Raw genomic sequence first — 54,326 nt, 5'->3', positions numbered from 1 at the left:
CCAGCGGCTCGACGCGCCGGATTGGCCAGAAAAGTGAAGCATGGTGACGCAACACCCATCAAGCCCTACGGAGGACAAATACATGTATTTGATATCATCGTATATTAGTTTCGAAAATTTCCGAACTATTAACCAATGTCTCAAACGACGGCCGCAGGCAAAGTCTCGCTCCACTTGCTCAAATCGTCCAGAACGCCCAGCGCGCTGCGGCCAAGCTCGGTGACAGAGTATTCGACCGAAACGGGAGATGTCTGTAGCACGTGTCGCTTCACTAAACCTTGTGCCTCAAGCTGACGCAAACGCTCGGTGATCATCTTTTTGCTGGCACCTGCAATCATGCGGGACAAGTCATTGAATCGCACGGGCCCGTCTTTCAGGTGCCATAGGATCGAACCCGTCCACTTACCGCCTATGATCCGCATCCCGCGCTCGACCGAGCAAGGCTCGAGGCAGGCTTCTGCCACTTGTTTTCGCCCCCGATTATCCTGACTGACCTTTGCACGCATGGCATATCCCTTATGAAAAAGAAGGTTACTAAAAGTATACTGGTTGCTTTTTATCTCCGCCACCCCCAACTGCTTCGACACGACATTCCCAAGATTGGAAAAAGGGCATAGACATGAGCAATATCCTGATCCTCAACGGCACACAGCCTTATGAAGCGGCCCCCGGTGCTCTGAACGCCAGCCTGACCGAACAAGCCAGCACCCAGTTGCGCACGCTGGGCCATGATGTCCGGGTGACTACGGTCGCCGAAGGCTATGATGTCGATACAGAAGTCGCGAACCACTTGTGGGCGGACACTGTCATCATGCAATTCCCGGTGAACTGGATGGGCGTGCCGTGGGTCTTCAAGAAATACATGGACGAGGTCTATACCTCGGCCATGGATGGACGGTTTGCGCATGGCGATGGGCGCACCAGTGACGCCCCTAAGTCCAACTACGGTATGGGCGGCGTTTTGCACGACAAAAGCTATATGCTGTCAGTCACGTTCAACGCCCCGGTCGAAGCGTTCGACAACCCGACCGAGCCCTTCTTTGCCGGCGATACTGTAGATGACCTGCTGAAACCGCTGCACCTAACGGCGAAATTCATGGCGATGAAGCCTCTGCCAACTTTTGCCGCGTTTGATGTTATGAAGAACCCGACGATCGAGGCAGATTTTGCCCGATTCCAGACGCATCTGATTTCTACATTCGCCGAGGCAGACGATGTCGCAGCCTGATATTCACCTGTACACCGCAGGAACGATGAACGGTTATAAACCGGTCATTTTTCTGGAAGAGGCCGGAATTCCTTACGACCTCACCCATATCAACTTTTCCAAACAAGAACAAAAAGCGCCAGATTATCTGGCGCTGAATCCCAACGGTAAGATACCGACGATTTATGACCGGTCCGAGGGGCGCGCCATATTCGAAAGCGGCGCGATCCTGTGGCACCTGGCCGAAAAATACGGAAAGTTCCTGCCGGAAGACCCGATCAAACGATCCGAAGTCATGCAATGGGTTTTCTTTCAGGTCGGTCATATCGGGCCCATGATGGGACAGGCGATGTATTTCCAACATATCGCCGCCCCCAATGGGCACGACGAACCGTTCTCCATCCGCCGTTATGTTGATGAAAGCCGCCGCCTGCTAGAGGTTATGGACACACGGCTTGAAGGGCGCGACTGGATCGCCGCAGATGAATACACCATTGCCGATATGATGCTTTACCCGTGGGCGCGGGCCTATGTCTGGGCACGGGTCAAGGTGGACGATCTACCTCATCTGAACGCCTGGTTCGAACGCATCGACGCCCGGCCCGCCGTTCAGAAAGCGTTGACCATTCCCAAGGCAAACCCCCAATTCTGGGACTCAAGCGCCGATGCGTCGGCCTTTGCCAAAGAAAACGCCGCGCGGTTTGCGGGCGACGTCAAAAAATAGAAGCCCTAAGCATCATATGCGAGAATGAGGTGCTCTGCGGCCTCGGTCAGTTCGGGAAAGCGTGACCGTTCTTTGACGTACAAAAAGACCTGCCTTTGATCCGGCAGGTCTTTTATCTCGCGAAAGGCGGTGGCTTCGGGAATGAACTCTGCCACCGTTTGAGGCAAGACCGTCGCCCAATTGCCCGTCCTGACCATCGTAATCAAAGAATGTGTGTTGCGGATCGTGATGTCAGCCTGATCAATCGCTTGGTGAAACTGCGGCGACGTGATCAGGTCGCACAGGCTGTTTCGAATGAACGGCACGGTCCCCAGATCGGCAATACACGGGGGTTCAACCTGTCGGATCAGCGGGTGATCGGCAGCACAGACCAGCCCGAACCGGTCTTGTAACAAGGGTTTGGTATTAAAACCGTTCAACGCGTGATGCCCCGAGGCAATACCGATATCCGCCTTCCCTTCGACCAATGCATCCAGGACCTGCTGCGTGTCAGTGTCCCGCAGATCAACCTTCGCCCCAAGAAAGCGTTGTGTCAGGTGCCTCAGAACACGCGGAAACACTAGCGCTGCGACAGATGGCACCGATGCGATTCGCAGCAACCCCTGCTCGGCCGACGCTACGGCTTCAATGTCACCTACGGCTTGATCGAACTGACGCACCTGCCTCAACGCAAGCTCAAAAACTTGCTCTCCCAAAGGGGAAAGACGATTCTTGCGTTCGCCTTCGAACAGTTTGCGACCCAAATGGCCTTCAAGTTGCTTAAGCGTCATGGAAACGGCTGACTGAGTTCGCCCCAGCCGGTCCGCAGCCTCGGTCAAGTTTCCGGATTGAACCACGGTACAAAAACATCGCAGGGTTTCGATTTTAATCGCCATACTTCAATTTCCCTGAAGTTTTCTTCACCTGTTTGAATTTGACTGATGACAAACGAAAAAGCCATGCTCTGTGTAACTCTTGTTTTCTCTGAGGCGTGGTGTGACCAAACTGAACCTGATTGCCGGCAACTGGCTGGCTGGTGACTCTGAAATCGAAAACCGCAACCCGTCGGATCTGAGCGATCTTGTCGGCATGTTCGCCCAAGCCAGCGTGGACCAGTTGGACGCGACGCTAGAGCAGGCGCGCATTGCGCAGGCTGAGTGGGCGACGTATCTGCCTGAACGCAAGCAAACTGTTCTGAACGCCATCGGCAACGAGCTGATGGCCCGCGCCGAGGAGTTGGGCACGCTGCTGTCGCGCGAGGAAGGCAAACCGCTGGCCGAAGGTAAAGGCGAGGTTTATCGCGCGGGACAGTTCTTTACCTATTACGCAGCCGAGTGTCTGCGTCAGATCGGTGAGAATGCGGACTCTGTCCGCCCCGGCGTTGAGATTGACGTGCGGCGCGAACCCGTGGGTGTCGTCGCCATCATCAGCCCATGGAACTTTCCCACTGCGACCGCCTCATGGAAAATCGCACCAGCGCTGTGCTACGGCAACGCGGTGGTATGGAAGCCTGCTAACATCACCCCTGCATCGGCTGTAGCTTTAACCGAGATCATTGAACGGCAGGATATCCCCAAGGGCCTGTTCAGTTTGGTGATGGGATCGGGGCGCAGCATCGGTCAGCGTCTGGTGGAAAACCCCAAGGTGAACGCGATTTCATTCACCGGGTCGGTGCCGGTGGGAAAAGGGATTGCGGCAGCGGCCATCCATAACCTGACCAAGGTGCAGATGGAGATGGGGTCCAAGAACGCGCTGGCCGTCATGGACGACGCCGATCTTGATCTGGCGGTGACGCTGGCGCTGGGTGGCGCGTTTGGAGGCACCGGACAAAAATGCACTGCCTCGTCGCGGCTGGTTGTTCATGCGGGCGTCCATGATGCGTTCGTCGAGAAACTGGTCGCCGGTGCGCAAGCGATGAAAGTCGGTCACGCGCTGGAGGATGGCACCCAGATGGGGCCGGTCGTCAGCGAGCAGCAGTTGCAGGAAAACCTCGCCTATGTCGATCTGGGCAAGTCTGAGGGCGCCGAATTGGCCTGTGGCGGCGCGCGGTTGGAGATGCCTCATGACGGATTCTACATGTCGCCGGGTGTGTTCCTGAACACCACCAACGACATGCGAATCAACCGCGAAGAAATGTTCGCGCCGCTGACCAGCGTCATCAAAGTCGGCAGCTATGATGAGGCGCTGAGCATCGTCAACGACACCAATTTCGGCCTGACTTCGGGCATCGTGACCCAAAGCCTCGCCCGCGCCACGCATTTCCGCCGAAACGCTCGCACGGGCGTGGTCACCGTGAACTTGCCGACAGCTGGCACCGACTATCACGTGCCCTTCGGCGGACGCGGGGACAGCTCTTACGGGCCGCGCGAGCAGGGTAAGGCGGCAGCTGAGTTCTACACCACTGTCAAAACCGCGTACATCAGCGCCGGGACGCCGGTCTGATGCGTATCGACGGGCTGCAATATGCCAACTGGTCGGAAAAGATTTTCCGGCAACTGCGCGAAGGTGGCGTGGACGCGATCCACGTCACCATCTCATATCATGAGAACTTCCGCGAAACCGTCCTGAACTTTGAAAAGTGGAACCGCTGGTTCGAGCAATTCCCCGACCTGATCATGAAAGGCCGTTGGGCCAGCGACATCGACAAAGCACGCGAAACCGGACGGACGGCTGTTTTCTTCGGCTTTCAGAACCCCTCGCCCATCGAAGACGATATCGGTCTGGTCGAAATCCTGCACGATCTGGGTGCCCGGTTCATGCAGTTGACCTATAACAACCAATCCCTGCTGGCCACCGGCTGCTATGAGGCCGAAGATACCGGCATCACCCGCATGGGCAAGCAGGTGATCAAAGAGATGAACCGCGTGGGCCTTGTCGTGGATATGAGTCACTCGGCTGACCGATCCACAATCGAGGCCGCTGAACTGTCCGAGCGTCCCATCGCCATCACTCACGCCAATCCGCACGACTGGTCGCCTGCGCTGCGCAACAAGCGCGATGCGGTGATCCGCGCGGTGACGGACCATGGCGGGATGCTCGGCTTTTCAGTCTATCCGCATCATCTGAAAGACAAATCCGCCTGCACGCTGGACAATTTCTGTCAGATGATCGCCCGCACCGCCGACAAATACGGCGTTCAGCATCTGGGGATCGGCACCGATCTGTGTCAGGACCAACCTGACAGCATCGTGGAATGGATGCGCGTCGGGCGCTGGACGAAAGAAATCGACTATGGCGAAGGCTCGGCCTCGGCCCCCGGATTTCCCCCCATGCCCGGCTGGTTTCAGGACAACCGCGACTTTGGGAATATCGAATCCGGACTACGTTGCGTGGGTATGAACGAAGATGAGGTTTCAGGTATCATGGGCGGCAACTGGTATCGTTTCTTTGCTGAAAACTTCGGACCACGCGCATGACTGATACGCACCCCCAAATCGCCAGACGTGGCCCCGCGCAGGTCATGCGGCTGTCGCGATTGGGGTCGCTGCACCAATGTCGCCTCAGTTTCATGCGGCAATTGACCCGGCGGATGGCCCGCGAGAACTGGCGTTTTACCCGGCCCGTTTTTGACATCGACACGAACGGGGTGGGTCATGCGGTCTATACCGCGCATGGCCCCGAGCGCGCTTATTCACTGGTTGCTTTCGCTCATGACCTGCCGCCCGAGCAACGCTCCGACCGCGTGATAGCCGAGGCTTGGGACGCCACTTTTACCCTGTTCGATGGCATCCCTACGACCGAAGACATCGAACGTCTTTCCCAAAACGTCCCCCTGCAAGAGGCCGGTCGGGTCAGCGAAAACGAGTTGTCTCTGTCTCGCGCCAACCGTTCGGTTCGGCTTTGGGCGTATGTGGTCGACGCTCTGGCAGCAGGCAAACAGCCGGACCCCGAGCAGATCTATAAGGTGGGCTACCTGATGCGCACCACGGCCGTATATGGCTCGGGCAAGTTCGGGGCGGCTGATCGTGAGACAACCGCCGACCGCCCGGAACTAAGCGCGCCTTTCCAGACCGAGATGCTTTCGGTCTATCTGACTCGCACCTTCGTGCGCGATCTGGTGCAGCACATGGCGCAGGCCAAAGGGGGCGATGAAACAGCCAGTCTGGATCCGGCGATTGCGCAGTGGCTGGGCATCGGCAATTCGACCGGTCTGGGAATGGCGCCGTTCATCATTAATCACCCCGTTCTGTTCAACAACTGGATCATGGTTCGCGAAGAAGCCATCGCGCGGGTGCGGTCCGTGCCACACGCCACACCGGACCGCATGGCGCAGTTCCGCGCGATTTTCGAACGCAGCAGACTATCGGTGTCGTGGTGGCGCTCGGATCATCCGGTTCAAATCGACAAACTGGCCGCGCTCAGAACTGATCTGGACATGCTCACCGCCGAGCTGACCCAGCGCGACCTGACCGAACACCACCCATGGGACGCTCTTATCTGCTGGTCCGAGGATCATCTGAGCGAAGAGGGGCAAGAATTGCTGGCCTCGCTAATTCTGGAACCTTATGGCGATTTGGTCGACGGTCTGGTCGATTGCATGGCCGACAGCAACGCAGGCGCGCAGATGATCGACGGCAGTATGAGCGTCGCACAAGTGCGCGCGCTGATCCGGCAGAGTTTTGACTGGGCGCTTGATCTTGACTGGCAGGAACAAGCCAACTGCGCCCGCGCATGGTACGTGTCCGAAGAAAAGCTGGAACCCCGCCTTGGCGAACGTTTCGAAGAACCAATCGCGGAGTACGAACAACCTCTGGCCCCTGCACGGGACGCGGCCGCTGCCTATCGCGCCCTTGAGGATTGGGCGGACACAGACAAGATTGCCGCGTTTCTCCTGCACCATCCGGAACATCGCCACACCATAAGACGCGCGCAGATCGGTCGCGTCGCCCCGTATGGAGAAATCCGCGACAACACAATCAGTGCAAACGTGTTGCCCATCGACATGCTAAGGGCAAAACTATCATTCTTTGGAGCAACACAGTTCGACCCGCGCTCGGACCGGTGGGTTCGCATCTGCATGTATTCGGGCGCGCCCTACCCGGACGAACTGAACACAGAAAACGCAGATCTTTGGGTTTACCCCGAGGCGCTACAATGAACCTGTCACTGAACGAGGTCGAAGCCACTGCCAAACGGGCAATGCGCGGTGTCGGACATAGCTGGGGTCCCGCGGAAGAGGCCGCCAAGGCTACTCGCTGGCTTTGTGCTCAGGGCATGGACGGGATCGGGGCGTTAGCAAAACTGACGAAACTACAAAGCGCGCAACCAAGTTTGCCCGTAGCTGAGTGCCCAATTGCCGCAGGAGCACACCTTTCGGACCAAGCTGCTGAGTTGCGCAAAGAAGACATCACGTTGCAGGACATTGTCTTCCCGGTTTTACTTTTGCCTTTCGCAGCCAACGTGGCGCGGTTTTTGGATACCCCCGTTTCCGTGACAATGGATAAGACACAGTTTGTGACCGATGGGTTTGCCCTCACCACGGCCTTTTCGGTCCCCGAACAGGCAAGCCAGATCACAATAAAGCGGGGCGGGATAATGATCCAAACCCATCCTCAGTGCACACGTGCCACGCCCGACCCTGCAGACTGGTCCGAGCTGAATCGCCTTGCCCACTTCACCTATGCCCCCGCAACCGAGGACTCCCGCCTGCGCGGGGCCGGAGCGGGTCTGTCTGACAACGATTGATGAGACCCAAAATGACCGAGACCCGCACCCTGACATTGATCCAGATCGAAGATCTGGCTTTTCGCGCCCTCGTTGCCGCTGGTACGACCGAAGCAAATGCGCGCCCCTTGGCGGTTGCAACTGCTGCAACCGAAGCAGACGGCGTCTCTAGCCACGGGCTTGCCTACATCCCGATCTACTGCGAGCATGTTCAATGCGGGAAAGTCGACGGTGCCGCCCAACCGGTGCTGTCACGCCCACGTTCGGGTGTTGTGAACGTGGACGCCGCCACGGGATTTGCGCATCCCGCAATTGATTTGGGGTTCGAGGCGCTGCTGCCTGCCGCCCGCGAACAGGGAATAGCGGCGCTCGCCATTCGCAACAGCTACAATTGCGGTGTTCTGGGATATCACACCTTCCGGATTGCACAGGCTGGTCTGGTCGGGTTGGGCTTCACCAACGCGCCGGCCTCGATCGCTCCGTCCGGGGGATCAAAACCTGTGGTCGGGACTAATCCGTTCTCGATCGCGGCTCCGGGCGCGAACGGGCAACCTTCGCTGGTGATCGACCAAAGCGCCAGCACCATTGCGAAAAGCGAAGTCATGAAACACGCCCGAGAAGACAAACCGATCCCGGTAGGCTGGGCGCTGGACGCAGACGGCAATCCAACAACAGACCCGGCAGTTGGATTGAAAGGGTCGATGGCACCGTCCGGAGGTTATAAGGGTGTCGGCGTCGCCCTATTGACCGAGGTTTTGGCTGCCGCGCTTACGGGTGCCACTCTTGGCCTTAACGCATCTCCGTTTTCAGGTACTGTTGGCGGACCACCCAAAACCGGGCAGTTTTTCATTGCCATTGATCCAGCGGCTACGTCGCAAGGCGTATTTGCCTCTGGTCTTGGCGAATTGGTTGACGCGATCCGATCCCAGGACGGCGCTCACCTTCCAGGAGACGGCCGAGCCGCCAACCGCGCCACGGCGCAGGCAAATGGCGTAGCTGTCAGCACAGCAACTTTGGACAAGGTCGAAGCGGTTCTAGGAGTTTGAAAATGGCCACCGGGCAGTGCTAGCGCACGCCATAGACAGTCATCGTAGAAGTTTCCGGCGTTCGGATGATCCGTAAGGTTGGCGTAGATTTCGTTGTAGATGATGCCGCCGCATTGGAAGCTATCGAAGGTATTTCAGCTTGCATCGAGGAACTGCCTTTTGAGGACGGTGAATTCGACAACGTGGTTTGCACGCATGTGATCGAACATATTCTGGATTACCGCGCAGCAATTGCCGAACTACGTCGCATCACTCGTAAGAGACTGATTATAATCGTTCCGCGCGAACGAGAATACCTGTATACTTTCAATCCACACTTCAATTTCTTCGCTTACCCACATTCGTTTCTACGCGCGATGATTCCGGTTCCGGATGACTTTGTTTGTATTGATATCGGACGCGACATTTACTATCGCGAAGATATAACCAGTTAAGAAAAACGGTTAGTTCTCGCAAAGCTTGTTGAGTAGAACAACGCGGGATATGCCGATTCAACACACAGCGCGCATCATATCCACACCTGAAACCCACCCAAATATGCTGAAAAGCACAACACTCAGCTGAACGCGTGGTTTGGAGCTGCAATGCGCGGAAACCTGAGCCTCAGACAGCGGTTCGTTCACCAAGCACTAACGACTTGGAAAAAAGTCCCTGCGCTTCGGATCAACCGATACCTATGATCGGATTTCCTTCAGACCGAGTATCCGCCAAGGGCGTCTTGTTCGTTTGTTTCGTGGCCGAAAGGCATGTGAACAGGGATACACCCGATCCGGTTCATTCCGGCCGGACCGGATATCGATCCCCTTTTTCGTCAATCAGGATCAGACGGTCGCCGCTGCGCACGTACAGATCGCAGCGACCGAACCCGTTGCGGTAAGCGATGCAGACGCTGCCGTCCTCGGCGATGGAATAGGTGCCAAAGGCGGCGTCTCCGCTGGCGTAGGTGTAGGAATAGGCACCGCCAGCCGAGAATTTGGCCTGCCCGTCATCAAAGAAGGTCAACGTGCGTCCAGCCAAGGCATCCAGTTCTTCGGGCGACAGGGGGACGTCTCCGGGTTTGGTGGGCCATTCGGCGGCAAGGGCGGGGCCAGCACTCAGCAAGGCGAGGATCAAAAAGCGCGTCATAAAGTCAGTCTAGACCGAACTGCTCTGCAACAGGCATAACGTTGCAGTGACAGATCAGGCGACCATCTGTTCGGCCTTTTTCAGGTCGACCGAAACCAGCTGGCTAACACCCTGTTCCTGCATGGTCACACCGAAAAGCCGGTCCATCCGTGCCATCGTCACCGCGTGGTGGGTGATGATCAGGAACCGCGTGTCGGTCTGGCGGCACATCTCATCCAGCAGGTCGCAGAAACGCGTCACGTTAGCATCGTCCAGAGGCGCATCGACCTCGTCCAGCACACAGATCGGCGCGGGGTTGGCGAGGAACACACCAAAGATAAGCGCAGTCGCGGTCAGGGTCTGCTCACCGCCCGACAACAGGCTGAGCGTCGACAGTTTCTTGCCCGGTGGTTGGCACATAATCTCAAGCCCCGCATCCAGCGGATCGTCGCTTTCAACCATGACCAGATTGGCCTCACCGCCGCCGAACAGGTGTTTGAACAGCATGGCAAAGTTCGAGTTCACCTGTTCAAACGCGGTCAGTAGACGCTCGCGACCTTCACGGTTGAGACTGGCGATGCCGCTGCGCAGGGCTTTGATCGCCTCTTCCAGATCGGCCTTTTCGCTGTTCAGCGTGTCGAATTCTTCCTGGACTTCTTTGCTGTCCTCTTCGGCCCGCAGGTTCACCGCCCCCATCGCGTCGCGCTGGCGTTTGTGGCGGTTAACCTCGGCCTCCAGCGCGTCAGCGGCGGGCATCTGGTCCGGGTTCACGTCCAGCTGATTCAACAACTGGTTCGGGGTCAGCTGCTGATCCTCGGCAATGCGTTCCGCAGCGGCGGTCACGCTTTCCTTGGCGGCGTCACAGCGCGCCTCGGCGGCGGCCCGGCTTTCGCGCGCTTCCGAGGCCAGACGTTCCGCATCACGTTCGGCCATCACCCATTCGCGCTGCTGAGCCTCGGCTTGAGCCAGATGGTCCGCAGCCTCGGCACGGCGCGCTTCGGCAGCTTCGATCAATTCGTTCAGTTCTTCGCGCGCCTCAGCGATTTCGCCGGGGGCGGCCATCGCGTCGGTCAGCTCCTCCTCAGAGCTTTCCTTACGCTCAGCCAGTTCCGAGATACGTTTTTCCGCTGTCTCCAACCGGTGCTTCCAGCCGCTGAGGTCTTTCTTGACCTCCTGGCTGCGACGGGTCCGTGCTTCGCCCTCGCGGCGCAATTCGTCATGGGTCGAGCGATGGGTCAGCATGGTGATCCGCGCGGCCTCGACCGTTTGTTTGATGTCTTCGACCTGAGCTCGGGCGCTGTCCAGATCGCCCAATCCGGCCAGCGCGCCCTCGGCCTCGCGCAGTTGGGCGCGGGCGGACATGGCGTCTTCCTTGTGGCGATCCACGGCCAGCGTCAGGGTTTCCAGCTTGCCCTGCGCCAGATTGCGATCCGCCTCGGCCCGACTGAGCGCGCGTGCAGTTTCGGCCATACGTTGATCGGCGGCCCGTCGGGCGTCGCGCGCACGGCGGTCAGCCTCGGTCACGTCGGCCAGTTGCTGCGACAGGGCCTCATGCGCCGCCCGCGCGCCATCGGCCTGCGCTTCGGTCCGGGTGAGTTCCTGTTTCAACGCTTCCAGCTTGTTTAGCTGTTCAAGCCGCAGCGCGGCGGCACTCGGCGCGTCCTCGGCCCAGGCGCGGAACCCGTCCCAGCGCCACAGATCGCCCGAGCGCGACACCAGCCGCTGACCGGGTTTCAACGCCGCCTGCAACCGCGCGCCCTGATCTGCATCAACCAGCCCGATCTGTGCGATCCGACGGCTAAGGCGGTCCGGCCCCGACACATGCAGCGCCAGAGGCCCAGCTCCTTCAGGCAAGGGCTGATCCGCGTCGTACCCCGCGACCTCCACCCAGCCCGATGGCCCATCACCGTCGACCAAAGGCGCGCGCAGATCATCCGCCAGCGCGGCACCCAGCGCCTTTTCATAGCCCGGGGCAACACGCAGCAGGTCCATCACCTGCCCGCCCTCAGCGGTGTCACGTTCAACCAGCTTGGCCAAAGCGGTGGTCTCGGCCCGAATGGCCCCCAACTCACCCTCTGCCTCGGACCGTTGCGCGCGAGCTTCAGCCTCACGCGCCTGCGTCTCGCTGCGCAGCTCATCGGCGGCAGCCAGTGCCTCCTCGGCGGCCTCGGCGGCCTCGCGGGCTTCTTCTTCACCCTCTTGCGCGGCCTCGAACGCCTCGGCCGCGCGGGTCAACGCCTCACGCGCCTCATTCACGGCACCGCGCGCCTTTTCTTCTTCGCCCTCGGACCGGGCCAGCGTTTTGCGGCTGTCCTCGACCAAACGTTGCGCCGATTGGTGACGGGCGACCAGACGGGCCATATCCTCGGTCTGCTGCGAGAGGTGATCCTCGCGGTCCTGCAGCACCGAGGCCGCCTCACGCGCGATTTCCGCCGCCTCGGCCACCTTGTCATCGTGACCTTCAGCCGCCTTGGCCAGCTCGCGGGCTTCCCATTCCAGGCGTTCGATCATCTGGCCCGCGTCACGGTTCAAACCGCTTTCACGCTCGATATCATTGCCAAGTTGTTGAATACGGTTGGTCAGGGTTTCAATCGTTTGACGCGCGCGGGTTTCCTGATCTGAAAGCTGGTCACGCTGCACCTGCTGACGTTGCAACACAGCGGCTGAGATGGCCTCTTCCTCGCGCAGGGGCGGCAGGGTTTCCTCAATCTCGGCACGTTTGGCAGCGGCGGCGCGCGCCTCGGCCTCGGCGCGCGAGGCTTCGGTGATCCGGTCGCGCAGCTTTTCCTCGGCCTGTTGACGGGCCATGTCGGCCTCTTTCCAGCGGCGGTACAGCAGCATCCCTTCGGCTTGCCGCAGCTGCTCACCAATCTCGCGATAGCGCGCAGCCTGACGGGCCTGACGCGCCAATTGCGCCAGCTGCGTGCCCAACTGTTCCAACACGTCATCAACGCGAGTCAGGTTGGATTCCGTGCCCTTCAGCTTCAGCTCGGCTTCATGCCGACGTTGATAGAGACCCGAGATCCCGGCGGCCTCTTCCAGAATGCGCCGCCGAGCGCGGGGTTTGGCGTTGATCAGCTCGGCGATCCGGTTCTGCCCTACCAGCGCGGGCGAATGCGCCCCCGTTGAGGCATCCGCGAACAGCATCTGAACATCGCGCGCCCGCACATCCTTGCCGTTGGTCTTGTAGGCGCTGCCCACATCGCGGGTGATCCGGCGGATGATCTCCAACTGATCGGTGTCATTGAACCCCGAAGGCGCCAGCCGTTCCGAATTGTCCATGGTCAGGACCACTTCGGCAAAGTTGCGCGCGGGCCGCGTGGCCGCCCCGGCGAAAATCACATCTTCCATCGCGCCGCCGCGCATGGATTTGGGGCGGTTTTCGCCCATCACCCAGCGCAGCGCCTCTAACAGGTTGGACTTGCCGCAACCATTCGGTCCCACCACACCGGTCAGCCCGTCCGCGATAATCAGATCGGTCGGATCGACAAAGCTTTTGAAGCCGGTGAGTTTGAGTTTGCTAAAACGCAAAGGCAATGAGTCCCGTGATTCCTATACGCTGGAAGTCTGCGCAACGGATTGGGGTCGAGTCAACGAACTTGCGCAGGATATGGGATATCAACCCAAGTTATCCACAATATCTTGGCAAAATACGCAGGAATTCGCGTATGTCAGTATGCAGTACACTCGAACACCTGATAACCGTAGCCATCGCCGATGTGATCGAAAATACCTGTGTCCACGCATTCGTAGTTCGGGATGGCCACCGCAGTCTGCAGCAAGCGCTCACCCACCTCTCGGTCGCAACCCAACACCCCAACCGTCACAGCGGCATCGCCTAGCACATCCAGAATTGGGCACCCCGACACCTGTGCCATCGCCTGAGCAGCGCGACCACGGATCGGCCCGAGCCGCGGGGCGTATTGAATGTTCACCCGCACTGCTTCGGCCAGATCATCACGCACGCGCACATCAAAGACGCTACCATTCACCGCCACACGCGTCGCGGGCACATCGCGGAAATGAGGCGTGCCCGCCGAACATGCAGCCAGGACCAGCAGGGCGAAGTATCGGATCATGTTCTCTATGGTGAGGTGGAATGGTTAACAAACCCTTTCCACTAGTGGCGCAGAACCTGACCCAGACGTTTAATACCCTCTCGTATCGTGGCCTCGTCTGAATTGGAAAAACTCAACCGGATTGTATTCCGACCCGAGCCATCAGGAAAAAATGCGCGCCCAGGTACAAAAGCCAGCTGTACCGTTTCCAACGACCGTGACAAAAGATCGGCTCCGTCATGTGCTTGAGGCAAGGTCAACCAGACGAACATTCCGCCTTCGGGCTTGGTCCATTGCACCCCTTCGGGCATTTCCTGCCGCAAAGTGTCCAGCATCGCATCGCGCCGCCGGCGATACGTTGCCCGCACACGCAAGATGTGCGTGTCGAAACAAGCACGTGCTACTTCGTTGATCGACATCTGATTGATCGTTGGCGAATGCAGATCAGCCGCCTGTTTGACCAAAACCAACTGCGAAATGACCTCTCGCGAAGCAACAACCCAACCCACGCGCAAACCGGGCGACAGTGTCTTCGAAAAACTGCCGCAATAGACTGTCCGGCACGCCTCGATCGTTCCCTTTCGGGCAAGCTCCAAGGCAAGAATCGGCGGAATGTCTTCGCCGTCATAGCGCAAGGCCTGATACGCGCCATCCTCGATCACTGCGATATTCAGGTCCTCAGCAAGATCAAGCAGTGACTCACGTGTAGCGCGGTCAACAGTTTCACCCGTCGGGTTTGCGAAATCCGGGGACAAATAAGCGAATTTGATCTTTCCATCACCGGACGCAGCTGCATATTCAGCCGCCCGGCGGTTCGCCTTCAAGTCCAACCGATCAAAACAGGGCTCATATGCGTCGAATGCGTTGATTGCGCCCAGATAGGTCGGCCAGCCAACCAAAGCTGTATCTCCGGGGGACAGGTAAAGTTTTCCTAAATAATCCAGCGCTTGCTGCGAACCCGAGGTGATCAGGATGTTTTCCGCGGAACATTCGATTCCGATCTGCTGCATATGTCCGACAAGCCATTCACGAAGGGGAAGATATCCTTCGCTGACCGAATATTGGAGCGCATGAGGCCCATCTCCAAGGCACGATTGGAACGCATTTGCAAAGGCATCTGCAGGAAACAAAGCCGGGTCGGGAATACCCCCGGCAAACGAGATAATCCCCGGCTGATCCAGCAGCTTCAGCAATTCACGAATCTCTGAGGCTTTCATCCGTGAGGCCCTGGTCGCAAACAAATCTGGCGTTGACATAAGGCTCCTCCGTTTAGAGGCAGCGTAATAGATAATGAATTAATGTCAATATTGCTGACCTAGTAATGTTATGTCCTTTCTAGGCATTCTTGAACCGGGCCTGAATCCGTGGTCATATGATTTGACCAATCTGGAAAAGTGTCCCGATGCCCTTTCAAAAAATTCAGACCGAAAAGCTATCGATCGCGGTGGTTCGACAGATCGAACTGCTAATCCTTCGGGGCATCCTGCGTCCGGGTGAACGACTTCCTGCCGAGCGTGAAATGGCCGAGCGACTGGGCGTGTCGCGGCCGTCGCTGCGGGATGCGATTTCGGAACTGCAAGAACAAGGGTTGCTGACGGCCAAAGCAGGCTCGGGCATATACGTCGCCGAGGTCTTGGGCTCGGCGTTTTCCCCTGCTCTGATCCGACTGTTCGGCAGCCATGAAGAGGCTGTTTTCGATTATCTCTCATTCCGACGGGATATGGAGGGCTTGGCAGCTGAGCGCGCAGCGAGAATGGGTTCTGAAAGCGACTTGAAAGTCGTCCAGACGATTTTTGAAAAGATGGAGGCCGCCCATGCCCGCAATGCGCCGGAAGATGAAGCTAATCTGGACGCCCAATTCCACATGGCCATCATCGAGGCCAGCCACAACGTCGTGATGCTGCATATGATGCGGTCGATGTTCGATCTGTTGCGACAGGGCGTCTTTTACAACCGCCAAATGATGTTCAATCAGCGCACAACCCGAGAAGCCATCTTGGACCAGCATCGAGCGATCAATACCGCGCTACAGGCGCGTGACCCAGAAGGTGCCCGCAAAGCCGTCCAGAGACACTTGAATTTCGTTCAGCAATGCACACAGGATCACCAAAAAGCCCTACGAAACGAAGAAATCGCAAGGCAACGGCTGGATCACGAAACACGCTGACCTGGTACGCGGCACCGCCTGAGTTTCAGCAATGGTCACAGCTTGCGAATAACTCGTGCAAACCTGTGCTTCCAAAGACTCAAGCTCTTTATCGGTTTTGGATCGCAATTGATCAGTCCCGGGAAACTGCTATCAGCTTCGGACCAACTCCGCAGCTTGGTAGGCGCGGCCAGAACGGATTTCGTAACGGCGTCAGGGCTATCTGCACTCTGCTTTTCGTTGGCTATTACAGCCAGCATTTCTGCATGATAGGCGTCTATTGCTTCTGAACGTTGGCCTGTGCGGAACCGAAACGCACCGATCTTGTCGTGAACGGGGATCAGTTCAGCGTAGCGTGAGAACCGCAGCCAAAGTTCGCCATCCACAGCCAAGGACAGGCGCTCGTCAAGTTGTCCTCCGGCTTTGTCCCAAAGGCTGCGTCGCCAAAATGTCGACTCCTGCTGCACCCACTGATAGTCGCCCGCAAGAAACCGTTGATACGAAATTGGTCTTGGGCGTCGAGAGGCCAAGATACGCCCTGCCTCGTCTATCGTCGTGAGCTTACCCGTCACCCAGTCCAACTTTGACTTTAGCGCAAAAAGAGACCCAACAAGTCCGAGCCCACCCGGCATTAGGACATCATCGGAATTGATCCACCCCATGACCTCGCCAGTGGCGAGAGCAAACCCCTTGTTGACCGCGTTGGCTTGCCCGGTATCTGGCTCGGATATGATAAGTGTGAATGCGCCGCGATATCTTTCGACAATATCAAGCGACCCGTCTGTGCTTCCCCCATCCGACAAGATCAGCTCAAGATTGGGGTAAGACTGGCTGACAATTGACGTAATGGTCTGCTCGAGAAATTCGGCGCAGTTCAGGTTTGGAACGACCAGACTTATCTTGGGCATATTCGTCATGCGTAATCCTACCACCCAAGACCAAGCTGCATTGGTGCAGCAAAAGGGTTTCTGTGCGACTGCATCATTTCTGACAATCTGATCATTGCAACAGCTTCTTTGGAATGCGCTTTCCGCTGCCGGGGCCCATATGCTCGGCCTGTGCCAAAGTCATAAGACCGGGGTCAATAAAAAGACGTTTTCCCGCGCTTCGCAGCGAATGATGCAGAGTCGTATGCTCGCAGGTGATTTGACCGGTCTCATCCCGTGGCTGGTACGTCGCACCGCGCAAAGCTTCGGTCTTATACAAGCCCAACCCGCCGAAAGCACTCTCCACCTCAATCAGAGGCGCGTCGGTTGGTATTGAGTATTGACGATTATAGATGATTTTCCGCTGCATCCGTCGCCACCAGACACTGCGAAACATCCGTGGTCGCGTTAGCGCCGTAAGCTCTCGCCACGGGTCTTGGTCGCTCCAGCCCGCACATCGCAACGCGTAAAGGTCATAATATGCAGGCAATGAGTTGGCAAACACGGCGTCCCATTGTGGCACCCGACGCGCTGCCGCGTTCAACACCTGATTTGGTTCCATTTGCGTATTGGGTCCGTCCATATCAAGAACCAGTGTCAAAGGATGGACCGGATTGGTGGCAAGAAGACGTTCAAGAACTGCATTTCTGGCGACGGCAATACGCTCTACGCGTTCATCGAACAGGTCCAACATACTGTCCAGAAAGAGCACATCTACTCCCGCGTTCTGAGCCGCGTAATCTTGTAGGATGTCGTCGGTATTGTCTTTATTATCGTTGGTCGCGATGATCACGCGGCTGCTCTCAAGGTGCGCCCGCAGCTGTTCGATGCGCAAGAGCGTTGCGGTCAGGGATTCTCCACCATTTCGAACAATGCCGAGAATGTTCATCAAAATTCCAGCAATTCAGGCGAGGGGTCTTTCAAAGCGCCTTGACCCGAAAGCGGGCTTTCGGGTCAAGGTTTCGAATTATGTTCAGCGGTCAGTGCAGCTTTTCGCCTACATCCGCGATGGCCGCGTCGATCAGCTTGTTGGCCTGCGTAGCTGTCATCTGCTTTACCAGAACCGCGTTGGCTGCGGAAACAGCAACGGTGATGGCCTGATCGCGCACCTCTTTCACGGCAGAAGCCTCCGCCGATGCGATCTGGTCCTGTGCTGCCGCCAAACGACGAGCAATGGACTTCTCCAGATCGACCTTGGCTTGTTCAGCTGCCAATACCGCGTCGTCCTTGGCAGCGGCCACAATAGCATCCGCCTGAGACTGCACTTCACGCTGCTTGCGCTCATACGAGGCCAGCAAGCTACGCGCTTCTTCGTGCAGGGCGCGGGCTTCGTCCAGTTCGGACTTGATGCCTTCGGCCCGCTTGTCCAGCGCGCCACCGATCATGCCGGGCACCTTGAAGTAGAACAGAACCGCGATGAACACGATGAAGCCCAGCAGGACCACAAAGTCGGTGTTGCCAAGCGAGAAGAACGGGCCACTTGCGGCCAGCGCTGGGCTGGCAGCGCCGAGGGTCAGGATAAGGGCAAGAGTATTCCGCATGTCACTTATCCTTTCATCTGCGCGTCAACGGCACCGTCGATGGCTTTGGCATCCGCCTCGCCACCCAGTGCTGTAACCAATTCAGCTGCCGTATCCTTGGCAACCACTTGAATGCTTTCCAGCGCACCGGCACGGATTTCGGCAATTGCCTTTTCCGATTCAGCCGCTTTTGCAGCGATTTCTGCGTCCGCCTTGGCAATCGCGTCATCCAGACCAGACTGGATTTCAGCACGTGCTTCGGCAGCGATACGCTGCGCTTCGGCACGGGCATCGGCCAGCGCCTTGTTATAGGCCTCTTCGGCCTCGACCGCCTTGGCCTTCAGATCTTCGGCCGCAGCCAGGTCATTTGTAATGGTCCCCTGACGTTCAGCCAGGATTGCCGCGATGCGGGGCAGAGCCACGCGAGACAGGACCAGAAAGATGACGACCAGCGTAATGACCAGCCAGAAAATCTGGTTGGGGAACCAATCGAAGCAGAGCTGAGGCATCCCGATGGCAGAGCCATGCGAGTCTACACAGGTGCCTGCTACTTCTTTGGCTAGGGGTTCAGTCGCCATGATGTCCTCCGTCGGAACGTTGTCTTTACAACAGGTGGGCCGCTATGGCTTGGACCCACCTGCGCGTAAGGATCAGGTTCCGCAGATTAGACGGCGAACATCAGCAGCAGCGAGACCAGGAATGCGAAGATCCCCAGGGCTTCTGCGAATGCGATACCGATGAACAGGGTTGCGGTCTGCGAAGCAGCCGCCGAAGGGTTGCGCAGGGCGCCGGCCAGGAAGTTGCCTGCAACGTTGCCCACCCCGATTGCGGCTGCGCCGGAACCGATTGCTGCCAGGCCTGCGCCGATGTGTGCGAGATCGCCTTCCATGATGTATCTCCTTACGAATTGGAAGTTTCGATGTTTGGTTATCGTTCCTGTGCTGGGTGCAAGACCCAATCAGTGATGCGGATGCAGAGCGTCCTTGAGGTAAACACAGGTCAGAATGGTGAATACGTAGGCCTGGATAAAGGCCACCAGGACCTCAAGACCGTACATTGCGGTGATTGCCAGAACCGACACGGGCGAGATCACGGCAATCGCGGCAAAGCCTGCGAACACCTTGATCACCGCGTGGCCAGCCATGACGTTACCGGCCAGACGAATGGAGTGGCTGACCGGGCGCACAAAGTACGAGATCAGCTCGATGATCGCCAGGATCGGACGCAGCGCCATCGGGGCGCTGGAGACCCAGAACAGGCTCAGGAAGCCCGCGCCGTTCTTGACAAAGCCCAGGATGGTGACGGTCAGGAAGACAGCCAGCGCCAGCGGGATGGTCACGGCGAAATGCGATGTGGTGGTGAACGAGGTCGGGATCAGGCCCAGGAAGTTCGCTGTCACGATGAACATGAACAGGGTCATGACATAGGGGAAGAACTTGACGCCTTCCTTGCCGCAGATGTCTTCCAGCATCTTGTAGATGAAGCCGTAGGCCAGTTCGGCCACCGACTGCATTCGGGTCGGAACAATCGCGCGCTTCGAGGTCGGCACGATTAGCAGCAGAACAATCGCTACGATGGCAAAGAATAGCCACAGCGTCACGTTGGTGATGGTGAACATGCCCACCGCACCGTCGCCGAACAACGGTTTGACGATGAACTGGTCCATCGGGTGGAATACCAGGCTGCTGCCTTCTGCTGCGGTGGTCTCGGTTGCCACGTTCAGTCCCTCTCGTCCTTCTCGGCAGCCGTCGCCGCCGTTTGTTTCTCTTGGACCTCTTTCGCGCTGCGGAGCATAACCTTCACGCCCGCGACAAGGCCCAGCAATGTAAACAGCACCAGAAAGATCGGGATCGTCCCGAGCAGGCTGTCCAGCCCGTATCCGATGCCAAACCCGATCCCCAGACCGGATACCATTTCGATGACCATCCTCCAGGCAAGCTCGCCACCGGATATGTCACTGTCTGCGCGTTTGGGGGGCTGTTTGGCCTTTTTCGCCGCGTCGATCTTGGCCTCCAGCTGCGCCATACGCTGCTTTTGGTCGTCATCGGTCACGGGCGTTTCCCTCGCACAGTCTTGGGTAGGGTGCTAAGGCGATGCGGGCATAGAGTCAACGGTGTATAGGTCGCACTCGAATTGCATTTAAGCCTTTGATTTTAAATATTACAATGTTCCACTGTCTCGCCGCAGGCGCACCCGTTGATCCTGCGCGGGCATAAATGGACCGGATCTTCCATATTCAACCAAATGGTTGACCAAAGCAGACCGCTGTGATTGAGCGGAAGCATGTCCAGTGATCTCGATACCGTTTTCGCGGCCCTTGCCGACCCCACACGCCGCGCCATCCTTGCAATGCTGTTGGAGGATGACATGGCCGTCACCGATGTTGCCGAACCGTTCGAGATGTCACTGGCCGCGATCTCGAAGCATTTGATGATCCTGACCAAGGCCGGGCTGATCAGCCAGGAAAAACGCGGCCGGGTGAAATGGTGCAAGCTGGAACCCGACGCGCTACGGTCGGCCTCGGTCTGGATGCAGGGGTTCGGACAATTCGAGCCGGTCAACCTGGATGCGTTCGAACGGTTTCTGGAAAGCCAATTGCCTTTGGCAGACGACACCTGACCGATTGACAATGGCAGGCGCATGTTTCGTGGTATGCTGCCAAAACCAAATCTATCTCTTCTGCGGATGACGCAAACGGTTCATGCCGCACAGGTCGAGACGTTTTGCGGCCTCGGCCTGTTGAGCAACCTTCAGTTCAGTTTCGATCGGCCTTAAAAACAGGTTCCGCCCCTTTGGGTCCGTCGGGCCTGAGGAGCATCAACAATGCAACGCATGTCAGAGCGACGCCGACCAAAACCAGTGCCACGGGGGCGCCGTTGCCCAGCGCAATCTCCCATAGAATGACCCAACTGGGGACAAGATAAGTATAGGCCATAACCTTGGCCGACGGCAGACGCAGGGCCGAAAACTGAACCAGAACAAAACTGGCGGCGGTCGCGAAGATCGACAGGTACAGCAACCCGACCCACACGATCATGGGCAGGTTGGCCCAGTCGGTGTCGCGAATGTCGGACCACGCATAGATAGTCAAAAGCAGGCAACCTGCTACCATGGTTCCGAAACTGAACACCACGGCGGGTTCACCGCGGTTCAGTTTACGCACCATCGGCGTATAAACAGCATGAGCTATACACCCCCAGAAATAAATGAACTCACCCTTGTTGATTTGAAAAGCCGTGAACGCTTGCCAGTCCGCCCGGAAGATCACCCAAAGCGCCCCAACGGCACCAATGCTTAGCGCCAGTGCCATCCTTGGCGTGGTGACCTGACGCAACAGAAACCATCCGGCGATCGCTGACAAAACCGGAGTCAGGGTAAAAACCGCAGCCGCGCTGACCGGAGGGGCGGTTTTCAACCCGTGAAACATAAGAACAAAATAGGTCGCAAAAAGCCCGCCCAGCACCAGGTAACGCCAAGGAGCTTGCGCAGCGCTGCGCGGCAAGCCTGTGGTCATCAACGCTGTTGCCCCGATCACGATGGCCGCAATTGCAAACCTCACGGCAGTGACCGCCTCGGGCGAGATCTGGTTGGCAATCATTGAGCCTAGTGAGAAACTGCCCGCGACCAAGGCAGAAAAGACCAGCATGGCCAAATGGCCACGCGCCGGAGGGGTCATGGCTGCCAGCCTTTGGATTGCTCTTTCAAATAGGAAAGGAACGACTGCACCTTGGTCGTGCGGTGCAAATCCACATGCGTCACCAGCCAAAGGTTGCCGAACCACTCGGACAGCGGCGGGATCACCTCGATCAGATTGGGGTCACGGGCAGCCTCCCACCGCGCCATGAAACCAATGCCTGCTCCAGAAAGAACGGCCTCGCGGATGCAGAAATTGTTGGTGCAGCGAAAAGTGATGCGATCAGCAGGGACCGTTTCGCGCAACCAACGCGAAAACGGCGCGCGGCTGGTTTCGTCATCGGTACTGACAAAGAAATGGCTGGCAAAATCCTCGACCCCGGCTGGTTTGCCGTGAAGTTCGATGTATGCCGTGCTCGCATATAAGCCGACCTCTTGTTTCATGAATGGCTGCACAACATTGTCGGGCTGATCCGGCGCCGACCCGGCGCGGATCGCCACATGTGCCTCACCATATTCCAGCCGGAATAGACGGTCACCAGTCAGATAGCGGACGATCAGATCAGGATGCAGGCGCTGGAATGTGCTCAGCACCGGCACAACCAACGGCGCCAACGAGGACAGAGAAGTCACCACCAGCTCTCCGGATACGTCATCTCCGCGGCCTTTCATGCGCCCAACCAACTGGTTGAATTGATCTTCGGTCGCTTGCGCTACGCGCAGAAGGTCGTCGCCCGCCTCGGTCGGCGTGTATCCACGGGCGTGGCGCTGGAACAATTTGACCCCCAGCCGCGCCTCGATCGCGTCGATATGGCGGATAACGGTGGCGTGGTGAACGCCCAACACTTCGGCGGCACCGCTGACCGTCCCCATGCGCGCCACCTGATACGCGGTTCTCACTTCATCCCAATTGTCCATTGCATCTTGTCCATTGTGCAAATTTTAACACTTACTGTTGGGATATCAGAGTTTTGTTCACCAACGCAACATTCATATTGGGACCAGACACAGAATTCACCGCCTGAAGGAGACCATCATGACCAAGACAGTTCTGCACATTGACGCCTCGGCCCGCCGAACAGGGTCAACGACCCGTGACCTTTCTGACCGTATCGTCAAGCACCTCGGTGCCAGCCGTATCATCCGCCGCGACCTGGCGACTCCGCTACCGCTACTGACCGAAGCGTGGATCAATGCCAATTTCACTCCCGCTGATCAGCGCGACGCGGTCCAGCGTGACCTTCTATCCCTTTCCGACGCTCTGGTGTCGGAACTGCAAGAGGCCGATACGGTCGTGATCGGCCTGCCCATCTATAATTTCTCGGTGCCTGCGGCGTTCAAGGCGTGGATCGACCTTGTCGCCCGCGCCGGACTGACCTTTTCCTACAGTGAAAACGGCCCAAAGGGACTGTTGGATGGCAAACGGGCAGTTCTGGCCATCGCTTCTGGCGGCACCGCAGTCGGGTCCGAGATCGACTTTGCCACCGACTATGCCAAGCATGTTCTGGGCTTCATCGGCATTCATAATGTCGACGTCATCGCAGCCGATAAAATGGCACTGGACGCTGAAACGACCCTTAGCAACGCGCAAAAGGCTGTTTCGGAATTGGCGGCCTGATTGACCGTTACGCCCTAAAACGTCCAGTCTGCACCTGAACAGACAATTGCAGACTGGACACCGGGCATGAAAAAAATCGGAATTCTGGGCGGTGTGGGCTGGGCCTCGACCGTGGACTACTACCGCGCCATTGCCGAGGGCGCGAGCCGCCATTTCGCTGAACGGGGTCATACATCTCCGCTGCCCATCCCTCCGATGACCATCGAATCCGTCACGCAGGCCAAAACGCGCGCTTTGCGCGGTATCGCCGGGGACGAGGAGAGTTGGTCGGCCTTCGACGCAGCCTTTCGCGAGGCACTGCGGACGTTGGAACAGGCCGGATGTGATTTCGGCATCATCGCGTCCAACACCCCCCACGCTCGACTTCATTCGATACGACAAGGCGTGACGATGCCGATTCTCAGTATTTTCGACGCCACTGCAGAGGTGACAGCGCGCACCAAAGCCTCTGAAGCGCTGGTTCTGGGAACAACCGTCACGATGGAAGCGACCAACTATGCCGAAAAGCTGGCCGAACATGGCGTTGTCGCCAACAAGCGGCTGCCCGACGCCGAGATCGCCGAGATGCAAGCGATGATCGACAGCAACTTTTACGGTGGGGCGTCCGACGAAGCGCATGCCCGTTTGCTTGCGTTCTGCAACAAACATGCGCGCACTGGCACCGCGATCCTGCTGGCCTGCACCGAACTGCCGTTAGCCTTCCCCAATCATCTGGACGATCCGGTGTTTGAGGCAGACGGGCATCTTTTCATCAACCCTTCCGCAGCACATGTCTCGGCCGCCTTGGCCCAAGCGCTAGGGGACTGATCAAGGCAACCAGTTAATCTCGACCCCGATACGATCACAAAACGCCAGCAGATCGTCCCGTGGCATTGCAACGGTGCGGTCATTGACCAGCGGGTGCATATAGATGACATCCGCCTGCTTGGCTGCGCCGTCCATGAAGAACCGTACCTCGTTCTGCACCCCGTTGATCATCGCCAAAGGGCTCACCGCGCCGGGACGGATACCAAGGTTCTGCAGCAAACGATCCGCCGACCCAAAGGACAGGTTACCGACACCCAGTTCAGCCCCCAACGCCTTAAGGTCGATCTCGGCGTTCTGCTCCAGCGTTACAAGATAGTTCCGCTTTTTCTTGTCGCGCAGATACAGGTTCTTGACCCGCAACGCGTTTTCGCCGGGCACCATGAACTGATCCTCGACCGCCTTTGAATCCTCAACCGTGCGCAAAGGCACATGGGTGTGCAGCGTATAAGTCAGGCCCCAATCGTCCAGCTGCGCCAGCAGCGCGTCGGAACTCAGCGGTAATGTGTCCTGAAAGGCGGATGATGCGTCCATGGGTATCTCCTGTTTGGCGTGCTCATCGCGCAACGTGCGGACAAATTCAAGCCAGACAGCGTCGGAATTCAGTGCTAGCGTGCCGCCATGAAAGTCACGCGCAATACTCCGAACCAATTGATCCTTTCTAATACGCCCTGGTTCATTGGCATCTCACTGATCTTCTTCATCCTTGCCTTTGTCGGCGCTGGTCTGTTCATTGCAACCGAAGGCGGCGAGGGCATTCTGTTCGGTCTGTTCTTTGCTGTGTTTGGCGGCGGGATGGGCATCGGCGCTTTCTGCGTCTTTGTGCGGCGCGTACAGGTGATTTTAGATCGACCCAGCAACAGCGTTTTGATCCGCCGCCAATCCGTCTTTGGCTATGACACCGTAGAACATGAGCTGTCGAACCTGTCCCATGCCGAGGTGGAAACCACCACATCGACCCGCGACAGAACCACGTCCAAGATGCACCGACCCGTTCTGATCCTGGAAAAGGGCATGAGTGCAGGCCGACACCCGATTGTCGAAGCCTATGTAAGCGGGCACGGGGCGCAGCGGCTGGCGGATGCGGTCAATGACTGGCTTCCGGCGCGAGCGGTTGACTCTGACAGCCAATCGGCCTAAAGCCCCTTCAAACATCCGGAAGCGTCTGATCTTCCGGTCCCTTGAGTCGTTCAGGGATCGCCCCCCACCAGCGAGTTTCGCCCGTGGGGGCAATTGTGTATTTAACCGGTGCTTCTTACCTAGGAAGTGCCACCAGATAACCGGCTAAGGAGGCCGAAGGCATGTTTGAAAATCTATCCGAACGCCTTTCCGGCGTCTTTGACCGGCTGACCAAACAGGGCGCTCTGTCCGAGGAGGACGTGAAGACCGCACTGCGCGAGGTCCGGGTTGCGCTGCTTGAGGCCGACGTCTCGCTGCCGGTGGCGCGCGCCTTCGTTAAGAAAGTGCAGGAACAGGCAACCGGTCAGGCCGTCACCAAATCGATCACCCCCGGCCAGCAGGTCGTCAAGATCGTGCATGACGCGCTGGTCGATACGCTGCGCGGCGAAGAAGATCCCGGCAAGCTGAAGATCGACAACCCGCCCGCCCCGATCCTGATGGTCGGCCTTCAGGGCTCGGGCAAGACGACCACCACCGGCAAGCTGGCGAAACGCCTCAAAGAGAAAGAAGGCAAGAAGGTCCTGATGGCCTCGCTCGACGTCTATCGCCCGGCGGCGATGGATCAGCTGGCCGTTCTGGGGACGCAGGTTGGCGTCGATACCCTGCCGATCGTTCCCGGCCAGAAACCCGTCGACATCGCCAAGCGCGCCAAGCAACAGGCAACGTTGGGCGGTTACGACGTCTACATGCTGGACACCGCAGGCCGTCTGCACATCGACGAAGTCCTGATGGACGAGGTCGAGCAGGTCCGCAATGTCGTTGACCCGCGCGAGACCCTGCTGGTCGTCGACGGCCTGACCGGTCAGGTCGCCGTTGAAGTGGCCGAAGAGTTCGACGCCAAGGTCGGCATCTCGGGTGTGGTCCTGACCCGGATGGACGGCGACGGGCGCGGCGGTGCTGCGCTGTCGATGCGTGCGGTCACTGGCAAGCCGATCCGCTTTGTTGGTCTGGGCGAAAAGATGGACGCGCTTGAGACCTTCGAGCCGGACCGGATCGCCGGTCGTATTCTGGGCATGGGCGACATTGTTGCTCTGGTCGAAAAAGCCCAGGAAACGATGGAGATCGAACAGACCGAGCGCATGATGAAGCGCATGGTCAAAGGTCAGTTCAACATGAACGACCTGAAAATGCAGCTGGAGCAGATGATCCAGATGGGCGGTATGCAGGGCATGATGGGTATGATGCCCGGCATGGGTAAAATGGCCAAGCAGATGGATCAGGCCGGTCTGGACGACAAGATCCTGCGCCAGCAGATCGCCATGATCCAGTCGATGACCAAACGCGAACGCGCCAACCCTCAACTGTTGCAGGCCAGCCGCAAGAAACGGATTGCGGCGGGTTCGGGGATGGAGGTCAGCGACCTCAACAAGCTGCTCAAGATGCACCGGCAGATGTCGGACATGATGAAAAAGATGGGTAAGATGGGCAAAGGCAAGATGCTGAAACAGGCCATGAAGGGCATGTTCGGCAAAGGCGGCCCGTCGCCCGAGGACATGGCCGCAGGCATGGACCCCAAGGCGCTTGAGGCTGCAGCCAAAGCGATGGGTGGCAAGATGCCCGGCGGCATGCCCGGCATGGGCGGCGGAATGGCCCTGCCTCCGGGCCTTAGCGGGTTCGGGAAGAAAAAGTGAACACCCTCACCCCTCATATCCCCCGGCTTGAGACCGAGCGCCTGATCCTGCGCGCGCCCTCCGAGGCTGATCTGGACGCGGATGCCGCGTTCTTCGCCAGCGAGGCGTCGCAGTTCGTCGGCGGCCCGCTGCGGCGGGATGAGACATGGCGGCTTGTCGCCAGCATCCTCGGCCATTGGGCAATCCGAGGTTATGGGTTCTGGAGCGTTGAGGAAAAAGACACCGGCACCTATGTGGGCCGCGTCGGCCTGTGGTTCCCCGAGGGCTGGCCCGAGCCGGAAATCGGCTGGACCCTAATGGACCACGCCACTGGCAAAGGCTACGCGACCGAGGCCGCGATGGCCGCACGCGCCCACGCTTATGACGTGCTGGGCTGGGACACGGCGATTTCGCTGATCGACCCGGACAATCACGCCAGCAAGGCCGTGGCCAACCGTCTGGGGGCAACCTTCGACTATCACTATGAACATCCGAAATTCGGCACATCCGAAATCTGGCGGCACCCCGCCCCCGCCGATCTGGTGAATGGCGGCATGGAGGCTTACGCATGACCGACCCCGTTGCACAAGCTGCCGCGCTGCTGAAAGAGCATCGCGAAAGCATCGACCGGCTGGACGCGATCCTTGTCTATACGCTGGGCGAGCGTTTCAAGCACACTCAGGCCGTTGGCAAGCTCAAGGCCGAACACGACCTTCCCCCGTCTGATCCTACGCGCGAAGCCGCGCAGATCGCTCGGCTTGAAGACCTGGCGAAAGAGGCCGATCTGGACCCCGACTTCGCCAAGGCTTTCCTGAATTTCATCATTCAGGAAGTCATCCGACACCACCGGAAACACCAGGAATGACCCGTCGTTTCCACCCATAGAATACCCGGTCCGTGACCGGTCACGCCATCTTAAGGAGATACCACCATGGCAATGAAAATTCGTCTCGCCCGCGGCGGCTCGAAAAAACGTCCCTTCTATCGCATCGTTGCGGCTGACAGCCGTATGCCTCGCGATGGCCGTTTCATCGAGAAACTGGGCACCTACAACCCGCTGCTGCCCAAAGACAGCGAAGAGCGCGTGAAAATGAACCTGGAGCGCATCCAGTACTGGCTGGACCAGGGCGCCCAGCCCACCGACCGGATCGCACGTATGCTGGAAGCAGCTGGCGCACGCGACAAAGCCGAGCGCAACAACCCCAACAAGGGTACCCCGGGCAAGAAGGCTCAGGAACGCGCCGAAGAGAAAGCGGCCAAGGCTGCTGAGGCGGCAGAAGCTGCTGCTGCACCGGCTGAAGAAGCGACTGCAGAAGAATAAGCAGGCAGGCGCGTGCGGGATCAGACTTTCACTGACGATTTTCGCGCGCAGTTTGACCTGTTGCTGCGGCTCCGGCGCGATGTCCGTCGGTTCCGCACCGACGCGATTGACGAGGCAGTGCTGACGCGCTGCCTCGACGCGTTTCGGCTGGCCCCTTCGGTGGGGCTGAGCGAACCCTGGCGCGTGATCCGCGTCGAAAGTCAGGCCGCGCGCGACGCGGCGCTGCGAAATTTTCAAACTGCCAATGCGCAGGCATTGGAAGGGTATTCCGGCGAAAAGGCGCAACTCTACAGCCGCCTGAAACTGTCGGGGATGCAAGAGGCCCCGGTGCAACTGGCCGTGTTCTGCGACGATGCCACGGACAAGGGGCAAGGTCTGGGCGCAGACACGATGCCCGAGATGCGGCGCTATTCGGTGGTTTCGGCCATCACCCTGTTCTGGCTGGCCTTGCGGGCCGAAGGTCTGGGGTTGGGTTGGGTATCCATTCTGGACCCGGACCAGATGGCGCGTGATTTGGACGTACCCGAGGATTGGCGCCTGATCGGTTATTTCTGTGTTGGCCTGCCAGAAACGCAATCGGACACGCCCGAGCTGGAACAGGTCGGTTGGGAATACCGCGATGACAGCCTGCCCATCGAGGTGCGATAGGCGCATGTTCGGGTTATTTCGCCTTCCCATCCTGCTGATGATCGCCTTTATTGTCGGCGTATTCTTCGAACGCTCGAACCAACGCGAGGCGTGCGAAGGGATAGGACAATGGGATGATGGGTTTTGTGTTACGGATGGGGCAAATGAGTGATCTGATCTGCGTCGGCAGCATTGCGGGATCGTATGGCGTACGCGGTGAAGTGCGGCTAAAGAGCTATTGCGCCATCCCCGAGGATATCGAGGCCTATTCCCCCCTGACGGACGAGGCCGGTGGCGAACGCTATCCGCTGGTCCTGACTCGGTCGATCAAGAATGGCTTTGCGGCGCGTCTGGGCGGAGTTGAAACCAAAGAACAGGCCGACGCGCTGAAAGGTTTGCGCCTGTTTGCGCGGCGTGATCAACTGCCCTCGTTGCCCGATGATGAATTCTATCACACCGACCTGATCGGGCTGGAGGTCTATGACACCGGCGGCACCTTGCTGGGCCGGGTAAAATCGGTGCAAAACCACGGCGCTGCCGACCTGCTGGAACTGCACGGGCCGGGGCTGAAGGCGACCGTTCTGCTGCCCTTCACGCTTGAGGCCGTCCCCACGGTCGATCTGGATCAAGGCCGCATCATCGCCGACCCGCCCGAAGGGCTGATCTGATGCGCCGCGTCCTGCTGCATCTGGGCCTGCACAAGACCGGCACCACTGCGGCACAGTCTTTCCTTTATGAAAATCGCGAGTTGATCTGGCCGCATTTCGCGTTGGTCCTGCCCTATCGAACGCGCAATTCGGGCCTGTCGCGGGCAGCGACCAACCATTCCGTTTATGGCACCGTCGGCACCTTGTCCGAGTTCGGCAGCCAGATGCGCGACTTCCTCGACTCGCTGGATTTCGGGGAAAAGCGCGGTTTGATCCTAAGCGAGGAAAACTTCGCGGGCCTCCGCCCTAGTCGCAATCTGGAACAGGGCTACGCGGCAGCCCCCGATCTGGCCGCCTGTCTTGTGGATTCGATCCACCAGAGGTTTTCCGGGCAAGAGATCGAGATCACGCTTTACCTGTCTTTGCGTCAGCGGGGCAGTTGGTTGCGCAGCCTTTGGGCCCATGATTTGCAGCGAATGCGACAAGTGCAGGATTTCGATACATTCCGCGACAGCATCGACCATTTGCCCTCGTTGCAAGAAACCGTAAACCAGATTCGTGACAAGCTGCCCACCGTCACCGTGAACACGGACTGGCTGGAGGAGCTGCAATTGCGTCAATTCGGGCCGGGTGCGCCTTTTGCCGAGTATCTGGACTTGCCTCATGACAAGGCGCAGCAGCTGGTTCCGCCCTCCAAATCGAACACTCGACTGCCCGAGGACGTTTTGGCCGAATTACTGGACCTGAACAGATCACGTCTGGACGAAGCCGCCTTGGTCGCGCAAAAGGCCGCGGTAGTTGAACGGGCGCAGCAGGCGCTGATGGGTGCGACATGACCGAAAAACCATCGAAATCTCATGGGCGCAAGGCGATCCGCCCGACCCTGAAACCGCGTGAGCTGCTGACCCCAACGCCCGACCTGCATGGGGTGTGGAAGGCTAAGATCATCACTCTGTTCCCTTCAGCTTTTCCCGGTGTGTTGGGCGAAAGCCTGACCGGCAAGGCGCTGCAAGAGGGTCTGTGGCAGTTGGAAACCGTCGATCTGCGCCAGTTCGGCGTCGGTAAGCACCGCAATGTGGATGACACGCCCGCCGGCGGCGGCGCGGGCATGGTGTTGCGCGCCGATGTACTGGGCGAGGCGATTGAACACACGATGGCGGGGGCGCGGGGTAACTGGCCGCTGATCTACCTCAGCCCGCGTGGCCGCCGGATGGATCAGCGCATGATGCAGAATCTGGCGCGCTGTGACGGCATGACCCTGCTGTGTGGCCGGTTCGAAGGCGTCGATGAGCGCGTTCTGGAGCATTACGGCGTGCAAGAGGTCTCCTTAGGCGATTTCGTCATGACCGGCGGTGAGATTGCCGCGCAGGCTTTGATCGACGCCACCGTAAGGCTGATCCCCGGCGTTTTGGGCAATCAGGCTTCGGCTGAGGAGGAGAGCTTTTCCTCGGGCCTGCTGGAACACCCGCAATACACACGCCCCGCCGAATGGAAGGGCCGCCTGATCCCGGACATTCTGATGTCGGGCCATCACGGGCGTATTGCCAATTGGCGGCATGAGATGTCCGAGCGGATCACACAGGAACGCCGCCCCGACCTGTGGGACGCCTACTCCAAAGCCAAGTCCGAAGACTAGCCGTTCTTCCACCGCGCCCAGATCTCGGGCGGGCCGTTGAAGGTGTTGATGTCCACTGGTCCCTGCACACCGGGCACAAGCCCCGTGCCCGTGTATTGCCAGAACCGCCAAATCGCATTGGGATAAACGTTCCTTGGATGCCCGGCGACGGACCTCAGCCAGAACTCTGTCTTGGGCAGGCGCCCTATGTCGGTGTCGCCGTAAAAATCCACGGTGGTGTAGACAATCGGACGCCGCCCGTAGTGACGTTCGAGAATATCCAGAAACCTCTTCGCCTCAGCCCGGACAGTCGCGCCATCCGGGCGTAGGGTGCAGGTCTTGGAATGCGGCGTCCACTCCATATCCAGAACATGCGGCAGGTCCGATCCTTTAGGGACATTCTGGATGAACCACCGGGCTTGTTCGCGCGCAGGACGACAGAAATAGTAGTAGTGATAAGCCCCCCAAGGCACCCCGGCGGCTTTCGCCCCGCTGCTGTGACTTGCAAACATCGGATCAGCTACATCACCACCCTCAGTCGCCTTGATGAAGACAAAGCTAACCCCCGAAGCCTTGGCCTTGTGCCAGTCAATCGGCCCTTGCCAACGCGACACGTCCAGACCGTGCACCGGATAGTGGCCAGGATGACGCCCCTCCCACGGGTGCGGATCAGCATCGCCAAAAGCCGGGAAGATCACCGCAGGTGAGGTCGTGTCCAGAAACGCGTTGGCCGCGACCTGTTGCGGCGGCGGGCTGCTGCGACCGCAGGACAGGATGGCAAAAGCCGCGACAGCAAGCATCAATGCAGTGCGCATGTTCTGTTCCTGTTTGAAATGACTGCTCTTGTAATTCCCCTCAGAATGCCTGATCGACGGATCAAAGCAACGATGCTGTTTTGAGGCGGCGGAATCCCACCGTTTCTCAGCATTTTGGGCTTGATCCCTGCACATAATGCCCTTAAACGACCGCAATCCGGTGCCGCGTCATGCGACTCCGGTGTTTTGGTTTGGTCCATGTCGTGACGCCCGGCTTTCTTCGGCCACGGCGCGGCGGAACAAACTGGACTAAGGAACATTCGATCTGACCTCTGGCGGGCTGCATGCAGGACCCGGTGAAGACCAAGAGCTCTCAGCCCGTGCCCAAACTTCGTGGACCAACCACGAGCAGATAGGAGTGAATGCGATGGACCTGATCGCACAGCTTGAGGCGGAACAGATTGCCGCCCTGGGGAAAGACATCCCCGATTTCAAAGCCGGTGACACCATCCGTGTCGGCTTTAAAGTGACCGAAGGGTCGCGTACCCGTGTGCAGAACTACGAAGGTGTCTGCATCGCGCGCAAAGGTGGCAGCGGCATCGCCGGTTCGTTCACCGTCCGTAAAATCTCGTTCGGCGAAGGCGTGGAGCGTGTGTTCCCGCTGCATTCGACCAACATCGACAGCATCACCGTTGTCCGCCGTGGCCGCGTCCGTCGCGCCAAACTGTACTATCTGCGCTCGCGCCGTGGTAAATCCGCGCGTATCGCCGAAGTCACCAACTACAAGCCCAAGGCAGGCGCCGAGGCGTAAGGAGCGGAAAGATGAAAAAAGACATCCATCCCGACTACCACTTCATCGACGTCAAACTGACCGATGGCACAGTGATCAAGATGAAATCCACCTGGGGTGCCGAAGGCGACCAGCTGGCCCTGGAAATCGACCCCTCCGTGCACCCCGCATGGACCGGTGGCGGCGCCCGCCTGATGGACGCCGGCGGCCGCGTGTCGAAATTCAAGAAGAAATACGAAGGTCTGGGCTTCTAAGCCAGATCCATTTCAGATGCGAAAGGCCGTCCCAAGGGGCGGCCTTTTTGTTTATCTTCTCAGCGGCATGTGGCGCTGGCTACGGTTGGAATCGATCCGCCTGGTTCGATGCGAGCAGCTCCATCAAAGCCGCATCAGGAGCTGTGGCTTCATGTGTTCGGTCAATCAGTTCAACTTGCTTGAAGACGACTTCAATCGTTTCATCGTTGAAGGAGATCGTCCAAAAGCGGGGTTTCAAAGCCTTCCAGCGTTCGGTTTTTTCTGATCCCGTGACCTCTTGAAAGTCCCATGGTTTGACAGGGAACTCGGCGGCCCGCAAACCTTCGACATTCATTGGATCTATCCGAAATTCGATAACATCATCAAATTTCAGTATCGCGACCCCGCCGCCCGACACCGGTGCAATTTCGTAAGACAAAAATACAGTTCGCCCGTCATAGAAAACAGCGGGGCTTTTTACAGTCCCAATTTCGGGAAAACTAACAGCAGGGGAAATGCCTTCAACAGCCAATGCTCACATCCTAATTTGATCCCTAATTCCCAAGTGACCATCCCACTTGGGTGCTCCTCGACGCTAGTGGCTCTAGTCTAATTGGCTGTCAGATCGGCAGCGCTGTGCAGTGGTGGAATTGGTCCACGCAGCAATAGCAGCGCCAACGCCATCCCCAACAAGGCTGCCATCGCTGTAAAGACCATGGCGCTGTCAAAGGCATTGTCCTGAAGATCCCGAAGGGCCTTGGCCAGCGCGCTTCCGGCAATTGGCTTCAGATCCGCCAGAATCTGCTGAATCTGACTGGGTGAACCATGGGTGAGCGCATGCGCCAGATCCTCGCGCGGGGCCGATCCGACAGGCAAGGCGTTGATTACTTCTGACAGTCCCTTACGGGTTGTGAGGGCCTCGGCCAGGCCACAAACGACGGCACCAAGCGTAGCGCCGAAATACAAACACGCATTGATCACACCGGAACCTTGCCCCACGTGCCTTTCGGGTAGCAGGCGCAACCCAAGGCGTGGCAGCAATGAAAAACAGATGCCCAGACCAATGCCGACAATCATAAGTTTCCACCAAATCTCGGCGTATTGTGTTGTGTTCGTAGTTGCGGTCAGCGAAAGGAACCCAACCGCCATCAACCCCAACCCTATCGCAACAGGCCATTGGAAACTGTAGGGCGCGAGGAAACGCGGCGCGGTGACCGAGATGACAAACATGCTTAGACTAAGCGGCATGATCGCCAACCCGGCCTCGACTGACGTATATCCGAAGGCGTCGGGTGACTGGACGAACGTGTTGAAATAGACGAAAAATCCGAACAGGGTAAATCCGGTCAAAAACATGCCAGCCGCAGCCATGAAATAACGTGGATGGCGAAAGTATCGCAGTTCGATCAGAGGGTCTTGGCTGCGGCGCGAAGCGATGACAATACAAACCATTGCGAATGCAGAGACCGCCAGCGGCACCAATGTCGAAGGCGTATCCCATCCAGCGCTTTCGCCATTGCTGAGTGCAAAAGACAACGGCCCAAGAAACAACAGAACAGCGCTTGCGCCAACGTAGTCAAATCTTGCGCCCGCAAGCCGCGTGTCGGGTACATAACCCCGCCTGCTGACCGTTAGACCTATGGCAAAAGCGCCAGCCAGCAAGATCAGGTCGGTGGCAAAAACGGCTCTCCAGCTGATGTAATGAGCAAATGCCCCACCCAAGATAGGGCCCACGCCAATCGCCAACCCTACAATTGCGCCCCAGGCCCCGGTGACGCTTGCCCTCTGATCTTCGGGCGTTGCAGCCGTAAGTAAGGACAGAGACGTTCCGAACAAAGCCGCTGCCCCTGCACCTTGCGCGGCGCGTCCACTCAGCAGCATCGCGCCGTCATGCGCAAACAGTACAGTAGCTGAACCTAGGGCAAACACTATCATTCCAAAGAAGAACACGCCCATTTTGCCCGTTATATCGCCCAGTCGGCTAACAATTGTAACAAGCGAAGCACTAGCGACGGTATAGGTCGCCATCACCCATTGAAGCTCTGCGGGAGTAAGGTCAAACTCGGCCTTGAGGTTGGGCAGGATCGTGGCAACAGCCGTCGTATTGAAACCAACCACCATCATACAAATCGCCGTCATTGCCAAAACAACACGCGCTTTGTGCTGAGGTGATTTCGCATCCGACATCGCCAAGCCCTCGTATCCGCTGGGTATTTACCCGCCACATCAGAATCTTAGCAGAGTTCATCCTTCGACATAAGGTCAGATCCAGTAAGACAACGCCAACGGTAAAACGAGAATGGTTACCAATGTCGAAACCAGAATGAACCCCGCAACGTCCGGTCCGTATTCGGGCATGTGCTGATCAACGAACAGATAAGTTGCGACCGATGACGGCATCAGACAACACAGGATGACCGCCCCACGTTCAGCCCCTGTGAACCCGAAGGTCCAAACCAAAACTGAGGCAATAAGTACCGCCATCCCAAGGTGCAGCATGGTCAGAACCACTGACCGGCCCAAGCTTTGAACGCGTAGACCAGCCAGTGTGTGGCCCAGCGTCAAAAGCATAAGTGGGATCGAAAGGCCGCCCAGAATGTCAAACGATTTGGCCACGGGTGCAGGCAGGCTGTACCCAGTCGCCATCAGGCCCAGCGAAATGGCGACAGCGTAGATAATAGGCGAGGTTACCAGCTTTTTGGCCGAGAACGCTCCGGCCGGTATCCACATGCCTACGGTAAAGATACTGATCAACACGACGACCACGAACGCCATCGTGTAGGCCATCCCGGCATCGCCCAGCGCCAGCAGAGTAATCGGCAGACCGATATTCCCGACATTCCCATGCATCAACGGAGTCAGAAATGCCCGCACCGGCAACTGCATTGCCCTAAGCGCGACCAATCCCAAGATGCCGAAGCCCGCAATCGCCAGAGCCGCGGCAGCCATGACGTCGACAAATGTGCTAACGGCAATATTCGTTGTCGACAGATGCGAGATAATCAGCGTCGGATACCCGACCCGAGAAACGATCCCGCCAACAACTGTGTTGTCGAAAGGCGCCCGAGTGATGGCCAAAACGTAACCGATCCCCGCGCATATAAGTACAGGCAGCACCACATTCAGCACATTCAGGAATATCTGTTCCATCTCAAGCCCTTCCCGCTGCTGCCTCAGACCCACAGTGAGACAAGGGTGCTAAACTGGCAAGCAGCACGTCCATTCTTGGGTCTATGAATTCGCAACAGGCTTTCAGAATGGCGTTTCGGGTTCTTCCCTTCCACGTTTCCACAACATATAGTGGTGTTCAACAACGTGTGGTCAAACACGGCGGGACTTGGGAATACAGGCATGGCACACATTATCGTAGTGGGGAACGAGAAGGGCGGCGCGGGCAAATCGACCGTCTCGATGCATGTGGCCACTGCGCTGGCGCGGCTGGGTCACAAGGTCAGCACTCTGGATCTGGATTTGCGCCAACGCAGCCTTGGCCGGTACTTCGAAAACCGTGCCAATTTCCTGAAAAACTCGGACCTGTCTCTTCCCAGCCCCCGCCATCATGACCTGCCCGAGATTGACGCGACCAAGCTGAAACCGGGCGAGAACATTTATGACCACCGCCTTTCAGCCGCCGTGGCAGAACTGGAAAGCGACAGTGACTTCATCCTGATCGACTGCCCAGGCTCGCACACCCGTCTCAGCCAGGTTGCACATTCGTTGGCCGATACGCTGATCACACCGCTGAATGACAGTTTCATCGACTTTGACTTGCTGGCCCGCATTGACTCGAAAGGCGAGAAAATCCTTGGTCCTTCGGTCTATTCCGAGATGGTATGGAACGCGCGCCAGTTGCGGGCACAGGCAGGTTTGAAGCCCATTGACTGGGTCGTCGTAAGAAACCGTGTCGGAACCCAGCGCATGGTCAACAAGGAAAAAATGCAACGCGCGATCGAGATGCTGTCGCAACGCATCGGCTTCCGCGTGGCCTCGGGCTTTTCCGAACGGGTCGTCTTTCGCGAACTTTTCCCACGCGGCCTGACTTTGCTGGACCTCAAGGATATCGGGGTCAAACAGCTCAACATCTCGAACATCGCGGCCCGTCAGGAACTGCGAGACATGATGAAAGAGCTGAACCTGCCGGGCGTCGAAATCGACTTTTAGGTACCTCTCGCGAGTCAAATCTGCGGAGTTTTCTGCCGCTCAAGCCCTCGGATCGAACTGTCACAAACTGTGTTTCTGGACATTCGCGCCCGGCGAAGTATCCGCTTGTGAAGTCCGAACCAATTATTGAAGTCTAGTCTGTGCGCGACTTTTTGTTGATGTGTCTTCGCCATTGCCCCATAGAGGCAGTGCGCTGGGTGTTTGTTAGGCCACGCGCCCAGAGGGCAGGCAGCGAAAGCCAGACGAAGGACCCTTGTGGCCATCCCCAGGACAGCAACACTTGCAACGGAATCCATGTCACTCCAACGTCCGGAAGAACGAGCCGCACCTGCGGCAATAGACTCAACCGGCGTGCGCATCATCAAGCGCATGGCGCTGTTCCTGCTGGGCCCGGTTTATTTCCTTTTCGTTGCGTTTGTGCCCTTACTCTGCAGTAAACGGCGGGGCTTTCGCGGCTGGTACTGGCGACTGGTCAAACGTGCTTGTTCGCGGCTTTTATGGTTGCTGAGCATCCGGACCGAGATGACACAGGCAGAAGTGGCAATGTTATCCGCCGACACCGGTAGCATCATTGTGATCAACCACCGCAGCCATCTGGATGGCTTCGCCCTGATGGATGCTCTGCCAGAGGCCAAGTGGATCACCTTTGCCGCCAAGAAAGAACTCTGCGACGCGGTCCTTTTACGCCGTGGGTTCAAGGGGGCCGGGCTTGTTGAGGTTGACCGCAAGAGCGGCAGTGTAGCGCTGGAAACACTTACCGCTGCTATCCAAGCAATGCCCGCACGCTGCTCTGTCGTGCTGTTCCCTGAGGGCACACGCACCCGGTCCGAAAGTCTTGGCACCTTCAAGGCGGGAGCTGTATTGGCCGCGCGCAATACGGGCCGGACAATCCGACCCATCGTCATCCACGATTCTGATCGCTTGTTGCCACGCGGCAAACACCTCCCAAAAAGTGGAACGATCCGGGTCGAGGTTCTGCCGCCATTCGAATGCGACCCATCCGCTTCAGTAGACGAAGACGTGTCTCGATTGAGAAATTCGATGATGGCCGTTTTCAATAATCGAATGCGTCGCTAATCATCCAAGAGACGTTCACTGTTATGCCAGCAGATCGACTGGATCGACGCCTTCATTGACAACCTTTCGTCAGTAGCAGTTTTCTGATGTTAAGCGGAACCGGCTGCGGTGCGCTCGCAGCCGACGCCTAATCTCCTGGCCGGTAGACCGTAAACAGCTCTTTCGGTTCGGGCACGCCACGCAGCATGTAGCGCCCGACCGAGATCAATTCCTTGCCGCAAGGCTGAGCAGCCCGAGCCACGTCATCCGAGATCAAAATGCGCTGACCCAAAGACCGATGCATCCCGGCAATACGCGCAGTCTGGTTCACCGCCGGGCCAATGACAGTGAAATCCAACCGGCTTTCCGACCCGATATTGCCATAGAGAATTTCGCCGGAATGCAGGGCCAGCGTGTAATTGGCCACCGGCAAACCATCTGCTTCGCGCGCGGCATTCAACTCTTCGATCCGGGATTGCAGCATCGGCACAGCCTTCAGCGCAGCCCGCGCGTCCGCATCAATATCGCCAACATCAAACATGGCCATCAACCCGTCGCCCATGAACTTCAGGATATTTCCGTCGTTGTCATGCACCACGCCCACCGCAACCGCGAGGTAATCATTAAGCATGTCGATGATCTCGTTTCCCGGCAGCTCTTCGGACAGGCTGGTGAACCCTTCAAGGTCGAAATTCCAAATCACAGCATCGATTTGCTGCAATGACCCGCGTCGAATCTCGCCGGACAGCACGCGGCGACCGGCATCGCGGCCCAGATACACGCGCATAAGATCTTTGGAGACTCGTGCATTCGAAGCCGATTTCAGCGCCAACCCAAGATGAGGCAACGCGGTGTGGATCAGTTCCAGATCGCTGTCTCGAAATCCTTCCGGCGCGTTCGACGTCCAGGACAAAAGCACCCCGTCCACCGTCTTTTTGGCATCGGGCGGCATGTTGTGCGTTGGCACGTCAAAAGCCACGCTGGTGGCATAGTAATCAGTTGCGCCAACCTCTCGAAGCTCATTGATCAGAGGGTATTTACTGGGTTCGTTCTGATCGACGATGCGTTCATGCACATAGTCGATGTCGTCATTGAGGATCGCGAACAAAGGACTGTTCTGCCAATCCTCGCTGACATCTTCGGAATACTTGAATTTTTGATAATCTCCGCCTCGTCCCTGATACCAGCTATAGCCAGTACCGCCATAGACAGGGTGCAGGGCCGATTGGGCCGCATGAAACCGCATCAATGGCACGCCAAGTTCGACCAGACGGGTACAATACCCATCCAACAATTCTTCCTTGTCCGCGCCCTCGAGGCCGCGTGTCACTATCCAGTTGATCAAATCGGTTGATTTCGCCGCGTTGGGGTCCGGGGCTGTCATTTATTGTTATCCTATGTCCGCTCTGCACGTCATCTGGGGGCAATGGACGACAATTACCAGAGGTCACCCCATATCCGCCAGCTTTCTCAACATCCCGCGGAGCTGAGAGGCGTCATCCAGCCCTATCATGTTCGCCAATCTGGCGTCGTATCGCTTGGCGACCTCGCGCAGGTCCCGGTAAACCGACTGCCCCGTCGAGGTCAGCGTCAGGTGCTCGACCCGGCGATCGTTCTGGCTGGGTGTGCGCGTTAAGTATCGCCGTTGCTCAAGCTTGCTGACGGCGCGACTGATCTTGGTTTTGTGAATGCGAGCCCGCTCACCAATTTCTTTGGCCGTCATCTCACCGTAGTTACCCAAATGAAACAACACCCGCCATTCGGTGCGAAGCATCCCGTACCGTTCTTTGTAGACCCGTTGAAACTCCAACGAGCACTCCTCGGCCGCTCTGTTCAGCAGATAAGGAAGGAAATCCTGCAGATCAAAGGCATCATTTTTTTCGGGGTCAGTGTCTGTCATGCTTGTTAGTTACAAAATCAACTATTATTTCACAAGCAACAAAGAGGAGGAGTACAGGATGAACCGTCCGACTGATCCACACCAGATGACCCAAGCCAGCAGCACCATTGGCACACATGCAGGCTATATGCCCGGCTTCGGGAACGACTTTGAAACCGAAGCCCTGCCCGGCGCGTTGCCACAAGGCATGAACAGCCCACAACGCTGTAACTACGGCCTCTATGGCGAACAGCTGAGCGGAACGGCCTTTACTGCAAACCCGCCCGAACGGACGTGGTGCTATCGCATCCGGCCCTCGGTCAAGCATTCACACAGGTATGAAAAGGTCGATCTGCCACTGTGGAAATCTGCCCCTTGCGTTGATCCCGATGTGATCAGCCTGGGGCAGTATCGCTGGGATGCAGTACCGCATTCCGACGAGGGCCTGACATGGCTGTCAGGTATGCGCACCATGACCACGGCGGGCGACGTAAACACGCAAGTGGGCATGGCCAGCCACATCTATCTGATCACAGATTCCATGGTGGACGAATATTTCTTCTCGGCCGATTCCGAGCTGCTGGTGGTGCCACAGGAAGGCCGCCTGCGTTTCGCAACTGAGCTAGGGATCATTGATTTGGAACCCAAAGAGATCGCTATTCTACCGCGCGGACTTGTGTATCGCGTAGAAGTTCTGGACGGTCCTGCGCGCGGCTTTGTATGCGAAAACTACGGGCAGAAATTCGAACTTCCGGGACGTGGCCCGATCGGCGCCAACTGCATGGCCAACCCGCGTGACTTCAAGGCCCCGGTCGCGGCGTTTGAAGACCGAGAAGTGCCCTCGACCGTCACCGTCAAATGGTGCGGGCAGTTCCATAAAACGCAAATCGACCAAAGCCCGTTGGACGTGGTCGCATGGCATGGCAATTACGCGCCCTACAAATACGACCTGCGCACCTATTGCCCGGTCGGCGCGATCCTGTTTGATCATCCCGACCCGTCGATCTTTACCGTTCTGACGGCCCCATCAGGTCAGCCGGGGACGGCCAATATCGACTTTGTCCTGTTCCGGGAACGCTGGATGGTGGCCGAGGACACCTTCCGTCCGCCCTGGTATCACAAGAACATCATGTCCGAGCTAATGGGCAATATCTACGGCCAATATGACGCCAAACCGCAGGGCTTTGTTCCCGGCGGGATGAGCCTGCACAACATGATGCTGCCACACGGGCCGGACCGCGAAGCCTTTGACAAAGCGTCGAATGCAAACCTCGGGCCGGACAAGTTGGACAATACCATGTCCTTCATGTTCGAAACCCGCTTTCCGCAGCACCTGACCCCGTTTGCCGCAAACGAAGCGCCCCTGCAGGACGACTACATTGACTGTTGGACCTCTCTTGAGAAAAAGTTCGACGGAACGGCAGGGAAAAAGTGATGGATGCTGGTTACATAGTAATTGCTGTTTTCCTAGGCTTTGCATGCTTGTTTCTTTGGAGTCGGCGTGCGCGCTGGAACGGCAAGCGGGACCACTACAACCACAATCCAATGCCCGGCCACCGGCAGGACGGCTCATCCGGCGGAACCGACTTGAACGACTGATCAACAGAAACAGGCACAAACGGCGCGCCCCTTATCGAGTCGCGCCGAAAAAGACGACAAGGAACGCCAATGACCCTTTTGAAATCCTGGATCGCCTCGGCCAATAACGCGACCCATCCCTTTCCGCTGAACAACTTACCTTATGGTATTTTCGCGACAGAAGGTGCCGAGCCGCGCTGTGGCGTTGCAATCGGGGACTTGATTTTCGACATCACCAGCGCCGAGGCCGAAGGTCTGATTAACCTGATTGACGAACCCCTGTTCGACCTGCCCTTCTGGAACCCGTTGATGGAGCAAGGCCCCGCCGTCTGGGCCGCCCTTCGCGCGCGCCTTACCAGCCTTTTGGCCGAGGGATCAGAAGAGCAAGACAGGGTTGAGCCTCTGCTTGTGGCGCAGAGCGACGCCGTATTGCATATGCCCTTCGCGGTCAGTGAGTACACAGACTTCTATGCAGGTCGTCACCACGCGCAAAATGTCGGCACCATGTTCCGCGGGTCAGAGAATGCCCTGCCCCCCAATTGGCTGCACATTCCGATCGGCTATAATGGCCGCGCCTCTTCTGTCGTTGTGTCGGGGACAGATATTCGCCGTCCCTGGGGCCAGCTGAAATCGCCCGATCATGACCGTCCCGCCTTTCTGCCCAGCCGCCGTTTTGACATTGAGCTTGAGATGGGCGCCATCGTAGGCACACCATCGGACGGTCCGATCTCGGTCCAAGAGGCGGACGACAACATCTTTGGTTATGTTCTGCTAAACGATTGGTCCGCGCGCGATATCCAGGCGTGGGAATACCAGCCGCTCGGACCGTTTCAGGCCAAAGCTACAGCCACGTCAATCAGCCCGTGGATCGTGACCAAGGCAGCGCTTGAGCCCTTCCGCTGTGACACACCCGCGCGCGAGCATGAGCTGTTGGATCACCTCAAGGATTGCGGCCCAATGTTGTACGACGTCGACCTTTCCATCACGATGGCTCCGTCCGGAAAACCAGCAAGCACCATCGCCCGCACCAACTACCGTGAGATGTATTACTCTGCCGCGCAGCAACTGGCGCACCACACGACATCGGGCTGCCCAATGAACACGGGCGACCTGCTAGGCTCAGGCACCATCTCGGGGCCAACAAAACCTGAACGCGGCTCGCTATTGGAAATCAGCTGGGGCGGGAAGGAACCGCTGACGCTGGACACGGGCGAGACCCGCCGCTTTATCGAAGACGGCGACACCATGACCCTGACCGGCGCGGCAAAAGGCGACGGTTATTCGATCGGCTTTGGCTATTGCGTGGGAACAGTATTGCCCGCACTAGAAAACCCATTCGCACGATAAGGAACCCAACATGGCCAAAGCATTCGCGTCCCAGGGGGACATGTCCGAGAAGAAGACCTCATTTACCGAAATCGGTGACGGGCTCTATGCGTTCACCGCCGAAGGCGACCCGAATTCCGGCGTGATTATTGGCGATGACAGCGTCATGATTGTCGAGGCCCAAGCGACACCACGTTTGGCACAAAAAGTCATCGACTGCGTCCGCTCGGTCACTGACAAGCCAATCACCCACGTGGCGCTAACCCACTATCACGCCGTGCGTGTGCTGGGCGCCAGCGCGTATGGAGCACAGCAGATCCTGATGTCGGACATGGCCCGTGCGATGGTCGTGGAACGCGGGCAGGAGGATTGGGATAGCGAATTCCAACGCTTCCCTCGCCTGTTTGAAGGGCACGAGAGCATTCCCGGCCTCACATGGCCCACCACCACCTTCAGCGACACAATGACGGTCTATCTGGGCAATCGCCGGGTTGACCTAATGCATCTGGGCCGCGCTCATACGGCGGGTGATATCGTCATTCATGTACCCGATCAGAACGTCATGTTCACCGGCGACATCGTCGAATACCACTCGGCTTGCTATTGCGGCGATGGGCATTTCGGCGACTGGGGTGATACCTTGGATGCAATCAGCCTGTTCGACGTCGACGCCATCGCTCCGGGACGCGGAGACGCCCTGATCGGGAAAGAGATGGTGAATGCAGCTATTGAAAGCACCCGTGATTTCGTCGACAGCACATATCGCCCTGCAGCAAAGATCGCGGCACGTGGTGGTTCTTTGAAAGAAGCATGGGACGCCGTGCGCGCTGAATGTGACCCGAAATTCGCGGATTACGCGATCTATGAACACTGCCTGCCCTTCAACGTAGCCCGCGCCTATGACGAGGCGCGCGGTATTGACACGCCACGCATCTGGACCGCCCAACGCGATCTGGACATGTGGGAGGCCCTGCAAGGTTAAGGACAAACCGTCGCATTTGATCCAGATCGTTTTTCGTCGGCGTATTCGATGGAACCATTCCCATAGGGCTCTGGCTTGGCCTCGCCAGAGGCAAGCAGTTGCGTCAACGCATCGGGGAGAGAAACCATGAACAAGATCTTCGAAACACCGCTTTATGCTTATGAGCGCAGCCCGGATCAGGACACTGCGACACCTGTACGCCACAAAGTGATCGTTGTTGGCGCCGGTCCGGTCGGCCTGACCGCAGCCATCGACCTGGCCCAGCAAGGTGTTGGGGTCGTCGTTCTGGACGACAACGACAAGGTCAGCTTTGGCAGCCGGGCGATCTGTTTTTCGCAACGCACATTGGATATCGCCGACCGGTTGGGGTGCGGCAATCCGATGGCCGAAACCGGGGTGCAATGGGAGGCGGGCAAGGTCTTTTTCGACGACCGCAAAGTCTACGAGTTCGACTTGCTGCCCGAAAAAGGCTTTTCCAACCCCGCCTTCGTGAACCTGCAACAATATCATCTTGAGGAAATTCTGGTCGACCGTGTCCGCGCTTTGCAGGCCGAAGGTGCACCGATCGAAATTCGCGGCCGCAACAAGGTCGAGGCGATCGGCACCCATGACGACCACGTCAAGCTTGAGGTCGAGACGCCAGAAGGCCCCTATAACGTCGAAGCCGACTGGCTGATCGCGAGCGATGGCGCGCATTCTCCGACCCGCCGGATGCTGGGGCTGGATTTCGACGGGCGGATATTCGAAGACAACTTCCTGATCGCCGATGTGGTGATGGAGGCCGATTTCCCGTCCGAGCGCTGGTTCTGGTTCGACCCGCCCTTCAACAGGGGTCAATCCGCGCTGCTGCACAAACAGCCTGACAATGTATGGCGCATTGACCTGCAACTGGGATGGGACATCGACAAAGAGCGCGAGAAACGCCCCGAAAACGTCATCCCTCGCCTTAAGGCGATGCTGGGCGAGGATGTGGAGTTCGAACTCGAATGGGTCTCGATCTACACATTCCAGTGCCGCCGGATGGAGAAGTTCCGCCATGGACGTGTCCTCTTTGCCGGGGACAGCGCCCATCAGGTCAGCCCGTTCGGCGCGCGCGGGGCAAATTCGGGCATTCAGGACACCGACAACCTGTGCTGGAAGCTGAAACTGGTGATCGACGGGAAAGCACCTGAACTGCTGCTTGATAGTTATAGCCGCGAGCGCGTTCAGGCAGCAGATGAGAACATCACCATGTCGACCCGCTCGACCGATTTTATCACGCCCAAATCCGAAATGTCCCGTTTACTGCGCGACGCGGTACTGGACCTGAGCGAGAAATACGAATTCGCACGCCCTCTGGTAAATTCCGGACGTCTTAGCGCGCCCTGCACGTACAAGGGATCATCGCTCAGTTCGGCGGACGCATTGAATGGCCCGGATATCACATGCCCGGGTTCGGCCTGTCCGGACGCGCCTTTGGGCGACGAATTCCTGCTGCCGAAACTGGCCGGAAAATTTACGCTGCTGACGATAGACGCCGAAGCGCCTGAGCGCCTTGAAGAAGGCGGCATCCAAGCCACGCGCTTGGCATTGTCCGTGAAGGATGACCTGACGCTGGAGTTAAAGCGTCGCTATCTGGGGGATGCGGACAGCGCCATCTATTTGATCCGCCCCGACCAGCATGTGGCCGCCCGGCGGGACACTTTCGAAGAAAACGCGTTTCGGCAGGCGATGCGCCGTGCAACCGGAAAGGAGTAAGTGGGATGGCTGACTTGATACTCACACCGAATTTCGACAATGCGGACGACTTTTATGCCAACCTGCTGGCCCTGCATGACGGGCTGGACAAGACAGACAGCGACGCGCTCAACGCACGGCTGGTCCTGGTGTTGGCCAACCATATCGGTGACGCCGGCGTCTTGTCTCAGGCTTTGAAAACGGCAGAATTGCATGACAACCAAGACTGACAGGAGGTAAGGATGAGCGTCATACTGTATGATTTCTGGCGCTCTTCAGCCAGTTACCGCGTGCGCATCGCGCTGAATTTGGCTGGGGTCGCGTATCGCGCGGTTTCTGTCGATCTGGCCAGTGGTGACCAAAAGTCTGACACGCATCTGGCACGTAATCCGCAGGGGTTGGTTCCCGTGCTTGAGATTGACGGCCTGCGGCTGACTCAATCGCTGGCGATCATAGATTATCTGGACAACACGCGGGGGCTGGGTCTGTTGCCCGCCGAACCCGCAGCCCGCGCACAGTCATTGGCCTTGGCACAATCCATCGCGGTGGATCTGCACCCGGTCTGCAACCTATCGGTTGCGCGCCACGCCACCTCGCTGAGCCACGATGCAGACAATATGCCCGGCGACTGGATGCGCCATTTCATCCGTCCCGGCCTTTTGGCGTTCGAAACCCTTTTGGGCGATTTTGAACAATCCCCCTACTGCACAGGCGCACAGCCCGGTTTGGCCGATCTGTGTCTGATCCCTCAGCTATACAACGCACGTCGCTGGCAGGTCGATCTGACCGGACTACCCCGTATCCTGAGTGTCGACGCTGCCTGCGCAGACCTGCCCGCTTTTGCACAGGCGCACCCGGACCGGCACGCGCCTGACTGACCGCACAGGGTCTGTGTGCTCACGTTAGTAGGAAATAGAACCGCGGTGGCATAAAGTCTTCTCAGCAAGAATGGAGGCCCCTATGCCCGAGATCACCGGCTATCACGCCCATGTCTATTTCGATGCTGATACTCAAACAATCGCGCAACAGCTTTGCCAAGAAGCAGGTCGCCTGTTCCCTGTTGAGATAGGTCGGATGCACGCCAAAAATGTTGGCCCGCATCCGCGGTGGAGTTGCCAATTGGCATTTGCCCCGGACGCCTTCGATCAGGTCATTCCGTGGCTGATGCTGAACCGACAAGGATTGACCATCTTTACGCATCCCGAAACCGGTCATCATCTTGAGGACCATCGGGATCGCGCCATCTGGATGGGCGAGATGCTGAAGCTGGACCTGTCGATCTTTGACCGAATGGGTGCTTAGCCCAGCGCTTTAGCCTGATCCCGCAGCTTGAACTTTTGGACCTTGCCGGTCGACGTCTTGGGTAGCGGCCCGAACACCACCGTCTTGGGCGCTTTGAAATGGGCCATGTGATCGCGACAGAATGCAATGATGTCTGCGTCACTCGTCTGCGCGCCGGGCTTGAGTTCGACAAATGCACAGGGCGTCTCGCCCCATTTATCATCGGGCCGGGCGACCACGGCAGCCTCCATCACGGCGGGGTGTTTATACAGGATATCTTCCACTTCGACCGATGAAATGTTCTCGCCCCCCGAGATGATGATGTCTTTGGACCGGTCTTTGAGCGCAATGTAGCCATCGGAGTGCATCACCCCCAGATCGCCCGAGGCGAACCATCCGCCGTTGAACGCCTTGTCGGTCGCATCTGGGTTCTTGAGATACCCCTTCATCACCACATTGCCCTGCATGAATATCTCGCCCATGGTCTCGCCATCGGCAGGCACGGGGGCCAGCGTTTCAGGGTCGGCTACCATCAGCCCGGACAAAGCCGTGTACCGCACACCCTGCCGTACCTTCAACGCAGCGCGTTCGTCCGCGCCCCTGCTGTTCCACTCGTCTTTCCAGGCGCAGACAACCGAAGGGCCGTATGTCTCAGTCAGCCCATAGACATGGGTGACCTCGATCCCCATCCCTTCCATATTCGCGATAACTGCCGCAGGTGGCGGAGCACCAGCGGTCATCACTTTGATCTGGTGGTCGAAATCCTTGAGGTGATCCGGCGCATTTGCCAGCATGTTCAGAACGATCGGCGCGCCGCAGAAATGCGTGACCTTTTCGTCGCGGAAAGCGGCATAGATCGGCTCGTCCCGCACAGCGCGCAAGCAGACCGAAACCCCCGCATTCGCCGCCATCGCCCATGGGAAACACCAACCGTTGCAGTGAAACATTGGCAAGGTCCACAGATAGACCGAGTGTTTGGGCATATCCCAATCCAACAGATCAGACTGCGCGTTCAGCATCGCACCCCGGTGATGGTACACAACACCCTTGGGATTGCCCGTTGTACCCGACGTATAGTTCAGGGTGATTGCGTCCCATTCGTCATCTGGCAAAGACCACGCGAACTCTGGGTCGCCTTCAGCCAGCAGCGCGTCATAGGTCAGCGCCCCAAGCTTTTCACCGCCCTCAAAGCTGTCATCTTCTATGTCGATCACTAGTACGTCGTGATCGACCTGTTTCAACGCCTCTTTGACGACGCCCGAGAATTCTGGGTCAACCAGCAGGGCCTTGGACTCTGCGTGATTCAGGATAAACGCGATGATCGGTGCATCCAGTCGCGTGTTGATGGCGTTCAGCACCGCCCCGGACATTGGGACACCGAAATGCGCCTCGTACATTTCGGGGATGTTAGCGGCGATGATCGAGACGGTGTCGCCCTTGCCGATCCCGCGCGCGGCCAAAGCGCCAGCCATTCGGCGAGACCGGGTATATGTCTCGGCCCATGTGTACCGGCGCGCGCCGTAAACAACGGACGGATAGTCGGGATAAATCTGCGCAGTCCGCTCTATAAAACTTAGCGGCGACAAGGGCGTATAATTTGCCCGGTTCCTGTCCAGGTGACGCTCATAAATATTGGCTTCGGTCATCAGCTACCCCTCCCTTATTGCACGGGACTTGATCACAATCCCGCAGGCAAGACAAATTCGTAGAAATACGCGCTCAGTCATGGACTGGCGATACGCGATGATGCAATCTGGCCCTATCTACGGATGGCCATTCGCGGTGATCTGAGCCATCAAGAACACACAGGCCGGGACCCAGCTCCCGCACCTTGCGCACCCATACTTTGTGAAAGGACATGTCATGGACGGCACGTTCAACGAAAACGATCTTTCCCGCGTGGTCGAAGCCGACCGCGCCCATATCTGGCACCACCTGATCCAGCACAAACCCTTTGAAACCAATGATCCGCGCATCATTGTCGAAGGCAAAGGCATGCGCGTTTGGGACCAGAACGGCAAGGAACATCTGGATGCCGTATCCGGCGGGGTCTGGACGGTCAACGTGGGCTATGGCCGCGAATCGATCTGCAAGGCGGTCTACGACCAGCTGATGAAGCTGTGTTACTTCGCCAACTCGGCCGGGTCGATTCCGGGCTCGATCTTTGCGGAAAAGCTGATCAGCAAGATGCCGGGGATGAGCCGCGTTTACTACATGAACTCAGGCTCTGAGGCGAATGAGAAAGCCTTTAAGATGGTCCGCCAGATCGCCCACAAGAAATACGGCGGCAAGAAGACCAAGATTCTTTACCGCGATCGCGACTACCACGGCTCGACCCTCGCGGCGATGTCGGCGGGTGGTCAGGATGAGCGTAACGCTCAATACGGCCCCTTCGCGCCGGATTTCGTGCGCGTGCCGCACTGCATGGAATACCGCAAGCACGAGCTGGACGGCGCCCCCGAAGAGAATTTCGGCGAATGGGCTGCTGATCAGATCGAAGAGGTCATCCTCCGCGAAGGCCCCGATACTGTCGGCGCACTGTGCCTCGAACCCGTGACCGCTGGCGGTGGTGTGATTGAGGCCCCCGAAGGCTATTGGCAGCGCGTGCAGGAGATTTGCGACAAGTATGACATCCTGCTGCATATCGACGAAGTTGTCTGTGGCATTGGTCGTACCGGCACATGGTTTGGCTATCAGCAATATGGTGTGAAGCCTGACTTTGTGACCATGGCCAAGGGCGTCGCCTCGGGTTACGCCGCCATCGCTTGCATGGTCACCACCGAGGAAATCTTTGACATGTTCAAAGACAATGCAGACGACCCGATGAACTATTTCCGCGACATCTCTACCTTCGGCGGCTGCACTGCAGGCCCGGCGGCGGCGATCGAGAACATGCGGATCATCGAAGATGAAAACCTGCTGCAAAACTGCACCGACATGGGCGCGCGCATGATGGGTAACCTGCAAGAGCTGATGGAAAAGCACAAAGTCATCGGCGACGTGCGCGGCAAGGGCCTGTTCCTTGGCGCAGAACTGGTTGCTGATCGTTCCACCCGCGAGCCGGTGAACGAAAAGATGGCACAAGCAGTTGTGGCCGACTGCATGGCGCAGGGGGTGATCATCGGTGTGACCAACCGTTCGGTGCCAGGCAAGAACAACACGCTGTGCTTCTCACCCGCGCTGATTGCCACTCCGGACGATATCGACCAGATCACCGACGCGGTGGACGGTGCGCTCGGGCGTGTGTTTGGGTAGACTACTAGTTGATTACAGCCCAGAAACCGGTGCCCATGGCGCCGGTCTTTTGGTCGTAACGAGAAACAACGAGCCAACTATAGCTCTACTGCTCCGTTGCTATAGCTTACGGCCGCTGACGACGAAATGAGTTAGAGAAAAGAAAAACTTTCCTTGCATAGCCAAGGCTCTCTGTTCATCTGCCCAGGCGGCCGCTTCCTCATCAGGTAAAAGCTGCTTGGACTTAGTGAACCGTTCCATCAGGACAATCAACATATTGGCCAGCCCATCTGGCCGGAGTTGAGTATCGCAAACGGTAACGGGAGCTACTCCCTCCACTTCAAAACCAGCATCCGTCAGGATTGGAGGCAAAAGAGCTGGCACTCCTCTCTCAACAAAATGCTCATCCCATGCCCTTACCATCCGCGCCATCCGAGCAGGATCTTCACTGAACCATATCAAACTGTCGAAATGGATATCGCCTATGACGAGCACCCCCCCTGGTTTTAAGCACCGATAGGCTTCGCCCACCGCGGCCGGAATATCGTCCAGGTACTCATACACCTGCACTGATACGGCCTTGTCAACCGAGGCGTCTTTGACGGGAAGGCGTCCGGCTTCGCCTTCAACGATCTTGACCCAATCATAAGTTTGACATCTATTTTCGGCCGAATGCCGCATAGCGTCACTAGGATCAATTCCTATGACATGGCCGGTTCCACCAACTGCCCGAGCTAGCTCTGCCGTCAATAGGCCGTTGCCGCATCCTATGTCCGCTATGGTATCACCGGGGGAAGGCTTTAGCGCATCAAAGGAACCGCGACGTCGACGCGTTACGTCGGCGCCTTCATAGACACTATCCAAAAGACGGGTTGTCTCCTCATCAAACTCAAGCATGTCGCCGACCCCGAAGAAATTAGTTTAACCAGTGGTTCGACATCTAACATTTCCTGACAAATAAGTCTGCCGGCAGAGCAAAGCCAACTTTCAGACAACCGCCGAACAAAAAAGCCGCCCCGAATGGGACGGCCTTTCATTCACTGTCTCTGTATCAGAGGATCAGGCAGCCAGAGCGGCCTGAGCTTTGGCGACGATCGCGCCGAACGCTTCCGGTTCGTGCACGGCCAGGTCGGCCAGAACTTTGCGGTCCACTTCGATACCGGCCAGGTTCAGGCCGTTGATGAAGCGGGAATAGGTCAGAGCCTCGTCATGCGAACGGACAGCAGCGTTGATACGCTGGATCCACAGCGCGCGGAAGTTGCGCTTGCGGTTCTTACGGTCGCGGGTTGCGTACTGGTTGGCCTTGTCGACGGCCTGACGGGCAACCTTGAAGGTGCTCTTGCGGCGGCCATAGTAACCTTTGGCGGCCTTGATGACCTTCTTGTGACGGGCGTGAGTTACGGTTCCACCTTTAACGCGGGACATGTTGGTATCTCCTCTTAGCGGTCGTAGGGCATGTAGCCCTTGACGATCTTGGCGTCGGGGGCGGAAAGGGTGGTGTTGCCACGGGCGTCGCGGATGAACTTTTTGGTCCGCTTGATCATGCCGTGCCGTTTGCCGGCCTGGCCAGCAAGGACCTTACCGGTCGCAGTCACCTTAAAGCGCTTCTTGGCGCTCGACTTGGTCTTCATCTTAGGCATTTCCGTCTCCTTCCAGGGTTCGGTTTCAGACGCGACTCGGCATGCCATCTCGGCCGGTCACGCAACAGATGCGCCGTTTACGCAAGTTCGATCATACTGGCAAGGGGGTTTGGACCAGAATCTGCGGATTCTGCAACTGGTCAGGCACCGGGGCGACGCAGACCGCCCCGGTGAAATGATTTAGTGGCCAAATTTGCGGATTTCGCCGCTTTTCAGCCGGGCCGCATAGCTCGCCAGCTCTTCGCGCACGACCTTCATCAGGAAATACAGCGCAAAGACGTTCACAACCGCCATGGCAAAGATCGCCGCGTCCGAGAAATCGATGACCGGACCAAGGTTGGCCGCCGCACCGATCACCACGAACACACAGAAGATGATCTTGAAGATCAGCTCTTTGGTATGACCCTCGCCAAACAGATAGGTCCAGGCCTTAAGGCCGTAATAGGACCAGCTGATCATGGTCGAGAAGGCGAACAGAACCACCGCGATGGCCAACACGAACGGGAACCAGCCAAAGGCGCTGCCAAAGGCCGCCGAGGTCAGGCTGACGCCCGAATTGCCGTCAACGGTTGCGATACCGTTGCCCGCTTCGTTCAGCACGTACAGGCCAGTTGCCGGATCAACGATCAGCTGTTGGGTGATGATGATTACCAGCGCTGTCATGGTACAGATCACGACCGTGTCGATGAACGGCTCCAGCAGGGACACGAACCCTTCGGTGATCGGCTCGCTGGTTTTCACCGCCGAGTGCGCGATCGCAGCCGAGCCCACGCCCGCTTCGTTCGAGAATGCCGCGCGGCGGAAGCCCTGAATCAGCGCACCGACCATACCGCCAGCAACGCCGAGGCCGGTGAAGGCGCCTGCGAAAATCTGACCAAAGGCCCACCCGATCTGATCCGCATGCATGATGATAATGACCAGAGCGGCCAGAACATACATGACACCCATAAACGGCACGACTTTTTCGGTCACACGCGCAATGGACTTCAGGCCACCCACGATCACAGCGAATACGATACCCGCAAAGACCAAACCGGTGATCCAGCCGGGATAATCTCCGACGATGCCCGCAATCTGCTGGTGCGCCTGGTTGGCCTGGAACATGTTGCCCCCGCCCAGCGCGCCAAGGATACAGAAGATCGAAAACAGAACCGCCAGAATCTTGCCACCTGGCAGGCCCAGTTCAGCAAAGCCCTTGGACATGTAATACATCGGGCCACCCGACACGGTGCCGTCGTCGTATTCATTTCGGTATTTCACGCCCAGCGTACATTCTGTGAATTTCGAGGCCATGCCCAGAAGGCCCGCCATGATCATCCAGAAAGTCGCGCCCGGCCCGCCAATCCCGATGGCCACGGCCACACCGGCAATGTTGCCCAAACCGACCGTACCCGAAAGCGCAGTCGCCAGAGCCTGAAAGTGGCTGACTTCGCCGGCGTCATTCGGGTCGGAATAATCGCCTTTGACTAGGCTGATCGCGTGCCCGAAGAAACGGAACTGCACAAAGGCGAAATACACTGAAAAGACCGTCGCGGCGACAACCAGCCACCCCACGATCCATGGGAAACCAGTGCCGGGAAACGGCGCGAAGATAAAGCTGACGAACGGGCCGGTAAAATCGGCAAAAGCCTGATTGATCCTGTCGTCCAGACCCGCGGCCTCTTGCGCCATTGCGGGGCTTGCGCCCAGCATCACGGCGGCGGCCAGCGCTGTTTTCTGATAGATACTCATTTTCATCGCTCTCCTCAGTTCACGACAGTGACCGGTACATCGGCATGCATGACCAGATTCTGGGTCGAACTGCCGAACAGCCGTTTCTTGAACCCATCTGCCGATGCTCGCCCGACGATGATCTGGGTGCCGCCATTTTCGACCGTGATCGCGTTCAGCGTTTCGGCCACGTCGCCGTGGCGCACGATGCCCTGGGCCGTGAACCCGCCCGAGGTCAAAGCATCAACCGCAGGCGTAACGATGCGCGAAGTCGCCAATGCAACTTCTTCTTCGCGCCGCTTGTGTCTCTGGGCGTTTTCTTCAGGTGTCTGAAAAGTAAAAGGGGACCATTCGATGACGTAAACCACAAGTAATTCACACGTTCCGATCCGCTCAGCCAAGTCTTTGGCAAAGGCGATCGCGCGCTCTCCGGTTTCTGTCCCGTCCAGTCCGATGACAATCTTGGTTGTCATGACGTTTCTCCAATATTGTTGATTATACCGGGGCCCGTGCCCCCGGGCGGGCAGCCGGAGTCTGGAACGAATTCAATAGACTAC

General features: G+C 58.0%; 63 protein-coding genes. 34 read left to right on the top strand and 29 right to left on the bottom strand.

The window, feature by feature from the left end:
• Positions 1 to 140: 140 nt before the first annotated feature.
• Positions 141 to 506 (bottom strand): winged helix-turn-helix transcriptional regulator, encoded by a 366-nt coding sequence (locus tag GOW48_RS15090; protein WP_170755050.1) that lies wholly within the window; start codon positions 504 to 506, stop codon positions 141 to 143.
• Between the two features lie 113 nt (positions 507 to 619).
• Between GOW48_RS15090 and GOW48_RS15085 the strand changes: the two genes are divergently transcribed.
• Entirely contained in the window at positions 620 to 1,228 is a 609-nt protein-coding gene (locus GOW48_RS15085; RefSeq protein ID WP_170755048.1) for an NAD(P)H-dependent oxidoreductase, read from the top strand.
• Entirely contained in the window at positions 1,215 to 1,931 is a 717-nt protein-coding gene (locus GOW48_RS15080) for a glutathione S-transferase family protein (protein ID WP_170755046.1), read from the top strand. The genes GOW48_RS15085 and GOW48_RS15080 overlap by 14 nt, the downstream gene beginning before the upstream one ends.
• 5 nt (positions 1,932 to 1,936) lie before the next feature.
• On the opposite strand, the gene GOW48_RS15075 is transcribed toward GOW48_RS15080, so the two are convergent.
• Complete coding sequence (locus GOW48_RS15075) at positions 1,937 to 2,806, bottom strand: LysR family transcriptional regulator (protein ID WP_170755044.1); 870 nt, start codon at positions 2,804 to 2,806, stop codon at positions 1,937 to 1,939.
• 100 nt (positions 2,807 to 2,906) lie between these two features.
• Here GOW48_RS15075 and GOW48_RS15070 point away from each other — a divergent pair, with 100 nt between their 5' ends.
• From GOW48_RS15070 to GOW48_RS15045, 6 genes are all read left to right on the top strand, one after another.
• On the top strand, positions 2,907 to 4,352 hold the full coding sequence (locus GOW48_RS15070) for an aldehyde dehydrogenase family protein (protein WP_170755043.1): 1,446 nt from the start codon (positions 2,907 to 2,909) through the stop codon (positions 4,350 to 4,352).
• Complete coding sequence (locus GOW48_RS15065) at positions 4,352 to 5,326, top strand: membrane dipeptidase (RefSeq protein ID WP_170755041.1); 975 nt, start codon at positions 4,352 to 4,354, stop codon at positions 5,324 to 5,326. The genes GOW48_RS15070 and GOW48_RS15065 overlap by 1 nt, the downstream gene beginning before the upstream one ends.
• The gene (locus GOW48_RS15060; RefSeq protein ID WP_170755039.1) at positions 5,323 to 7,008 is read left to right on the top strand and encodes a hypothetical protein; all 1,686 of its coding nucleotides are present in this window, start codon (positions 5,323 to 5,325) and stop codon (positions 7,006 to 7,008) included. The genes GOW48_RS15065 and GOW48_RS15060 overlap by 4 nt, the downstream gene beginning before the upstream one ends.
• Positions 7,005 to 7,595 (top strand): DUF3726 domain-containing protein, encoded by a 591-nt coding sequence (locus tag GOW48_RS15055; RefSeq protein ID WP_170755037.1) that lies wholly within the window; start codon positions 7,005 to 7,007, stop codon positions 7,593 to 7,595. Before GOW48_RS15060 ends, GOW48_RS15055 begins: the two co-directional genes overlap by 4 nt.
• A gap of 11 nt (positions 7,596 to 7,606) precedes the next feature.
• Entirely contained in the window at positions 7,607 to 8,620 is a 1,014-nt protein-coding gene (locus GOW48_RS15050; RefSeq protein WP_170755035.1) for an Ldh family oxidoreductase, read from the top strand.
• A 65-nt stretch (positions 8,621 to 8,685) separates the two neighbouring features.
• A complete protein-coding gene (locus GOW48_RS15045; RefSeq protein ID WP_170755033.1) occupies positions 8,686 to 9,054 on the top strand; it encodes a class I SAM-dependent methyltransferase in 369 nt (122 codons plus the stop codon).
• A gap of 340 nt (positions 9,055 to 9,394) precedes the next feature.
• Here GOW48_RS15045 and GOW48_RS15040 read toward each other — a convergent pair whose 3' ends face one another.
• The 4 genes from GOW48_RS15040 to GOW48_RS15025 all read right to left on the bottom strand — a co-directional run bounded on the left by GOW48_RS15040 (position 9,395) and on the right by GOW48_RS15025 (position 15,038).
• Positions 9,395 to 9,745, bottom strand: coding sequence for a hypothetical protein (locus tag GOW48_RS15040; RefSeq protein ID WP_170755031.1), 351 nt, complete (start codon positions 9,743 to 9,745; stop codon positions 9,395 to 9,397).
• 54 nt (positions 9,746 to 9,799) lie between these two features.
• The gene (locus GOW48_RS15035; protein WP_170755029.1) at positions 9,800 to 13,255 is read right to left on the bottom strand and encodes a chromosome segregation SMC family protein; all 3,456 of its coding nucleotides are present in this window, start codon (positions 13,253 to 13,255) and stop codon (positions 9,800 to 9,802) included.
• A gap of 140 nt (positions 13,256 to 13,395) precedes the next feature.
• A complete protein-coding gene (locus tag GOW48_RS15030; protein WP_170755027.1) occupies positions 13,396 to 13,803 on the bottom strand; it encodes a hypothetical protein in 408 nt (135 codons plus the stop codon).
• Between the two features lie 41 nt (positions 13,804 to 13,844).
• Entirely contained in the window at positions 13,845 to 15,038 is a 1,194-nt protein-coding gene (locus tag GOW48_RS15025; RefSeq protein ID WP_170755025.1) for an aminotransferase-like domain-containing protein, read from the bottom strand.
• A 146-nt stretch (positions 15,039 to 15,184) separates the two neighbouring features.
• Between GOW48_RS15025 and GOW48_RS15020 the strand changes: the two genes are divergently transcribed.
• The gene (locus tag GOW48_RS15020) at positions 15,185 to 15,949 is read left to right on the top strand and encodes an FCD domain-containing protein (protein WP_170755023.1); all 765 of its coding nucleotides are present in this window, start codon (positions 15,185 to 15,187) and stop codon (positions 15,947 to 15,949) included.
• Between the two features lie 35 nt (positions 15,950 to 15,984).
• Here the strand turns inward: GOW48_RS15020 and GOW48_RS15015 are convergent, their stop codons facing one another.
• From GOW48_RS15015 to GOW48_RS14985, 7 genes are all read right to left on the bottom strand, one after another.
• The gene (locus tag GOW48_RS15015) at positions 15,985 to 16,845 is read right to left on the bottom strand and encodes a glycosyltransferase family 2 protein (RefSeq protein WP_170755021.1); all 861 of its coding nucleotides are present in this window, start codon (positions 16,843 to 16,845) and stop codon (positions 15,985 to 15,987) included.
• Positions 16,846 to 16,927: 82 nt separating this feature from the next.
• The gene (locus GOW48_RS15010) at positions 16,928 to 17,743 is read right to left on the bottom strand and encodes a hypothetical protein (protein ID WP_170755019.1); all 816 of its coding nucleotides are present in this window, start codon (positions 17,741 to 17,743) and stop codon (positions 16,928 to 16,930) included.
• 91 nt (positions 17,744 to 17,834) lie between these two features.
• A complete protein-coding gene (locus GOW48_RS15005) occupies positions 17,835 to 18,395 on the bottom strand; it encodes a F0F1 ATP synthase subunit B (protein ID WP_170755017.1) in 561 nt (186 codons plus the stop codon).
• Positions 18,396 to 18,400: 5 nt separating this feature from the next.
• Positions 18,401 to 18,952, bottom strand: a complete 552-nt coding sequence (locus tag GOW48_RS15000; RefSeq protein WP_170755016.1) for a F0F1 ATP synthase subunit B' — start codon at positions 18,950 to 18,952, stop codon at positions 18,401 to 18,403.
• Positions 18,953 to 19,038: 86 nt separating this feature from the next.
• Positions 19,039 to 19,263: a F0F1 ATP synthase subunit C gene (locus GOW48_RS14995; RefSeq protein WP_005981269.1), complete on the bottom strand. Its 225-nt coding sequence runs from the start codon at positions 19,261 to 19,263 to the stop codon at positions 19,039 to 19,041.
• A 69-nt stretch (positions 19,264 to 19,332) separates the two neighbouring features.
• Positions 19,333 to 20,091 (bottom strand): F0F1 ATP synthase subunit A, encoded by a 759-nt coding sequence (locus GOW48_RS14990; protein WP_170356118.1) that lies wholly within the window; start codon positions 20,089 to 20,091, stop codon positions 19,333 to 19,335.
• 2 nt (positions 20,092 to 20,093) lie between these two features.
• Positions 20,094 to 20,426: an AtpZ/AtpI family protein gene (locus GOW48_RS14985; RefSeq protein ID WP_170356117.1), complete on the bottom strand. Its 333-nt coding sequence runs from the start codon at positions 20,424 to 20,426 to the stop codon at positions 20,094 to 20,096.
• 231 nt (positions 20,427 to 20,657) lie between these two features.
• Here GOW48_RS14985 and GOW48_RS14980 point away from each other — a divergent pair, with 231 nt between their 5' ends.
• Positions 20,658 to 20,993: an ArsR/SmtB family transcription factor gene (locus GOW48_RS14980; protein ID WP_170755014.1), complete on the top strand. Its 336-nt coding sequence runs from the start codon at positions 20,658 to 20,660 to the stop codon at positions 20,991 to 20,993.
• A gap of 136 nt (positions 20,994 to 21,129) precedes the next feature.
• Here the strand turns inward: GOW48_RS14980 and GOW48_RS14975 are convergent, their stop codons facing one another.
• Together GOW48_RS14975 and GOW48_RS14970 are read right to left on the bottom strand one after the other, a co-directional pair.
• Positions 21,130 to 22,050 (bottom strand): DMT family transporter, encoded by a 921-nt coding sequence (locus GOW48_RS14975; RefSeq protein WP_170755011.1) that lies wholly within the window; start codon positions 22,048 to 22,050, stop codon positions 21,130 to 21,132.
• Complete coding sequence (locus GOW48_RS14970) at positions 22,047 to 22,925, bottom strand: LysR family transcriptional regulator (protein WP_170755009.1); 879 nt, start codon at positions 22,923 to 22,925, stop codon at positions 22,047 to 22,049. Before GOW48_RS14970 ends, GOW48_RS14975 begins: the two co-directional genes overlap by 4 nt.
• A gap of 118 nt (positions 22,926 to 23,043) precedes the next feature.
• Here GOW48_RS14970 and GOW48_RS14965 point away from each other — a divergent pair, with 118 nt between their 5' ends.
• Both GOW48_RS14965 and GOW48_RS14960 read left to right on the top strand, forming a co-directional pair.
• A complete protein-coding gene (locus tag GOW48_RS14965; protein ID WP_170755007.1) occupies positions 23,044 to 23,625 on the top strand; it encodes an FMN-dependent NADH-azoreductase in 582 nt (193 codons plus the stop codon).
• A 66-nt stretch (positions 23,626 to 23,691) separates the two neighbouring features.
• Positions 23,692 to 24,432, top strand: coding sequence for an aspartate/glutamate racemase family protein (locus GOW48_RS14960; RefSeq protein WP_170755005.1), 741 nt, complete (start codon positions 23,692 to 23,694; stop codon positions 24,430 to 24,432).
• Here the strand turns inward: GOW48_RS14960 and GOW48_RS14955 are convergent, their stop codons facing one another.
• Positions 24,433 to 24,963, bottom strand: coding sequence for a prolyl-tRNA synthetase associated domain-containing protein (locus GOW48_RS14955; RefSeq protein WP_170755003.1), 531 nt, complete (start codon positions 24,961 to 24,963; stop codon positions 24,433 to 24,435).
• An 87-nt stretch (positions 24,964 to 25,050) separates the two neighbouring features.
• On the opposite strand from GOW48_RS14955, the gene GOW48_RS14950 reads away from it, so the two are divergent.
• From GOW48_RS14950 to trmD, 10 genes are all read left to right on the top strand, one after another.
• Positions 25,051 to 25,569, top strand: coding sequence for a hypothetical protein (locus GOW48_RS14950; protein WP_170755001.1), 519 nt, complete (start codon positions 25,051 to 25,053; stop codon positions 25,567 to 25,569).
• A 161-nt stretch (positions 25,570 to 25,730) separates the two neighbouring features.
• Positions 25,731 to 27,239 carry a signal recognition particle protein gene (ffh, locus tag GOW48_RS14945; protein WP_170754999.1) on the top strand — a complete coding sequence of 503 codons (1,509 nt, stop codon included), beginning with the start codon at positions 25,731 to 25,733 and terminating at the stop codon, positions 27,237 to 27,239.
• Positions 27,236 to 27,790 (top strand): GNAT family N-acetyltransferase, encoded by a 555-nt coding sequence (locus GOW48_RS14940; RefSeq protein ID WP_170754997.1) that lies wholly within the window; start codon positions 27,236 to 27,238, stop codon positions 27,788 to 27,790. The genes ffh and GOW48_RS14940 overlap by 4 nt, the downstream gene beginning before the upstream one ends.
• Positions 27,787 to 28,083 carry a chorismate mutase gene (locus GOW48_RS14935; RefSeq protein WP_170356107.1) on the top strand — a complete coding sequence of 99 codons (297 nt, stop codon included), beginning with the start codon at positions 27,787 to 27,789 and terminating at the stop codon, positions 28,081 to 28,083. The genes GOW48_RS14940 and GOW48_RS14935 overlap by 4 nt, the downstream gene beginning before the upstream one ends.
• 66 nt (positions 28,084 to 28,149) lie before the next feature.
• Positions 28,150 to 28,539 (top strand): 30S ribosomal protein S16, encoded by a 390-nt coding sequence (gene rpsP / locus GOW48_RS14930; protein ID WP_170754995.1) that lies wholly within the window; start codon positions 28,150 to 28,152, stop codon positions 28,537 to 28,539.
• A gap of 12 nt (positions 28,540 to 28,551) precedes the next feature.
• Positions 28,552 to 29,187, top strand: coding sequence for a 5,6-dimethylbenzimidazole synthase (gene bluB / locus GOW48_RS14925; RefSeq protein ID WP_170754993.1), 636 nt, complete (start codon positions 28,552 to 28,554; stop codon positions 29,185 to 29,187).
• Between the two features lie 4 nt (positions 29,188 to 29,191).
• Complete coding sequence (locus tag GOW48_RS14920) at positions 29,192 to 29,338, top strand: hypothetical protein (RefSeq protein ID WP_170754991.1); 147 nt, start codon at positions 29,192 to 29,194, stop codon at positions 29,336 to 29,338.
• Positions 29,331 to 29,834, top strand: a complete 504-nt coding sequence (gene rimM / locus GOW48_RS14915; RefSeq protein WP_170754989.1) for a ribosome maturation factor RimM — start codon at positions 29,331 to 29,333, stop codon at positions 29,832 to 29,834. Before GOW48_RS14920 ends, rimM begins: the two co-directional genes overlap by 8 nt.
• Positions 29,834 to 30,649 (top strand): hypothetical protein, encoded by an 816-nt coding sequence (locus tag GOW48_RS14910; RefSeq protein WP_170754987.1) that lies wholly within the window; start codon positions 29,834 to 29,836, stop codon positions 30,647 to 30,649. The genes rimM and GOW48_RS14910 overlap by 1 nt, the downstream gene beginning before the upstream one ends.
• Entirely contained in the window at positions 30,646 to 31,449 is an 804-nt protein-coding gene (gene trmD / locus GOW48_RS14905; protein ID WP_170754985.1) for a tRNA (guanosine(37)-N1)-methyltransferase TrmD, read from the top strand. The genes GOW48_RS14910 and trmD overlap by 4 nt, the downstream gene beginning before the upstream one ends.
• On the opposite strand, the gene GOW48_RS14900 is transcribed toward trmD, so the two are convergent.
• Positions 31,446 to 32,243, bottom strand: coding sequence for a glycoside hydrolase family 25 protein (locus GOW48_RS14900; protein ID WP_170754983.1), 798 nt, complete (start codon positions 32,241 to 32,243; stop codon positions 31,446 to 31,448). The two genes, trmD and GOW48_RS14900, sit on opposite strands and share 4 nt — an antisense overlap.
• A gap of 367 nt (positions 32,244 to 32,610) precedes the next feature.
• Here GOW48_RS14900 and rplS point away from each other — a divergent pair, with 367 nt between their 5' ends.
• Positions 32,611 to 32,994: a 50S ribosomal protein L19 gene (rplS, locus tag GOW48_RS14895; RefSeq protein ID WP_170328369.1), complete on the top strand. Its 384-nt coding sequence runs from the start codon at positions 32,611 to 32,613 to the stop codon at positions 32,992 to 32,994.
• A gap of 11 nt (positions 32,995 to 33,005) precedes the next feature.
• Positions 33,006 to 33,227, top strand: a complete 222-nt coding sequence (rpmE, locus tag GOW48_RS14890) for a 50S ribosomal protein L31 (protein WP_170356099.1) — start codon at positions 33,006 to 33,008, stop codon at positions 33,225 to 33,227.
• Between the two features lie 79 nt (positions 33,228 to 33,306).
• Here rpmE and GOW48_RS14885 read toward each other — a convergent pair whose 3' ends face one another.
• The 3 genes from GOW48_RS14885 to GOW48_RS14875 form a co-directional block, all read right to left on the bottom strand.
• Positions 33,307 to 33,738, bottom strand: a complete 432-nt coding sequence (locus tag GOW48_RS14885) for a hypothetical protein (protein ID WP_174821685.1) — start codon at positions 33,736 to 33,738, stop codon at positions 33,307 to 33,309.
• A gap of 77 nt (positions 33,739 to 33,815) precedes the next feature.
• A complete protein-coding gene (locus GOW48_RS14880; protein WP_170754981.1) occupies positions 33,816 to 35,393 on the bottom strand; it encodes an MFS transporter in 1,578 nt (525 codons plus the stop codon).
• Between the two features lie 75 nt (positions 35,394 to 35,468).
• Positions 35,469 to 36,356 carry an AEC family transporter gene (locus GOW48_RS14875; RefSeq protein ID WP_170754979.1) on the bottom strand — a complete coding sequence of 296 codons (888 nt, stop codon included), beginning with the start codon at positions 36,354 to 36,356 and terminating at the stop codon, positions 35,469 to 35,471.
• 201 nt (positions 36,357 to 36,557) lie between these two features.
• Between GOW48_RS14875 and GOW48_RS14870 the strand changes: the two genes are divergently transcribed.
• Together GOW48_RS14870 and GOW48_RS14865 are read left to right on the top strand one after the other, a co-directional pair.
• Positions 36,558 to 37,367: a division plane positioning ATPase MipZ gene (locus GOW48_RS14870; RefSeq protein ID WP_170356096.1), complete on the top strand. Its 810-nt coding sequence runs from the start codon at positions 36,558 to 36,560 to the stop codon at positions 37,365 to 37,367.
• Positions 37,368 to 37,661: 294 nt separating this feature from the next.
• Positions 37,662 to 38,444: a lysophospholipid acyltransferase family protein gene (locus tag GOW48_RS14865; RefSeq protein ID WP_170754977.1), complete on the top strand. Its 783-nt coding sequence runs from the start codon at positions 37,662 to 37,664 to the stop codon at positions 38,442 to 38,444.
• A 127-nt stretch (positions 38,445 to 38,571) separates the two neighbouring features.
• Here GOW48_RS14865 and GOW48_RS14860 read toward each other — a convergent pair whose 3' ends face one another.
• A complete protein-coding gene (locus GOW48_RS14860) occupies positions 38,572 to 39,807 on the bottom strand; it encodes an adenylate/guanylate cyclase domain-containing protein (protein ID WP_170754974.1) in 1,236 nt (411 codons plus the stop codon).
• Positions 39,808 to 39,870: 63 nt separating this feature from the next.
• Positions 39,871 to 40,323: a MarR family winged helix-turn-helix transcriptional regulator gene (locus GOW48_RS14855; protein ID WP_170754972.1), complete on the bottom strand. Its 453-nt coding sequence runs from the start codon at positions 40,321 to 40,323 to the stop codon at positions 39,871 to 39,873.
• 58 nt (positions 40,324 to 40,381) lie between these two features.
• On the opposite strand from GOW48_RS14855, the gene hmgA reads away from it, so the two are divergent.
• The 3 genes from hmgA (at position 40,382) to GOW48_RS14840 (ending at position 44,188) form a co-directional block, all read left to right on the top strand.
• Entirely contained in the window at positions 40,382 to 41,737 is a 1,356-nt protein-coding gene (gene hmgA, locus GOW48_RS14850; protein ID WP_170754970.1) for a homogentisate 1,2-dioxygenase, read from the top strand.
• Positions 41,738 to 41,970: 233 nt separating this feature from the next.
• A complete protein-coding gene (fahA, locus tag GOW48_RS14845; protein ID WP_170754968.1) occupies positions 41,971 to 43,227 on the top strand; it encodes a fumarylacetoacetase in 1,257 nt (418 codons plus the stop codon).
• A gap of 10 nt (positions 43,228 to 43,237) precedes the next feature.
• Complete coding sequence (locus tag GOW48_RS14840; protein ID WP_170356090.1) at positions 43,238 to 44,188, top strand: MBL fold metallo-hydrolase; 951 nt, start codon at positions 43,238 to 43,240, stop codon at positions 44,186 to 44,188.
• Here GOW48_RS14840 and GOW48_RS22655 read toward each other — a convergent pair.
• Positions 44,185 to 44,316, bottom strand: a complete 132-nt coding sequence (locus GOW48_RS22655) for a hypothetical protein (RefSeq protein WP_269149639.1) — start codon at positions 44,314 to 44,316, stop codon at positions 44,185 to 44,187. The two genes, GOW48_RS14840 and GOW48_RS22655, sit on opposite strands and share 4 nt — an antisense overlap.
• Between GOW48_RS22655 and GOW48_RS14835 the strand changes: the two genes are divergently transcribed.
• From GOW48_RS14835 to GOW48_RS14820, 4 genes are all read left to right on the top strand, one after another.
• Positions 44,315 to 45,925 (top strand): FAD-dependent oxidoreductase, encoded by a 1,611-nt coding sequence (locus tag GOW48_RS14835; RefSeq protein ID WP_170754966.1) that lies wholly within the window; start codon positions 44,315 to 44,317, stop codon positions 45,923 to 45,925. The genes GOW48_RS22655 and GOW48_RS14835 overlap by 2 nt on opposite strands.
• Before the next feature lie 5 nt (positions 45,926 to 45,930).
• The gene (locus GOW48_RS14830; RefSeq protein ID WP_170356088.1) at positions 45,931 to 46,134 is read left to right on the top strand and encodes a DUF2783 domain-containing protein; all 204 of its coding nucleotides are present in this window, start codon (positions 45,931 to 45,933) and stop codon (positions 46,132 to 46,134) included.
• Positions 46,135 to 46,146: 12 nt separating this feature from the next.
• Entirely contained in the window at positions 46,147 to 46,782 is a 636-nt protein-coding gene (gene maiA, locus GOW48_RS14825) for a maleylacetoacetate isomerase (protein WP_170356087.1), read from the top strand.
• Positions 46,783 to 46,864: 82 nt separating this feature from the next.
• Positions 46,865 to 47,206 carry a DOPA 4,5-dioxygenase family protein gene (locus GOW48_RS14820; protein ID WP_170754964.1) on the top strand — a complete coding sequence of 114 codons (342 nt, stop codon included), beginning with the start codon at positions 46,865 to 46,867 and terminating at the stop codon, positions 47,204 to 47,206.
• Here the strand turns inward: GOW48_RS14820 and GOW48_RS14815 are convergent.
• Positions 47,203 to 48,831: an acyl-CoA synthetase gene (locus GOW48_RS14815; RefSeq protein WP_170754963.1), complete on the bottom strand. Its 1,629-nt coding sequence runs from the start codon at positions 48,829 to 48,831 to the stop codon at positions 47,203 to 47,205. The genes GOW48_RS14820 and GOW48_RS14815 overlap by 4 nt on opposite strands.
• 217 nt (positions 48,832 to 49,048) lie before the next feature.
• Here GOW48_RS14815 and GOW48_RS14810 point away from each other — a divergent pair, with 217 nt between their 5' ends.
• A complete protein-coding gene (locus tag GOW48_RS14810) occupies positions 49,049 to 50,440 on the top strand; it encodes an aminotransferase family protein (protein ID WP_170754961.1) in 1,392 nt (463 codons plus the stop codon).
• Between the two features lie 99 nt (positions 50,441 to 50,539).
• Here GOW48_RS14810 and GOW48_RS14805 read toward each other — a convergent pair whose 3' ends face one another.
• The 5 genes from GOW48_RS14805 to GOW48_RS14785 form a co-directional block, all read right to left on the bottom strand.
• The gene (locus GOW48_RS14805; RefSeq protein ID WP_170754959.1) at positions 50,540 to 51,316 is read right to left on the bottom strand and encodes a methyltransferase domain-containing protein; all 777 of its coding nucleotides are present in this window, start codon (positions 51,314 to 51,316) and stop codon (positions 50,540 to 50,542) included.
• Between the two features lie 162 nt (positions 51,317 to 51,478).
• On the bottom strand, positions 51,479 to 51,844 hold the full coding sequence (rplT, locus tag GOW48_RS14800) for a 50S ribosomal protein L20 (RefSeq protein ID WP_008756009.1): 366 nt from the start codon (positions 51,842 to 51,844) through the stop codon (positions 51,479 to 51,481).
• 14 nt (positions 51,845 to 51,858) lie between these two features.
• Positions 51,859 to 52,059: a 50S ribosomal protein L35 gene (rpmI, locus tag GOW48_RS14795; protein WP_010443552.1), complete on the bottom strand. Its 201-nt coding sequence runs from the start codon at positions 52,057 to 52,059 to the stop codon at positions 51,859 to 51,861.
• Positions 52,060 to 52,239: 180 nt separating this feature from the next.
• Complete coding sequence (locus GOW48_RS14790; protein WP_170754957.1) at positions 52,240 to 53,790, bottom strand: alanine/glycine:cation symporter family protein; 1,551 nt, start codon at positions 53,788 to 53,790, stop codon at positions 52,240 to 52,242.
• 14 nt (positions 53,791 to 53,804) lie between these two features.
• Positions 53,805 to 54,242: a universal stress protein gene (locus tag GOW48_RS14785; protein WP_170356081.1), complete on the bottom strand. Its 438-nt coding sequence runs from the start codon at positions 54,240 to 54,242 to the stop codon at positions 53,805 to 53,807.
• Positions 54,243 to 54,326: the final 84 nt, after the last annotated feature.

Source organism: Ruegeria lacuscaerulensis (assembly GCF_013033355.1).
Taxonomy (GTDB): domain Bacteria; phylum Pseudomonadota; class Alphaproteobacteria; order Rhodobacterales; family Rhodobacteraceae; genus Ruegeria; species Ruegeria lacuscaerulensis_A.
Note: the sequence above shows the minus strand (reverse complement) of the source record. Positions and strands in the feature narration are given on the sequence as shown.

Excerpts from the sequence above, each read along its gene's own strand:
- GOW48_RS14790 (WP_170754957.1), bottom strand. The coding sequence starts at position 53,790 with ATGAGTATCTATCAGAAAACAGCGCTGGCCGCCGCCGTGATGCTGGGC.
- GOW48_RS14995 (WP_005981269.1), bottom strand. The coding sequence starts at position 19,263 with ATGGAAGGCGATCTCGCACACATCGGCGCAGGCCTGGCAGCAATCGGT.
- GOW48_RS14860 (WP_170754974.1), bottom strand. The coding sequence starts at position 39,807 with ATGACAGCCCCGGACCCCAACGCGGCGAAATCAACCGATTTGATCAAC.
- GOW48_RS15060 (WP_170755039.1), top strand. The coding sequence starts at position 5,323 with ATGACTGATACGCACCCCCAAATCGCCAGACGTGGCCCCGCGCAGGTC.
- GOW48_RS14810 (WP_170754961.1), top strand. The coding sequence starts at position 49,049 with ATGGACGGCACGTTCAACGAAAACGATCTTTCCCGCGTGGTCGAAGCC.
- GOW48_RS14955 (WP_170755003.1), bottom strand. The coding sequence starts at position 24,963 with ATGGACGCATCATCCGCCTTTCAGGACACATTACCGCTGAGTTCCGAC.
- GOW48_RS14830 (WP_170356088.1), top strand. The coding sequence starts at position 45,931 with ATGGCTGACTTGATACTCACACCGAATTTCGACAATGCGGACGACTTT.
- GOW48_RS15050 (WP_170755035.1), top strand. The coding sequence starts at position 7,607 with ATGACCGAGACCCGCACCCTGACATTGATCCAGATCGAAGATCTGGCT.
- GOW48_RS15010 (WP_170755019.1), bottom strand. The coding sequence starts at position 17,743 with ATGAACATTCTCGGCATTGTTCGAAATGGTGGAGAATCCCTGACCGCA.
- GOW48_RS14855 (WP_170754972.1), bottom strand. The coding sequence starts at position 40,323 with ATGACAGACACTGACCCCGAAAAAAATGATGCCTTTGATCTGCAGGAT.
- GOW48_RS15085 (WP_170755048.1), top strand. The coding sequence starts at position 620 with ATGAGCAATATCCTGATCCTCAACGGCACACAGCCTTATGAAGCGGCC.
- GOW48_RS15090 (WP_170755050.1), bottom strand. The coding sequence starts at position 506 with ATGCGTGCAAAGGTCAGTCAGGATAATCGGGGGCGAAAACAAGTGGCA.
- GOW48_RS14870 (WP_170356096.1), top strand. The coding sequence starts at position 36,558 with ATGGCACACATTATCGTAGTGGGGAACGAGAAGGGCGGCGCGGGCAAA.
- trmD (WP_170754985.1), top strand. The coding sequence starts at position 30,646 with ATGACCGAAAAACCATCGAAATCTCATGGGCGCAAGGCGATCCGCCCG.
- GOW48_RS15025 (WP_170755025.1), bottom strand. The coding sequence starts at position 15,038 with ATGTCAACGCCAGATTTGTTTGCGACCAGGGCCTCACGGATGAAAGCC.
- GOW48_RS14950 (WP_170755001.1), top strand. The coding sequence starts at position 25,051 with ATGAAAGTCACGCGCAATACTCCGAACCAATTGATCCTTTCTAATACG.
- GOW48_RS14900 (WP_170754983.1), bottom strand. The coding sequence starts at position 32,243 with ATGCGCACTGCATTGATGCTTGCTGTCGCGGCTTTTGCCATCCTGTCC.
- GOW48_RS14910 (WP_170754987.1), top strand. The coding sequence starts at position 29,834 with ATGCGCCGCGTCCTGCTGCATCTGGGCCTGCACAAGACCGGCACCACT.
- GOW48_RS14965 (WP_170755007.1), top strand. The coding sequence starts at position 23,044 with ATGACCAAGACAGTTCTGCACATTGACGCCTCGGCCCGCCGAACAGGG.
- rplT (WP_008756009.1), bottom strand. The coding sequence starts at position 51,844 with ATGTCCCGCGTTAAAGGTGGAACCGTAACTCACGCCCGTCACAAGAAG.
- GOW48_RS15075 (WP_170755044.1), bottom strand. The coding sequence starts at position 2,806 with ATGGCGATTAAAATCGAAACCCTGCGATGTTTTTGTACCGTGGTTCAA.
- GOW48_RS14785 (WP_170356081.1), bottom strand. The coding sequence starts at position 54,242 with ATGACAACCAAGATTGTCATCGGACTGGACGGGACAGAAACCGGAGAG.
- GOW48_RS15040 (WP_170755031.1), bottom strand. The coding sequence starts at position 9,745 with ATGACGCGCTTTTTGATCCTCGCCTTGCTGAGTGCTGGCCCCGCCCTT.
- GOW48_RS15015 (WP_170755021.1), bottom strand. The coding sequence starts at position 16,845 with ATGACGAATATGCCCAAGATAAGTCTGGTCGTTCCAAACCTGAACTGC.
- GOW48_RS14975 (WP_170755011.1), bottom strand. The coding sequence starts at position 22,050 with ATGACCCCTCCGGCGCGTGGCCATTTGGCCATGCTGGTCTTTTCTGCC.
- GOW48_RS14805 (WP_170754959.1), bottom strand. The coding sequence starts at position 51,316 with ATGCTTGAGTTTGATGAGGAGACAACCCGTCTTTTGGATAGTGTCTAT.
- GOW48_RS15005 (WP_170755017.1), bottom strand. The coding sequence starts at position 18,395 with ATGCGGAATACTCTTGCCCTTATCCTGACCCTCGGCGCTGCCAGCCCA.
- hmgA (WP_170754970.1), top strand. The coding sequence starts at position 40,382 with ATGAACCGTCCGACTGATCCACACCAGATGACCCAAGCCAGCAGCACC.
- rplS (WP_170328369.1), top strand. The coding sequence starts at position 32,611 with ATGGACCTGATCGCACAGCTTGAGGCGGAACAGATTGCCGCCCTGGGG.
- GOW48_RS14970 (WP_170755009.1), bottom strand. The coding sequence starts at position 22,925 with ATGGACAATTGGGATGAAGTGAGAACCGCGTATCAGGTGGCGCGCATG.
- GOW48_RS14920 (WP_170754991.1), top strand. The coding sequence starts at position 29,192 with ATGTTCGGGTTATTTCGCCTTCCCATCCTGCTGATGATCGCCTTTATT.
- GOW48_RS15055 (WP_170755037.1), top strand. The coding sequence starts at position 7,005 with ATGAACCTGTCACTGAACGAGGTCGAAGCCACTGCCAAACGGGCAATG.
- rimM (WP_170754989.1), top strand. The coding sequence starts at position 29,331 with ATGAGTGATCTGATCTGCGTCGGCAGCATTGCGGGATCGTATGGCGTA.
- GOW48_RS14865 (WP_170754977.1), top strand. The coding sequence starts at position 37,662 with ATGTCACTCCAACGTCCGGAAGAACGAGCCGCACCTGCGGCAATAGAC.
- GOW48_RS14960 (WP_170755005.1), top strand. The coding sequence starts at position 23,692 with ATGAAAAAAATCGGAATTCTGGGCGGTGTGGGCTGGGCCTCGACCGTG.
- GOW48_RS14840 (WP_170356090.1), top strand. The coding sequence starts at position 43,238 with ATGGCCAAAGCATTCGCGTCCCAGGGGGACATGTCCGAGAAGAAGACC.
- GOW48_RS14815 (WP_170754963.1), bottom strand. The coding sequence starts at position 48,831 with ATGACCGAAGCCAATATTTATGAGCGTCACCTGGACAGGAACCGGGCA.
- GOW48_RS14935 (WP_170356107.1), top strand. The coding sequence starts at position 27,787 with ATGACCGACCCCGTTGCACAAGCTGCCGCGCTGCTGAAAGAGCATCGC.
- GOW48_RS15030 (WP_170755027.1), bottom strand. The coding sequence starts at position 13,803 with ATGATCCGATACTTCGCCCTGCTGGTCCTGGCTGCATGTTCGGCGGGC.
- GOW48_RS15080 (WP_170755046.1), top strand. The coding sequence starts at position 1,215 with ATGTCGCAGCCTGATATTCACCTGTACACCGCAGGAACGATGAACGGT.
- ffh (WP_170754999.1), top strand. The coding sequence starts at position 25,731 with ATGTTTGAAAATCTATCCGAACGCCTTTCCGGCGTCTTTGACCGGCTG.
- maiA (WP_170356087.1), top strand. The coding sequence starts at position 46,147 with ATGAGCGTCATACTGTATGATTTCTGGCGCTCTTCAGCCAGTTACCGC.
- rpmE (WP_170356099.1), top strand. The coding sequence starts at position 33,006 with ATGAAAAAAGACATCCATCCCGACTACCACTTCATCGACGTCAAACTG.
- GOW48_RS14980 (WP_170755014.1), top strand. The coding sequence starts at position 20,658 with ATGTCCAGTGATCTCGATACCGTTTTCGCGGCCCTTGCCGACCCCACA.
- GOW48_RS14880 (WP_170754981.1), bottom strand. The coding sequence starts at position 35,393 with ATGTCGGATGCGAAATCACCTCAGCACAAAGCGCGTGTTGTTTTGGCA.
- rpsP (WP_170754995.1), top strand. The coding sequence starts at position 28,150 with ATGGCAATGAAAATTCGTCTCGCCCGCGGCGGCTCGAAAAAACGTCCC.
- GOW48_RS14875 (WP_170754979.1), bottom strand. The coding sequence starts at position 36,356 with ATGGAACAGATATTCCTGAATGTGCTGAATGTGGTGCTGCCTGTACTT.
- fahA (WP_170754968.1), top strand. The coding sequence starts at position 41,971 with ATGACCCTTTTGAAATCCTGGATCGCCTCGGCCAATAACGCGACCCAT.
- GOW48_RS15065 (WP_170755041.1), top strand. The coding sequence starts at position 4,352 with ATGCGTATCGACGGGCTGCAATATGCCAACTGGTCGGAAAAGATTTTC.
- GOW48_RS14820 (WP_170754964.1), top strand. The coding sequence starts at position 46,865 with ATGCCCGAGATCACCGGCTATCACGCCCATGTCTATTTCGATGCTGAT.
- GOW48_RS22655 (WP_269149639.1), bottom strand. The coding sequence starts at position 44,316 with ATGGTTTCTCTCCCCGATGCGTTGACGCAACTGCTTGCCTCTGGCGAG.
- GOW48_RS15000 (WP_170755016.1), bottom strand. The coding sequence starts at position 18,952 with ATGGCGACTGAACCCCTAGCCAAAGAAGTAGCAGGCACCTGTGTAGAC.
- GOW48_RS15020 (WP_170755023.1), top strand. The coding sequence starts at position 15,185 with ATGCCCTTTCAAAAAATTCAGACCGAAAAGCTATCGATCGCGGTGGTT.
- GOW48_RS14835 (WP_170754966.1), top strand. The coding sequence starts at position 44,315 with ATGAACAAGATCTTCGAAACACCGCTTTATGCTTATGAGCGCAGCCCG.
- rpmI (WP_010443552.1), bottom strand. The coding sequence starts at position 52,059 with ATGCCTAAGATGAAGACCAAGTCGAGCGCCAAGAAGCGCTTTAAGGTG.
- GOW48_RS15045 (WP_170755033.1), top strand. The coding sequence starts at position 8,686 with ATGATCCGTAAGGTTGGCGTAGATTTCGTTGTAGATGATGCCGCCGCA.